The organism is Shewanella sp. SM20, from assembly GCF_025654545.1.
Taxonomy (GTDB): domain Bacteria; phylum Pseudomonadota; class Gammaproteobacteria; order Enterobacterales; family Shewanellaceae; genus Shewanella; species Shewanella oncorhynchi.
In genome coordinates, this window is record NZ_JAKKRK010000011.1 from 1 (window position 1) to 57,671 (window position 57,671).

At 45.2% G+C, this 57,671-nt stretch carries 44 protein-coding genes, 11 tRNA genes and 1 pseudogene (1 of these 56 running past the window's edge); 14 read left to right on the plus strand and 42 right to left on the minus strand.

The annotated features are described in order from the left end of the window. Both L5M18_RS06390 and L5M18_RS06395 read right to left on the minus strand, forming a co-directional pair. Positions 1-174, minus strand: a pseudogene (locus L5M18_RS06390) (IS256 family transposase); the annotation flags it as partial. A gap of 814 nt (positions 175-988) precedes the next feature. Continuing rightward, positions 989-1,065: transfer RNA gene (locus tag L5M18_RS06395), tRNA-Pro, on the minus strand. Between the two features lie 462 nt (positions 1,066-1,527). Between L5M18_RS06395 and L5M18_RS06400 the strand changes: the two genes are divergently transcribed. Further along, the gene (locus L5M18_RS06400) at positions 1,528-3,762 is read left to right on the plus strand and encodes a diguanylate cyclase (RefSeq protein WP_263196290.1); all 2,235 of its coding nucleotides are present in this window, start codon (positions 1,528-1,530) and stop codon (positions 3,760-3,762) included. A 233-nt stretch (positions 3,763-3,995) separates the two neighbouring features. On the opposite strand, the gene L5M18_RS06405 is transcribed toward L5M18_RS06400, so the two are convergent. Continuing rightward, complete coding sequence (locus L5M18_RS06405; RefSeq protein WP_263196291.1) at positions 3,996-5,471, minus strand: alpha/beta hydrolase; 1,476 nt, start codon at positions 5,469-5,471, stop codon at positions 3,996-3,998. Between the two features lie 239 nt (positions 5,472-5,710). Between L5M18_RS06405 and L5M18_RS06410 the strand changes: the two genes are divergently transcribed. Continuing rightward, the gene (locus L5M18_RS06410) at positions 5,711-6,211 is read left to right on the plus strand and encodes a DUF6942 family protein (RefSeq protein WP_263142437.1); all 501 of its coding nucleotides are present in this window, start codon (positions 5,711-5,713) and stop codon (positions 6,209-6,211) included. Between the two features lie 117 nt (positions 6,212-6,328). Here the strand turns inward: L5M18_RS06410 and nadE are convergent, their stop codons facing one another. The 10 genes from nadE to dapA all read right to left on the minus strand — a co-directional run bounded on the left by nadE (position 6,329) and on the right by dapA (position 20,429). Further along, positions 6,329-7,159: an ammonia-dependent NAD(+) synthetase gene (gene nadE / locus L5M18_RS06415; RefSeq protein WP_212600171.1), complete on the minus strand. Its 831-nt coding sequence runs from the start codon at positions 7,157-7,159 to the stop codon at positions 6,329-6,331. Positions 7,160-7,360: 201 nt separating this feature from the next. After that, a complete protein-coding gene (locus L5M18_RS06420) occupies positions 7,361-8,665 on the minus strand; it encodes an inosine/guanosine kinase (protein WP_263196293.1) in 1,305 nt (434 codons plus the stop codon). A gap of 163 nt (positions 8,666-8,828) precedes the next feature. After that, complete coding sequence (hemH, locus tag L5M18_RS06425) at positions 8,829-9,833, minus strand: ferrochelatase (protein ID WP_263196294.1); 1,005 nt, start codon at positions 9,831-9,833, stop codon at positions 8,829-8,831. Positions 9,834-9,945: 112 nt separating this feature from the next. Further along, positions 9,946-10,590 carry an adenylate kinase gene (adk, locus tag L5M18_RS06430; protein WP_028759655.1) on the minus strand — a complete coding sequence of 215 codons (645 nt, stop codon included), beginning with the start codon at positions 10,588-10,590 and terminating at the stop codon, positions 9,946-9,948. Positions 10,591-10,730: 140 nt separating this feature from the next. Continuing rightward, a complete protein-coding gene (locus L5M18_RS06435; protein WP_263196296.1) occupies positions 10,731-11,594 on the minus strand; it encodes a co-chaperone YbbN in 864 nt (287 codons plus the stop codon). A 211-nt stretch (positions 11,595-11,805) separates the two neighbouring features. Next, a complete protein-coding gene (gene htpG / locus L5M18_RS06440) occupies positions 11,806-13,719 on the minus strand; it encodes a molecular chaperone HtpG (RefSeq protein ID WP_263196297.1) in 1,914 nt (637 codons plus the stop codon). 181 nt (positions 13,720-13,900) lie between these two features. Beyond that, positions 13,901-16,996, minus strand: coding sequence for an efflux RND transporter permease subunit (locus L5M18_RS06445; protein WP_263196298.1), 3,096 nt, complete (start codon positions 16,994-16,996; stop codon positions 13,901-13,903). After that, a complete protein-coding gene (locus tag L5M18_RS06450; RefSeq protein WP_198572356.1) occupies positions 16,993-18,075 on the minus strand; it encodes an efflux RND transporter periplasmic adaptor subunit in 1,083 nt (360 codons plus the stop codon). The genes L5M18_RS06445 and L5M18_RS06450 overlap by 4 nt, the downstream gene beginning before the upstream one ends. Before the next feature lie 368 nt (positions 18,076-18,443). Then, on the minus strand, positions 18,444-19,541 hold the full coding sequence (gene bamC / locus L5M18_RS06455) for an outer membrane protein assembly factor BamC (protein ID WP_263196300.1): 1,098 nt from the start codon (positions 19,539-19,541) through the stop codon (positions 18,444-18,446). A gap of 3 nt (positions 19,542-19,544) precedes the next feature. Beyond that, on the minus strand, positions 19,545-20,429 hold the full coding sequence (gene dapA / locus L5M18_RS06460) for a 4-hydroxy-tetrahydrodipicolinate synthase (RefSeq protein WP_263196302.1): 885 nt from the start codon (positions 20,427-20,429) through the stop codon (positions 19,545-19,547). Positions 20,430-20,601: 172 nt separating this feature from the next. On the opposite strand from dapA, the gene L5M18_RS06465 reads away from it, so the two are divergent. Next, a complete protein-coding gene (locus L5M18_RS06465) occupies positions 20,602-21,153 on the plus strand; it encodes a glycine cleavage system protein R (RefSeq protein ID WP_028759648.1) in 552 nt (183 codons plus the stop codon). 3 nt (positions 21,154-21,156) lie between these two features. Further along, positions 21,157-21,624 carry a thioredoxin-dependent thiol peroxidase gene (gene bcp / locus L5M18_RS06470; RefSeq protein ID WP_113940881.1) on the plus strand — a complete coding sequence of 156 codons (468 nt, stop codon included), beginning with the start codon at positions 21,157-21,159 and terminating at the stop codon, positions 21,622-21,624. Between the two features lie 244 nt (positions 21,625-21,868). Here bcp and L5M18_RS06475 read toward each other — a convergent pair whose 3' ends face one another. Further along, positions 21,869-22,486 carry a LysE/ArgO family amino acid transporter gene (locus L5M18_RS06475; RefSeq protein ID WP_028759646.1) on the minus strand — a complete coding sequence of 206 codons (618 nt, stop codon included), beginning with the start codon at positions 22,484-22,486 and terminating at the stop codon, positions 21,869-21,871. A 125-nt stretch (positions 22,487-22,611) separates the two neighbouring features. On the opposite strand from L5M18_RS06475, the gene L5M18_RS06480 reads away from it, so the two are divergent. Next, positions 22,612-23,547: a LysR family transcriptional regulator ArgP gene (locus L5M18_RS06480; RefSeq protein ID WP_263196303.1), complete on the plus strand. Its 936-nt coding sequence runs from the start codon at positions 22,612-22,614 to the stop codon at positions 23,545-23,547. A gap of 109 nt (positions 23,548-23,656) precedes the next feature. Here the strand turns inward: L5M18_RS06480 and htpX are convergent, their stop codons facing one another. Further along, positions 23,657-24,520 carry a protease HtpX gene (gene htpX / locus L5M18_RS06485; protein WP_006082065.1) on the minus strand — a complete coding sequence of 288 codons (864 nt, stop codon included), beginning with the start codon at positions 24,518-24,520 and terminating at the stop codon, positions 23,657-23,659. A gap of 435 nt (positions 24,521-24,955) precedes the next feature. On the opposite strand from htpX, the gene pepE reads away from it, so the two are divergent. Both pepE and L5M18_RS06495 read left to right on the plus strand, forming a co-directional pair. Beyond that, on the plus strand, positions 24,956-25,669 hold the full coding sequence (pepE, locus tag L5M18_RS06490) for a dipeptidase PepE (protein ID WP_219235326.1): 714 nt from the start codon (positions 24,956-24,958) through the stop codon (positions 25,667-25,669). A gap of 452 nt (positions 25,670-26,121) precedes the next feature. Further along, a complete protein-coding gene (locus tag L5M18_RS06495) occupies positions 26,122-27,705 on the plus strand; it encodes a glucan biosynthesis protein G (RefSeq protein ID WP_263196358.1) in 1,584 nt (527 codons plus the stop codon). A 451-nt stretch (positions 27,706-28,156) separates the two neighbouring features. On the opposite strand, the gene L5M18_RS06500 is transcribed toward L5M18_RS06495, so the two are convergent. From L5M18_RS06500 to L5M18_RS06550, 11 genes are all read right to left on the minus strand, one after another. After that, positions 28,157-28,243 (minus strand) — tRNA-Leu (locus L5M18_RS06500). A 137-nt stretch (positions 28,244-28,380) separates the two neighbouring features. Continuing rightward, a tRNA-Leu gene (locus tag L5M18_RS06505) sits at positions 28,381-28,467 on the minus strand. A gap of 50 nt (positions 28,468-28,517) precedes the next feature. Beyond that, positions 28,518-28,591 (minus strand) — tRNA-Cys (locus L5M18_RS06510). Positions 28,592-28,635: 44 nt separating this feature from the next. Continuing rightward, positions 28,636-28,711 (minus strand) — tRNA-Gly (locus L5M18_RS06515). A gap of 214 nt (positions 28,712-28,925) precedes the next feature. Then, positions 28,926-29,474 (minus strand): CDP-diacylglycerol--glycerol-3-phosphate 3-phosphatidyltransferase, encoded by a 549-nt coding sequence (pgsA, locus tag L5M18_RS06520; protein ID WP_028759642.1) that lies wholly within the window; start codon positions 29,472-29,474, stop codon positions 28,926-28,928. Positions 29,475-29,521: 47 nt separating this feature from the next. After that, the gene (gene uvrC, locus L5M18_RS06525) at positions 29,522-31,351 is read right to left on the minus strand and encodes an excinuclease ABC subunit UvrC (RefSeq protein ID WP_113940885.1); all 1,830 of its coding nucleotides are present in this window, start codon (positions 31,349-31,351) and stop codon (positions 29,522-29,524) included. Positions 31,352-31,454: 103 nt separating this feature from the next. Beyond that, complete coding sequence (uvrY, locus tag L5M18_RS06530) at positions 31,455-32,099, minus strand: UvrY/SirA/GacA family response regulator transcription factor (protein WP_006082070.1); 645 nt, start codon at positions 32,097-32,099, stop codon at positions 31,455-31,457. 479 nt (positions 32,100-32,578) lie between these two features. Beyond that, positions 32,579-32,669 (minus strand) — tRNA-Ser (locus tag L5M18_RS06535). Positions 32,670-33,140: 471 nt separating this feature from the next. After that, a tRNA-Ser gene (locus L5M18_RS06540) sits at positions 33,141-33,231 on the minus strand. A gap of 178 nt (positions 33,232-33,409) precedes the next feature. Continuing rightward, on the minus strand, positions 33,410-35,407 hold the full coding sequence (locus L5M18_RS06545; RefSeq protein WP_263196305.1) for a methyl-accepting chemotaxis protein: 1,998 nt from the start codon (positions 35,405-35,407) through the stop codon (positions 33,410-33,412). Positions 35,408-35,860: 453 nt separating this feature from the next. Further along, positions 35,861-35,951, minus strand: a tRNA-Ser gene (locus L5M18_RS06550). A 221-nt stretch (positions 35,952-36,172) separates the two neighbouring features. Between L5M18_RS06550 and L5M18_RS06555 the strand changes: the two genes are divergently transcribed. Both L5M18_RS06555 and fabA read left to right on the plus strand, forming a co-directional pair. Next, positions 36,173-37,906, plus strand: a complete 1,734-nt coding sequence (locus L5M18_RS06555) for an AAA family ATPase (protein WP_263196307.1) — start codon at positions 36,173-36,175, stop codon at positions 37,904-37,906. 74 nt (positions 37,907-37,980) lie between these two features. Next, a complete protein-coding gene (fabA, locus tag L5M18_RS06560) occupies positions 37,981-38,496 on the plus strand; it encodes a bifunctional 3-hydroxydecanoyl-ACP dehydratase/trans-2-decenoyl-ACP isomerase (RefSeq protein WP_028759638.1) in 516 nt (171 codons plus the stop codon). A 122-nt stretch (positions 38,497-38,618) separates the two neighbouring features. Here fabA and rmf read toward each other — a convergent pair whose 3' ends face one another. The 5 genes from rmf to rlmKL all read right to left on the minus strand — a co-directional run bounded on the left by rmf (position 38,619) and on the right by rlmKL (position 45,147). Next, positions 38,619-38,795: a ribosome modulation factor gene (gene rmf / locus L5M18_RS06565; protein WP_006082074.1), complete on the minus strand. Its 177-nt coding sequence runs from the start codon at positions 38,793-38,795 to the stop codon at positions 38,619-38,621. Between the two features lie 187 nt (positions 38,796-38,982). Then, complete coding sequence (locus L5M18_RS06570) at positions 38,983-40,815, minus strand: DUF3466 family protein (RefSeq protein ID WP_263196308.1); 1,833 nt, start codon at positions 40,813-40,815, stop codon at positions 38,983-38,985. A 28-nt stretch (positions 40,816-40,843) separates the two neighbouring features. Beyond that, positions 40,844-42,769, minus strand: a complete 1,926-nt coding sequence (locus L5M18_RS06575; protein WP_173497384.1) for an ABC transporter ATP-binding protein — start codon at positions 42,767-42,769, stop codon at positions 40,844-40,846. Between the two features lies 1 nt (position 42,770). Further along, positions 42,771-43,025 (minus strand): glutaredoxin family protein, encoded by a 255-nt coding sequence (locus L5M18_RS06580; RefSeq protein WP_168827464.1) that lies wholly within the window; start codon positions 43,023-43,025, stop codon positions 42,771-42,773. Further along, complete coding sequence (gene rlmKL, locus L5M18_RS06585) at positions 43,018-45,147, minus strand: bifunctional 23S rRNA (guanine(2069)-N(7))-methyltransferase RlmK/23S rRNA (guanine(2445)-N(2))-methyltransferase RlmL (RefSeq protein ID WP_168827462.1); 2,130 nt, start codon at positions 45,145-45,147, stop codon at positions 43,018-43,020. Before rlmKL ends, L5M18_RS06580 begins: the two co-directional genes overlap by 8 nt. Positions 45,148-45,404: 257 nt before the next feature. On the opposite strand from rlmKL, the gene L5M18_RS06590 reads away from it, so the two are divergent. From L5M18_RS06590 to L5M18_RS06600, 3 genes are all read left to right on the plus strand, one after another. Next, positions 45,405-45,481, plus strand: a tRNA-Met gene (locus tag L5M18_RS06590). A gap of 41 nt (positions 45,482-45,522) precedes the next feature. Beyond that, positions 45,523-45,599, plus strand: a tRNA-Met gene (locus L5M18_RS06595). Between the two features lie 145 nt (positions 45,600-45,744). After that, positions 45,745-45,821: transfer RNA gene (locus L5M18_RS06600), tRNA-Met, on the plus strand. A 378-nt stretch (positions 45,822-46,199) separates the two neighbouring features. Here the strand turns inward: L5M18_RS06600 and L5M18_RS06605 are convergent. The 11 genes from L5M18_RS06605 to L5M18_RS06655 all read right to left on the minus strand — a co-directional run bounded on the left by L5M18_RS06605 (position 46,200) and on the right by L5M18_RS06655 (position 56,022). Continuing rightward, the gene (locus L5M18_RS06605; protein WP_263196309.1) at positions 46,200-46,613 is read right to left on the minus strand and encodes a hypothetical protein; all 414 of its coding nucleotides are present in this window, start codon (positions 46,611-46,613) and stop codon (positions 46,200-46,202) included. Positions 46,614-46,849: 236 nt separating this feature from the next. Further along, on the minus strand, positions 46,850-47,341 hold the full coding sequence (locus tag L5M18_RS06610) for a GNAT family N-acetyltransferase (protein ID WP_006082080.1): 492 nt from the start codon (positions 47,339-47,341) through the stop codon (positions 46,850-46,852). Between the two features lie 460 nt (positions 47,342-47,801). Next, positions 47,802-48,401 carry a recombination mediator RecR gene (recR, locus tag L5M18_RS06615; protein ID WP_028759631.1) on the minus strand — a complete coding sequence of 200 codons (600 nt, stop codon included), beginning with the start codon at positions 48,399-48,401 and terminating at the stop codon, positions 47,802-47,804. 12 nt (positions 48,402-48,413) lie between these two features. Next, entirely contained in the window at positions 48,414-48,743 is a 330-nt protein-coding gene (locus tag L5M18_RS06620; protein ID WP_028759630.1) for a YbaB/EbfC family nucleoid-associated protein, read from the minus strand. A 223-nt stretch (positions 48,744-48,966) separates the two neighbouring features. After that, complete coding sequence (dnaX, locus tag L5M18_RS06625) at positions 48,967-52,281, minus strand: DNA polymerase III subunit gamma/tau (protein ID WP_263196311.1); 3,315 nt, start codon at positions 52,279-52,281, stop codon at positions 48,967-48,969. A gap of 37 nt (positions 52,282-52,318) precedes the next feature. Further along, positions 52,319-52,870: an adenine phosphoribosyltransferase gene (gene apt, locus L5M18_RS06630; RefSeq protein WP_105252212.1), complete on the minus strand. Its 552-nt coding sequence runs from the start codon at positions 52,868-52,870 to the stop codon at positions 52,319-52,321. A 268-nt stretch (positions 52,871-53,138) separates the two neighbouring features. Continuing rightward, positions 53,139-53,507, minus strand: a complete 369-nt coding sequence (locus L5M18_RS06635; protein WP_263196313.1) for a YbaN family protein — start codon at positions 53,505-53,507, stop codon at positions 53,139-53,141. 81 nt (positions 53,508-53,588) lie between these two features. Then, entirely contained in the window at positions 53,589-53,711 is a 123-nt protein-coding gene (locus L5M18_RS06640; protein ID WP_006082086.1) for a hypothetical protein, read from the minus strand. Between the two features lie 150 nt (positions 53,712-53,861). Next, the gene (locus L5M18_RS06645; RefSeq protein ID WP_263196315.1) at positions 53,862-54,608 is read right to left on the minus strand and encodes a DUF2063 domain-containing protein; all 747 of its coding nucleotides are present in this window, start codon (positions 54,606-54,608) and stop codon (positions 53,862-53,864) included. Beyond that, positions 54,608-55,477, minus strand: a complete 870-nt coding sequence (locus L5M18_RS06650) for a DUF692 domain-containing protein (protein WP_263196316.1) — start codon at positions 55,475-55,477, stop codon at positions 54,608-54,610. Before L5M18_RS06650 ends, L5M18_RS06645 begins: the two co-directional genes overlap by 1 nt. A gap of 116 nt (positions 55,478-55,593) precedes the next feature. Then, a complete protein-coding gene (locus L5M18_RS06655; RefSeq protein ID WP_028759624.1) occupies positions 55,594-56,022 on the minus strand; it encodes a hypothetical protein in 429 nt (142 codons plus the stop codon). A gap of 267 nt (positions 56,023-56,289) precedes the next feature. On the opposite strand from L5M18_RS06655, the gene L5M18_RS06660 reads away from it, so the two are divergent. Continuing rightward, complete coding sequence (locus L5M18_RS06660) at positions 56,290-57,240, plus strand: tRNA-dihydrouridine synthase (RefSeq protein WP_105253104.1); 951 nt, start codon at positions 56,290-56,292, stop codon at positions 57,238-57,240. Between the two features lie 187 nt (positions 57,241-57,427). Beyond that, positions 57,428-57,671 carry the 5' portion of a TraR/DksA C4-type zinc finger protein gene (locus L5M18_RS06665; protein ID WP_028759621.1) on the plus strand. 116 nt of this gene lie beyond the right edge of the window, so the window shows 244 of its 360 coding nt (coding positions 1-244); the start codon lies at positions 57,428-57,430; its stop codon lies off the right edge, out of view.

Below are 57,671 nucleotides of genomic sequence, written 5' to 3' on the forward strand. Positions count from 1 at the left end.
AGTTGAGGTAGATTTTTGATGCTTATCATAGCCGAGGTGCTCGTCCATTTCGGCATTAAGGGCGGCCTCAACCGTTATCTTTTTAAGCATTTGACTGAATTGATTTAAGTCTTCAGGTGTTTTAATGCTTTTAGCTGCTTCTTTAGCAAAAGCTTCAATATCTTTGTTGTTCATGAGTAATCTGCCTATCCTTGACTCTCTATAGAGTACTTTTTGATAAGCAGTTACACAAAATTAGTTACAGTCTCTATATATAAGCACTTTAGGCACTATAGAATCAGGGCTTATAGGAGATTTTAGATTCAGGTACTTAACTAAACTTTCAGAACCATACTTATCTTCCATCCATTGCAATGATTGTTGTGTAAGTGGAAGAGCTATAGCTGTCAATGCAACTAATATCGTAGCTATGTACGTTATGATGCTTACAGTGTTTTCAAGGGAGTTTTTGACCACGTATTCAATTGGCCCTCCCATATACAGTTCATTAAGCACTTCTAACGCTTTATAAAGATACTCCATCTAGCAACCCACTACCTGTATTATGAATCACATGCTCGAAGCTGCTATACTAGCTGCTCACCATAACCACTTTAGCTCATAGTACATTGAATATTTTCATATGGTCAATCAGACACTTAAATATGGCTCGCAATAAGTGTGATAGCTCACTAATATCGCTTCATGTAGAAACTGCAAGATCTAACTATTAAGCTATCTTATTTCGATTCTTAATAGTGGTTTTAAAAGTTATCTAGAATCAGTAAACATAATTTGAGGCAGGAACTACAATATGATTAGGAAGTCGCAGCGAAACATTATTAGAAGTAGTTGCTTTGTCGAGTCGAAGCACAGGTAACAAATGGCAAATAACGAGGCCTTAAGCTACCGTGTTTGGCGTGTACATTGTGCTTGTGTACATGTACGAGGATTGTATATAGAATAAGCCAGTTACTATTTTTCAAATAACTGACTTTCCTAGGGAATATGGTCGGTATGAGAGGATTCGAACCTCCGACCCCTGACACCCCATGACAGTGCGCTACCGGGCTGCGCTACATACCGAAATTTTTTAAGTGAATTGAATTATCAGCCTTGATTTATTCAGTTATAACTTAGTGGCTATTTCAAGATAATTTCTTCAATCACTCATCACCTAAGATACTGTTTATGGGGTTTATCTTAAGTGAGTCAGAACTGTAGCAATTGCCTTGCAACTGCGCAAGGGCTTCATTACATCTCTTTGATCGACTGCTTAGTTTATGTTCTGAATGACACAATTTTCGTCGATAACCGTTCGGAAATGGCCTCATCCATTAGCTATACGACTCATCAGCCTGTTACTGACCAGAATTCAGCCTATGTTTACCTAGATAAAGCGGTGGCACTATTCGTCGTCTCAATAATTCATCCCAATAATTCGTTTCTTTAATCCGTTCCCAGAATCAGTTTCTACAAATTCATTTCTGTTATGGTTTTATATTGGGGGCTTCAATTGAAGCTCTGGGATAGAGGCATTGGGTTTATTTGTGCCATAATCACAGACAGTTAACACAAGCAAATTTTCAAAGGGACTTTTCTTTGCATTTACCCGCCTTCCAAACCGCCCATCTCAGACTGGCCATTATTCTGGGTGTATTCGGCTTAGTCCTGAATCTTTTTCCCATCCCTTTATTCGCTAATGTGCAATTGATTCTCGGCAACGTGGCCGTTGTGATAGTGGCAATACTCTTAGGACCTTGGTATGCGTTGATCACCGCCCTATTTACCGCAACGGGACTCATGATCGTGTGGTCGAGCCCGCACGTGTATTTACTGTTTTTACTCGAAGCATTATGGCTTGGTTTTGCAAGGCGCCGAGATATTCAAATACTCTATGCCAGTGTGAGTTATTGGGTGTTATTGGGGATCCCGCTGTTAGCTATTTATGTGGCTGTCATTGCTAAAATGCCCGCCAGCCACATTCCTTTTACTGCGATAAAACAAGCCGTTAATGGCATGATTTACGCTGCAATTGGTGAACTCTGTGTGGTTGCTATTCCAAGCCTATGGCATTTTAAAGGCAAGCTGACCAATCTTAACCGACGCACTTTTAGCTCGCAGCTCAGTTACTTGTTCACCTTAATCATTACTGTGAGTTTATTAGTTTCGTCATTAGCATTTAATCACTTTTTCATTGATAAACAACAGGTGTTGATTAATCGCAATCTGGACGATACGGCAACTCATTTGAGCCATGCAACCGACAACTACCTCGCTTACAACACCCAAGTCATCGCTAGCACGGCCAAGTTTTTGAGTCTGTCGAACGCTGGCATCAATGAGTGGCAGGCATTGCTATCGAGCATACACGATAGCAATCAAGGCTTTAAAACTATGCTGATTGCGAATGAACAAGGCAATTTGCTCGCTGCCAGTCCAATGGCCAATATTGTGAACTTAGATCGCCTAGCAGAAATCCCTTCTGTGATGGATAGGGAATACTTTATCCAAGCGTTTTATAACCATAAAACCTTTGTATCACCCGCATTTATCGGCAGAGGTTTTGGTAATGACGTAATCATTGCCATCAGTGCCCCTATTTTTAGTCCAAATGCTCCCAATCAAGCCAGAGGGATAGTCGAAGGCAGCTTAGATTTACGCTATTTTTCCAGCATAGATAAACAAAACCTGCACCATGAGCAGCAATCTATTTTACTGACCGATGAGAACAATAATCTGATTTATGCCTCCGAGGGGTTAGGACTCGCACCGTTCACCCCCTTGTCATTCAGCAAAGGCAGCGAGATATATCGCGCCCGGCTTCAACTGATGAACCTGCATAATCTAGACTCAAATACCCCTGAGTACATCTATGCCCAGCATAAGTTAAACAATGGGTGGCAACTCTATGTTTTAGAACCTTTTGTGCCGCTTTTAAAACTGGCTGAACGCCAATATGTCAACACGGTAATTTTGCTGTTTTGCTCCTTAGTCGGTGCCTGTTTTATTACTAAAGCCATCAGTAAGTTACTGACCGAACCTCTATCCCTTTTAGCGCAGCATTTCGGTCCCGCTAAGCAAGAAAAAATCAGTGACGAGAAGTTTGAGCATGATCTACTCGATAAAAGTACCCCTAAAGAGATCTATAGCTTGTATGAAAGTTTGGCCTCAAACCAGCAAACCTTACTCGAACACCAACAAGAACTTGAACAAAAAGTACAGCAGCGCACCCAAGATTTAGAGGCCGCTAATGTGAAATTAAAGGATTTAGCCGAGCGCGATCCGCTGACGAATCTCTATAATCGCCGTTATACCGAACACCAATTCCCGCTCATCCAACAGATGTGTGAACGGGGTCAAGATGCTATGACACTTGCCATAATGGACTTAGACCACTTCAAACAAATCAATGATACTTATGGTCATTTAGGCGGCGACGAGTGTTTAAAAGTGGTTGCTAAACTCTTAACGTTACTCTTCAAACGGGATATTGATTTAATCTCGCGCTACGGCGGCGAAGAGTTTTTGCTGATTTTGCCTATGTGTAATGCCCTGAAAGTCGAAGCACATCTTAATGAATTTAAACAGCAACTCGCTGATACTGTGATCATCAATCCGCAGGATAATCGAAGCTTCAATGTCACGGCGAGTATTGGCGCTGTGATTGCCAATGCCACCTATAGCGACTCTTTAGAGCACTGGCTTAAGCAAGCCGACAATAACTTGTATCTAGCAAAGGAACAGGGGCGTGATCGAGTGGTTTGCAGCCTGATTGTTTAACTGGCGCTTGTTTAGGAGAAAGCTGTTGAAGAGGCAGTCGTTCAAAGGTAAAGAAGGTTTAGGCCAGATTAGCTGAGCGGCGTTCAATCACTATTGGATTGCGCAGCATTGTACTAAATGCTAGCAGGTTAAGCTGCATGGCTCTGCTTGATCCTGAGCGCACATTTACATAGTGTGATCATCAATAACCGCTCAGGCGTTATGACACTGAGCGGTTAATCAATCACAAAATCCTAGTGCATATGCGCAAGTCGATACTCATCCATGCGCTCGAGTAGATATGGGAAAAAGGGATTCCATTTCTGGCGCAACATTTCCGATGCCGACACGCTATATAAACCGCGCTCCCCCCGCGAAGCTGAGGCTCCAATTTGGATCCGATGTAAATCAGGCTGAATAACAGCGCCATAGAGGCCATCATCCACACCAAAGGGTAACGCAACATGGGACAAGGAATACACGCCAGCGGGCCAATACAAATCTAATGAACGCACTTCCTTACCTTCTGTGACCACGTTACCCAGCGCATCTAAACCAAAGCTGCGCGCTTGAACTTGCGTGGTTTCATTACTGATATTTTCCACCACAGTGCCACGATAATGTAACTCAGGGTTATTAATGTTCGCCAACAAGCCCGCAAGCGGATCATTGGACACCATCTTGGCATTTACATCGAGTCGGTTCATATCAAACAACACTAGCTCATGGCCTTTTTCAGGCAATGTTTGATACAGATTATTCACCACCGCCGCGGTTGAAACGGTTGCATCCACTACCGACTGAAAGGTGAGTATCGACGGAACTTGCGCCCGTTGCTGCGGCGTTAATCCTGCCAATAAACCTTGGTTACGCAGGGCTAATTGATAAACTACATCGCCCGCATTAACCGCAAAAGAGGTGTATTTAAAGGGATCGTACTCTACTTGAATACTGTTCCATTGCAGTTTATCCAGCTCCAACAATCGTCCTATCCAACTCTGCCAGCGTGCGGCCGCCGCAGATGGCGCTAGCCCTATCGCGGGAGAGATAAAAATCATTCCATCATAATCAGGGGCTTTATCATGGCTTATACGTTCTAACTCATGGTTCAGCGCGACGGCGGCACCCGTCGAAAAAGCCACCACAAATAATGGTTTATCTTTCAGAGTTTGCCGCATATGCGCTGTGGCTAAATTAACCGCTGCGGCCAGATCTTGCCAATAAAGCTCAGTCAATCCACTTGGAATCGTGCCATGCCCTGGCAATCTTAAACCGAGCACATGGGCTTTACCTTTAAAGTGCGCCGCCACATTGGATAGAGCATAGGGCGAATCCGACATACCGTGGAGCAGTAATACTCCAAATTCGGCATTAGCCACAGGCCATTCATAACTGCGATTCCAGTTTTGTGGCCAATGGGCAGGATCAGATAAGCTATTTTTGACATAGCGGTTCACTGGAGAAAATTCATTGGCGGGAATCTTTTTGACAACTTTACGCTCAACTTCGGCGAATAAGCGGTCTTCTAGCGCTAAGTACTCATTAAAATTGGCAAGTTTGGTATTGTAATGGAACTCATTTTTTAGCTCGACCGTATGCCAAAGTGACAGCTCAGGGCGCGCATTAAGAAAATAGATCCCTGTCGCGAGTAACGCCACCACTATGCCAGTACTTGCATACACTGCAGCTAAAAATAGGTGTTTTGTCGAACCTATGATGATGGCCTTCATCGCTGTTCCTACATGAAGATAAAATGTGCAACTAGATTATACGGGTAGATAAAAACATCCTTCAAACGTTTTACCGCGATAAAAACCACTAGTGTAAGCAGTACAATTTAATCACTCCAATTTAGTCACTTCAATTTAGTCACCCCAATTTACTCATCTCGCAATTTTATTAGCCGCATAGGCCTTAATCGGGTTAGGATCGAAAATAGTCTTATTCCAACGAAACTTATACGCTCTCGATGATAATCGGTAATCCACACGCTAGGTTCGTCTACTATCTTCCTACAGCGCCGCTGGTACCTGAGAGCTGGCATTACACTCAGCCAGATGCTGTCGCGACTCTTATAGCTCTCAATGGCAATCATTGGCGTAAGATCTTCACTATTATGGCAAAAGTCAGCGCGGTTGGAGAAGATTGGCGCAGCTATCGTGACCAAGTGTTACTCAAGCAAAATGAACTGCTCTGCATAGGCGGCACTGAATTGATGGCAAACGCGAAGATCCATCTTGTCGCGGGGCAAGTAGCTGCAAATGCTTTAGGGCTCACCATGTCCGTGAACGATTCCGGTGCGCAGCATTTAACTGCCCAAAATAAATCCATAACCGCACTTAAGCTGCCATCTTCGCTAGGACAGCATTTTTTACTCACGCCCTATTTGGATTATCGCCAATACCCAAACCAACTGATCGCCCTGACACGCCAACACTTAGCAACGCCAGAGCCCCAACACAGTGAATAATTCCATTATGATTGTGGTAACGGCTGTCACCACAGCATTAGTCACCAAATAACAAAGGCATAAAAAAGCACTCGTGAACAGAGTTCAAACGAGTGCATATTCAAGGACGATTCAGGGTTAGTCGTAAATGGTTGGAATAGGCTGACGTTTATGCTGTGTCGCCTTATAAATACCAATCAACTTGTCCTCAACCGCCTTGCCAACGTCTTTACCCTCAAGGAAATCATCGATTTGCGCATAGGTTAAGCCAAGCGCGACTTCATCTTCGAGTAAGGGTTTATTGTCTTCTAAATCCGCGGTCGGCGCTTTATAGACTAACGATTCTGGCGCGCCAAGATACGCGGCGAGTTGGCGAACTTGGCGCTTGTTAAGACCAAATAATGGCGCTAAATCGCAGGCACCATCGCCCCATTTAGTGTAAAAACCTGTGATATTTTCGGCGCTGTGATCTGTCCCCACCACTAACCCACCTACGAGTCCAGCGAGTTCGTATTGCGCTATCATCCGCATACGGGCTTTGACGTTACCCTTCACAAAATCAACCTTCGCCACATCGGGCAAAGGCAATCCAGCTTCGACTAACGCGGCAACAGCAGCGCTATGCACACCATCAACGCCTTGATGCACATTCACAGTGACCAACTTAGAGGGCTGAATAAACTGACAGGCTAATTGCGCCTCATGCTCATCTTTTTGGATCTGATAGGGTAATCGCACAGCGATAAACTGATAACCACCTTGGCTATTTTCTTGGTTTAAACTGTCCACCGCTAACTGACACAAACGCCCAGCAGTAGAAGAATCCACCCCACCGCTGATCCCTAATACCAATGCCTTGCTACGTGCTTCTTTTAGTTTGGTTTTAATAAACGCGACACGACGTTGCACTTCGAACTCAGGCTCTATGGCCGTGAGTACCTTCATTTCTCTTAAGATTTGCGCTTTCACCGAAAATTCCACCTTAAATTATCGCTGTATTTGGACTACCTGAACCCGACTAACGTTAACATTTATTCGCAACTGCCTGTAGTTAAAATTAGCGCTTGGCTGATTGATTGCTGATAAACGTCATAAAAATAAGGGCAACAACGGTTTGCCGTTATTGCCCTAGCGTAAATCAGTTAGCTTAATACAAATACAGCTATCGACTTATCTTTCCCAGTAGGATTCTTCTAAGCTATCTTCGCGCTCAGGTAAACCGCGGGATAAACGCGGGCTATGCTGGGCTAAGACTTCGTAGGCGACGCGGTTAGCGTACTTACACACTTGAGAAAACGAGGAATAACATAGGCCATCACGCTTATGTTTACTTGAGCCTGGCACGTTAGTCTTGTGGAAAGTATTGGCCGCCAGATCGTGCAATAACGCCGATAATGCGCCATCGCCAGCGCCATTAGTGTTACCGATTTTTTCTGGGCCGCCCATGTAAGGTGAAATGTGGGCAAACACTTTGATTGGTGTTTCACAGTCACTTTTAAGCTTTGGACGGGAAAATTCATAACGATTAAATTCAGGGATAGCACCCGGCAACAGCGTGTGAGTCGTTTCGCGTTTTTCTGAGTCCTCGGTATAACCCGCAGTATAAAGCCCGATTGGACCCGCTGTGGTTAATACCATGTCGCACCATTCCAAGGCTTTTTCACTGGCAAGTAGAGGATCGCGTGAACCCGTTAAGGCTTCACCTTCGTCTTCATTCATCGCCAAAATGGTGACATGTTCTTTGATGAAGTTTTGCCACCATTGCGGGTCTTCTTCAATCAAGAAACGCGTGCCTAAGGTTAATACCACGGGAACTTCGGCGGCTTTTGCATATTCGATAGCGCACATGGCCGCATTGGTAATACGGTCGCCATCACTGGCGCGCATCAAATACGCGGTCAACACTAAGGCTGAACTGCCCTGCACCACGTCTTTATCGATAAATTCAGGTGTGAGTTTATCCATAGCGCCTTTGCTGATCGCAAATGTTCGCTCGCCGCACTCAGAAATCAGGGTAAAACAGCGACCGATAGGACCATCTACAGGTTGTAGAAAGTTAAGGTCGACTTTAGAAGAGGTATTACATAAATAGCGGTAGGCGTAACTGCCCACTTCGATATTCTGACTCATTACCCCAAACAGCACTGAACGGTCATCGGCCAGAATAGAATAGTTGTGCACTGTGTTACCAATAGTGCCACCAGCAAATTCATCGCTAATCAAACCATGAATTTTTAACTCAGTGTAGAGTCTGTGGGCCTGTTCATCATTGATCAAGGTAGAATTGCCTTTGGGCAAGCCATAACGGCTCAGCAATTCGTCTTCCACTTTCGCTTCGATATCCACTAAGGTTTGATCAATACCGCTGATATAGGTCGCAAACGGCTGAGGCTGTTGAGTCAGCTGTTCAAGCAGCGGATCTCGGGTTTTAACCGGAAAATAATGTTTAGATTTACGCTGACCGGGAAACTTCATAGTGGCTCTCTTTTCCTGGCATCCATGCTAATTGGCGTCTGCCGAGGCGGTCAAGCCAAGCAGCATCCTAAAAATATTGAGTCTAGGCTAGCGAGACAAAAAAACCACCCCTTAGCCGGAAGGGCGCAGATTCTATCACAAAATCAGTTCGAAGCCAGTGCTCCTATACCCAAGATACCGCTTGTTCTTGGATTAATTGCCGTAATAATTCAATGTGTAACTCATCGTCGTTCAAACAAGGGATAAACCGATAGTCGCTGCCACCCGCATGTAAAAAGGTTTCCTTAGCACCAATGGAGATTTCTTCTAAGGTTTCGAGGCAATCGGTCGCAAACGCAGGGCAAATCACATCGACACTTTTGATCCCTTGCGCAGGTAACTCGGCCAATAATTGATCGGCGTAGGGCGTGAGCCATTCTTCGCGGCCAAAGCGCGATTGGAAACACACTTGCCATTGCGACTCGCTAAGCGCCAGTTTTTGCGCCAACAGTTTAGCCGTGACAAAACACTGCTCACGGTAAGGATCGCCCTCTTTCACATAACGCAGTGGGATACCATGAAATGACAAGAGCAACTTGTCGGCCTGCCCATGGGTTTTCCAGTGGCGCGTCACACTGTGTGCCAGCGCCGCAATATAAGCGCTATGGTCAAAATAGTCTTTATTAAAGCGAACCTGCGGCATGTCACGCACGGTTTTAAGATAACGGGCAACAGCATCGAACACACTTGCCACCGTCGAGCAGGAATATTGGGGATACAAAGGCAGCACAATAATGCGCCCTGCCCCTTGATCTTTCAGGCGTTCAAATCCCGCATCGATGGAGGGATTGCCGTAACTCATGCCCAGTTCAACCGAGATGGTCTGGTTAAAGGTTGCACTTAAGTCCACCGCCAGTTTTTGTGCTTGGCGTGCACTTATCACCATCAAGGGCGAGCCTTCCGGCGTCCACACGCTTTGGTAAAGTTTCGCGACTTTAGCCGGACGGGTGTTGAGAATAATACCGTTCAACAGCGGTTGCCAAATCCACGGCGATAAATCGACGACACGGGGATCACTTAAAAACTGCCTTAAAAAGCGTTTAACGGCCTTAGGACTAGGTTGATCAGGCGTGCCGAGGTTAACCAATAACACACCAAAAGCAGGGGAAGGATTCAACGTTAGGCTCATGGTTAATGAAGTTCACTTGGAGGCTAACATTGCGATACCCATAAAAAAAGCCTGCATCGGCAGGCTTTTTCTTAATATGAGAACTTGTTCTCGTAAATTAACCTTTATTCGGTTATTTCAACACTCTAGCTAACTGCTCACTCACGGCCGCAACCGATTGAGTACCGTCAAACTTGTTGTATTGAGTTTGGCCAGCGGCAGCCACTTTACCGTAGTATTCAACGAGCGGCTTAGTTTGCTCGTGATAAATCGCGAGGCGTTTACGCACTGTGCTTTCTTCGTCATCTGGACGAATAGCTAAATCTTCGCCCGTCACGTCGTCTTTACCTTCCACTTTAGGTGGATTGAAAACCACATGGTAAACACGGCCAGAACCTGGGTGAACACGGCGACCGCTCATGCGCTTAACGATTTCTTCGTCTGGCACGTCGATTTCAATCACGTGATCAATGCTAATACCGTTTGCCGCCATCGCATCCGCCTGTGGGATAGTACGTGGGAAACCGTCTAACAAGAAACCTTTAACACAGTCTTCCTGTGCGATACGCTCTTTAACCAGACCGATGATCAGATCATCAGAAACCAGTTGACCAGCATCCATCACTTTTTTCGCTTCCAAACCCAGTGGAGTACCCGCTTTTACCGCGGCACGTAACATATCACCAGTGGAAATTTGTGGGATACCATACTGTTCCATAATGAACTGGGCCTGGGTACCTTTACCGGCACCTGGGGCGCCCAATAGGATAATGCGCATCTCAAGAGTCCTCTTTTCGCATTGATATTCTTCTTAGGGCGGCGATCTTCGCACATCTGGCCGCCATTGAGAAGGGTTTTAGCTTCGACTTTAGCCTCAGAAACCGCAAATAAACTGCGGTTACTAAGCGATTTTTTTCATTAATAGAGCAAAGTATAGAGCTTACGGCGGTATTGATTGGCTATGGGATTACCTTGGCCAAGTGCCGTTAATACTTCCATAAATACTTGTTTTACTGTGCCATTTTCAGCACCTAAATCTTTACTGAGCACACCGAATAACAGTTCTAATGCTTCATCATCGCGGTGGGCAGCATGCAATGCCTTACTCAGCTCGAGTAATAACACTAAATCTGTTGGATTTTGCTCAAACTTTTGCTGCAAATCGCGAATTTCAGGGGTATCCGCCGCATCTAAGGCAAGTGCGAGCTTAGCTTTTAAACTCTGGTAGTAACCATCTTGGTCAGCAAGCCCTACCTTCTCAAGCATGGCTTGTGCTAACACTAATTCGCCCTGCATCAGATACACATCGGCAAGCACTAGACTCACCTCACCCGCTTGATTTGACCCTGTATGTGCTTCTTTAAGCAACACAGCTGCAGTAGCAAGATCTTCTGCACTTACTTGACTCAAGGCGAGCAATGCTTTGGCCTGTGCTAACTGTAACTGCCACATAGGCGGCAAATGTTTATCCAGCATAGCTGTGACTTGCGCCGTATCTTGCAGGCCAGCAAAACCATCGACAGGCTGACCTTTATCCAATACTAACGTGGTCGGTAGACTTTGAATGCGAAAGTAATTGGCGATTTCTAATTCGGCTTCACAGTCGACTTTAGCGAGCACGAAACGACCCGCATTTTGCGCGGCAATTTGCTCTAAGGTGCGCAGCATAGCCACACTTTGTTCCTGTGGCTGTGCCCAAAATGCTAACACCACGATCTGTTGCATCGAGGCGTCAACCACTTGCTGAATATTGTCTTTAGTCAGGCTGAGGATATTGTCCATAGTATTCCCTTAACGTTTAAGGCCTCAATCATGGGAGGCCTTATTCTTTTAAAACTAAGCGTTAGCACTCAGTTTCAACGCGCTATTTTAAAATCGTTGTCTTAACAGCTTGTATTATCGCTAATGAATTGAGTGACAGGCTAGGCGCAAACCACTCTTCCTGCACTAGAAACAATATCGGGGCCGTTCAAAGAAGGGCCCCGATAGTCATTTACTTCATGTTAGCCAGTAACATTTGGTTCATCAGCTTGATAAAGGCCGATGGGTCCGCAAGGCTACCTTTTTCAGATAATTGCGCCTGTTGCAGCAGCAGATTTGACCAATCCGCGAAGACGGCTTCATCTTGAAGATCATTTAAGCGCGATACTAATGGGTGCGCTGGGTTGATCTCAAATGTCGGCTTCACTTCTGGCACAGGTTGACCCGCAGCTTGCATCAGCTTAATCATCTGAGTCGACATTTCGCCTTCACCCGCCACCACACAGGCTGGGGTGTCAGTTAAGCGTGACGTAACTTTCACATCCGCAACGGTTGAGCCTAATGCCGCTTTAATGCGTTCAACTAAAGCTACCGATTCTTGCTCAAGCTTTTCTTGCGCTTCTTTTTCAGATGCATCTTCCAGCTCGCCAAGTTCTAAATCACCACGGGTCACTGAGTGCAGTTGTTTCTCTTTGTACTCAGTTAAGTGGTTGATTAGCCACTCGTCGATACGCTCTGACATCAGTAAGACTTCAATGCCTTTCTTACGTAACAACTCTAAATGTGGGCTGTTAGCGGCGGCTTCATGGCTGTCGGCAACAATGTAGTAAATCTTAGTTTGACCTTCTTTCATGCGGCTGATGTAGTCATCAAGTGACACAGTCGGCGCAGCACTGCCCGTATGGGTCGAGGCAAAACGCAATAAGCCAGCAATACGCTCACGGTTGGCGAAATCTTCCGCAGGCCCTTCTTTCAGCACTTGCCCAAATTCAGCCCAGAACTGTTGATATTTTTCCGCATCGTCTTTCGCCAGTTTTTCCAGCATGCCAAGCACACGTTTGGTGATACCAGTACGCATCGCTTTGGTCACGTGGTTATCCTGCAGAATTTCGCGGGATACGTTCAGCGGCAGATCGTTTGAGTCAATTAAGCCCTGCACGAAGCGCAGATAAGATGGCATAAATTGCTCAGCGTCATCCATGATGAACACACGTTGCACAAACAGTTTTAGGCCGTGTTTACGGTCGCGATTCCACATATCCCAAGGCGCTTTTGCAGGAATATACAATAGGTTAGTGTATTCTTGCTTACCTTCTACCCGATTATGACTCCACAGTAGTGCGTCTGTGTAATCGTGGGAAATGTGTTTGTAAAACTCTTGATACTCTTCGTCACTGATATCAGCTTTATTGCGCATCCACAAAGCCGTGGCTTTGTTCATGACTTTCCATTGACCTTCGGTCGCAGGAATTTTTTCGCCATCAGGACCATCACGCTCTGGCGAGCCTTCTTGCCACATTTCGACTGGCACAGAGATATGATCTGAGTATTTAGTGATGATCGAACGCAGGCGCCAATCATCGGCAAATTCTTTTTCTTCGTCACGCAGGTGCAGCGTAATTTCAGTACCACGGCTCGCCTTAGTGATGGTATCAACGGTGAAGTTACCCTCGCCTTCTGATTCCCACAATACGGCTTCATCGGCCTTATGACCAGCAGCACGGGTACGAACGGTGACTTTTTTCGCCACGATAAAAGCCGAATAGAAACCGACACCGAACTGACCGATTAGCTGGGAATCCTTTGAGGATTCGCCCGATAGATTCTTAAAGAAATCAGCGGTGCCTGATTTTGCGATTGTGCCTAAATGCTCAATCACGCCGTCGCGGGTCATACCCACGCCGTTATCTTCGATGGTCACAGTGCCTTTTTCTTTATCGGCACTGATACGGACTCGCAGTTCACCGTCGCCTTCATAGAGTGCGTCATTGGTCAACGCCAGATAACGCAGCTTGTCCGCCGCATCCGCAGCGTTGGAGACCAGTTCACGCAAGAAAATTTCTTTGTTGGAATACAAAGAATGGATCATCAAATGCAACAGCTGTTTGACTTCTGTTTGAAAACCATGAGTTTCTTGTTGTGACATGAAATTTTCCTTTATTTGTTACGCAATTTGGTAAAAGTAACGCTTAGTGTTTACTAAATGGGGCTCCAAATTTGCTTTTCAAGGGCAAGGGCTAAAACGAGGTTCGAATGGCGAAAAATAAGGCGCTTGATGAATACCAAGCGCCTATATGTATGCTTTCAACATCAACCTGCACGAGGCGTTAGTCTTGGGCTAATTCTTTTTCTAACTGTTGGGCGATAGCTTCGGGCGATCCGCTGTTGCGGGCAAAGAGTCCATAAGCGGCGGGGATCACGAAGATAGTGAATAAGGTTGCCAGTAAAATCCCCGACAACACCACTACACCAATCACAAAACGAGTTTCAGCACCCGCGCCTACCGCCAATACCAATGGCACGGCGCCAGCTGCAGTGGTGATCCCTGTCATTAAGATAGGCCGTAACCGCTGCGCTGACGCTTGAATAATGGCCTTATCAAAATCAACGCCTTTATCCCGCAATTGATTAGCAAACTCGACAATCAAGATGCCATTTTTCGCGGCTAACCCGACCAGCATAATAATGCCTATCTGACTGTAAATATTAAGACTCTGCCCCGTAAGCCACAAACCAATTAAGGCTCCGACGGTAGCCAGCGGCACAGTAAGCATGATCACCACAGGGTGGATATAACTCTCAAACTGCGCCGCGAGCACGAGGAATACAATCCCCAGTGCGAGGATGAATACGAAGTACATAGAGCTACCCGACTCTTGATAATCGAGGGATTGGCCCTTGTAGCTAATCACCGCTTCCGCTGGCAAATAGGTACGCGCCAATTGATTCATGTAATCAAGGGCTTCACCCAGACTATAGCCATCTTCTAAACTGGCTTCTATGGTGATCGCGCGCATACGGTTGTAACGGTTCAGCGAACTAGCGTCGGCAAACTCCTCCACAGTCACTAAGTTAGACAGCGGAATAAGCTCCTGACTGCGCTCGGAACGAACATAGATATTTTGCAGATCCGCCGCAGTATTTTGATTATCGCGCTCGCCTTCAACGATCACATCGTATTCTTCACCGTCACGCATAAACGTCGTCACTAAGCGTGAGCCCAGCATGGATTCCAACGTACGGCCAATGTTTGAAATCGACACTCCAAGGCTCGCGGCTCTGTCTCTGTCGATGACGACACGAAGTTGAGGCTTAGTCTCTTTATAATCATGATCTAATCCCAATAATTTGGGATTCTGTGCCGCCTTTTGCATCATGACATCGCGCCAGCGGGCAAGCTCTTCGTAGCTAGGTCCACCAATCACAAATTGCACAGGTTTACCTACGCCGCGACCAAAGGCTTGGCGCATTACAGGGAACGCTTGCACCCCGGCGAGATTGGCAAGACGCTTATTAATGTCGACGATAACTTCCTTTACTGGACGACGTTTGCCCCAATCTTCCAGTACTATGATTGCCATACCGTTAGAGAAATCCGCCGCGCGGCCAAAGCCACGGGGGGCACGAATGAGCAGACGTTTGATATCACCCGTTTCGACCAATGGCATCAAGCGGTTTTCCACTTCATTCATATAGGATTCTATGTATTCGTAACTCGCGCCCTGTGGCCCGTTGACCATCAAGAATAACGAACCACGGTCTTCCTGTGGCGCAAATTCTTGCGGTACTTTTTGGACTAAATAGACACTAGAGCCTAATGCGACTAACACCAGAATCGACACCAATATCGGGTGGGCCATGGCGGATTTTAAGGACAATTGATACCGGTTTGACACTTTTGTCATTATGCCGTCGACCTTACGTACCAACCAAGAATCCTGCGAGCTCGGCTTAAGCAACTTAGAGCACATCATAGGCGTGAGTGTGAGCGCCACTAGGCTAGAGAACAGGACCGCCGCACTCATGGTCACAGCAAACTCTTTAAATAATTTACCTAAGTCACCCTCAAGGAAAGTGATTGGCATAAATACCGCGACCAACACGAGTGTGGTCGCGATAACAGCAAAAGCCACTTCACGCGCACCGAGGAAAGCAGCTTTGAGTGGGGAATCTCCTTCTTCGATACGTCTATGGATGTTTTCCAGCATCACAATCGCATCATCCACCACCATACCGATGGCGAGGATCATCGCCAATAAGGTCAAGAGGTTAATGGTATAACCTAGCGCATACAGCACAATAAAGGTGCCGAGCAAAGATACTGGCACAGTGATCGCGGGGATTAACATAGCGCGCACACTGCCAAGGAACAGATAAATCACGATAATCACTAAAATCATCGCTGTGAACAGGGTTTGATACACTTCTTTAATCGAGGCTTCGATAAACACTGAGCTATCGTAGCTGCGTTTAATCGACATCCCCGCTGGCAAGGTCGGGTTGATTTTGTCAACCAGCGCATTCACTGCGCGCGCCACTTCTAACGTATTGGCGGTTGACTGTTTAGACACGCCTAAACCTATCATTGCCTCTTTGTTGCCACGGAACATAATCCGCTCTTCATCAGAGCCAATTTCCACCCGTGCGACATCGCTCAGTTTGACTAAATAACCGTCTTCCCCTTGGGTGATCACTAAATTTGCGAAATCTTCGGCAGTGCGATAACCCCGCTCCAGTCGCACTGTAAAGTGCCGCTCCTTCGACTCTATCGAACCAGCAGGTAACTCGACGTTCTCAGCTCTGAGCGCGGCCTCAACATCGGCAACCGTTAAACTGCGAGAGGCCAAGGCTTGTCTGTCAAGCCAAACGCGCATGGCGTAAACCTTACCACCACCAATACGCATCCGCGCCACACCATCGACCACCGAAAAGCGGTCCGACAAATAACGGTTGGTGTAATCGGTCAATTCTAGGGTCGTCATTTGATCTGACACAAGATTGAGCCACATGATCACTTCATCACTGCCATTGGCCTTTTGTACTTCTGGGGGATCAGCTTCATCGGGTAAATTGTCGAGTAAACCTGAGATCCTGTCGCGCACATCGTTAGCTGCATCTTCAATATTACGACTAATATCAAACTCTAAGGTAACTGATGAGCGGCCATCACTGCTCGATGAACTCACGTGACGAATGCCTTCGACGCCACTGATCCTGTCTTCAATCAATTGGGTAATGCGGCTTTCCACCACGGCAGCACTGGCACCGCGGTAATTCGTGTCGATAGATACCACTGGCGGATCTATGTTTGGGTATTCACGCAGGGGTAATTTATCAAAGGAGACAAGCCCGAAAGCGACCAGCAGCAAGCTGATCACTGAGGCAAATACGGGACGTTTGACCGAGAGATCAGTAAGGATCATACACTTGGCTCCGCGTTCGTATCGGCAAGATAACTAAACTTTTCCGCGAACTCAGTTTGCACTTTATCCCCAGGATGAACTTTCAGTAAGCCGCGGATCACCACGTTTTCGCCCAAGGCTAAACCGTCTAAGATCTCCACCCAGCCACGGGTGCGAATCCCAATAGTGACTTGTTTACGTTCAATCACCTTGTCAGCATTGACGCTGTAAACATAATGGCTGTTTTGGATCGGGATAATGGCAGATTCAGGCAACATCAAGGCCTCGCGGCTACGCTTGATGAGTTTGACCTTCATCAACATGCCCGGTAATAAACGCAGCTCAGGATTGGGGATTTCGGCGCGAACGATCACTGTGCGCGTGGTTGGATTCACGCGGCTATCAATCGATGTCACCACACCTTTGAAAGTCACATCAGGGAAAGCGACCGCTTTGGCTTCAACCTTTTTACCTGGCTCTAAATCTTGAATAAAGCGCTCTGGCACTGAAAAATCGAGCTTAATGGTAGAAATATCATCCAATGTCGTAATCACAGTGCCGGGTGACACTAAGCTGCCCACACTGATTTGACGTAAGCCTAAACGACCATTAAAAGGTGCCAGAATACTGCGATCATTGAGTGATGATTGCGCCTGTTCGAGCTCGGCACGGGTGGTATCAATAAGAGTTTGTAATCTGTCGCGCTCTAACTCGGCCACAGTGCGGCTAGTCACCAACGAACTGATCCGAGCTAATTCACGTTGATTATCACTGACTTTGACTTGCGCGGCTTTAACCTTAGCGATCTGCTCAGCATTTTGCAGTTGGACTAATAACTCGCCCTTTTTAACAATATCGCCGTCGTCAAATTTAAGCGCTATCACCATGTCGGTGACTTTAGGCGTTATCGTTACAGATTCTGCGGCTTTATTGCTACCAATAGCTTCAACTTCATCGCGAATGGGCGCCATAGCGGCAGTGGCAATCACCACATTAGGTATGAGTTTAATCTGGGCTGCAGCAATCTCTTGCGGTTGCATGGCTTGGTATCCAAACCATGCCGCGGCCAATATGGCGATTATTAGAATAATTTTTTTCATCGGGCTTCCAAGGAATGACTCGCATTAATGACGGCTAGTTTACTCACTCACATCATCGCATCAATACGTTTTACTTTTTCTTACAAATTACGCTGATAGCGCAAAATATGTATGATTAAGTGTCTTTGGCGATATCAATGGTTGAGTTGCCAGAATGCAGTTCGATAACAAGGTTGTTAAGTGATTAATTTTACTTATCACCAGTAACTCAACATTTATCACTAAAACCATTTGAAAAAGATTGGTATATAGATAATTAAATCCTGAAACACAGATCGCCTAGATAATCGACAACTCCCTGCTTAAAACTCAAATCGCAGCCAATAAAAAAGGGCGATAATTCGCCCTTTTCTAGTCAACTGCTGAAATTAACGTATTTGACGTTCTTCTTTCATCAGGTTTGACAGTGACTGGTACACATTGCTAACTACTTCATCGCTTAATGGCTGATCTTCGCCATCGCGAAGGAAGATTTTCGTTTCTTCTGGAGTATCACCATCTTCAAGCAGTAAACGGTAGCTACCTTCTTTCAGTGCTAACTTATCTTCGCCCCACAATGAACTCCAGAAACCAGAGTTATCGTCAAACTTGATAAAGTACAATCCTTTAGCACTATCCATATCGGCAATTTCAAAACCCATTTCTGGTAGCACTATGCGTAGACGATCCCACACTTGCTTGTAAGAGGCTTTAGCAGACCAGTAAGCTTTACCTTCTTCAGGCGTTACGAGATCAACATTAATACCTAAGGTTTGCTTCAAACGATTCGATTGGATCGCTTGGTCGCGCTTAACGCTGATATACGCAATGGCGCTGTTCAACATATCAATAGTGTATCTTTGCTTATCTTCACCGCTTAATAAAACTTGTTGCGCTTTATCGTCGTAGAACTCTTCGTGTTCAACTAAGTGAATAACGATATTTGCAGTGCGACCATGTGGACGCGTTTCCACGTCAAAACGATAGCGTTGGCGCAACAGATAAACTTTATCCGCACCCCACATGCTCGATTCAATCACTTCACGGCTTTCAATCCAATCGGTTTCTATGTTGCCTTTGTCAAAATCACGGCTACGAACAGCAATACCTTTTTGAGCAAAGAAACCATCTAAGTTTGTGAAGATTTCTTGTTTCAAATCCACAGCATTGTCGATGGATTCAACCACGATTTTAATGTTGTCACTGCCCTCTTCCACATGAGTACCTTCCGCCATTGGCAGTACTTGCAGTGGCGGACGGATATCTAAGTTTTTGCCATACAGCGAAGCATTCACTTTAGAACCCAGTGCTGGTACATCGAATTCTTTATTGTAGGGTGGCGTTTTTAATCCGGCAGGGATCTTAAGCAAAGGCGCTTGCTCAGCCTGAACATAGTCTTCAGTACCATTCGCTTGACGGCGATCGAGTGGCGAACTACAGGCTGCAACGGCAGCAACTAAGATCAGTGGGGTGACTTTCTTTAACATTAATTATTTAACCTCTATCTGGGCACGAGTCATTGCTTCTATCAACAGACCATGACATTGCTCAGAAAGTTCAGTCAAAGGTAAACGAATATGGCCACATTCAATCAAACCCATACGATGGGCAGCCCATTTAACTGGGATAGGATTGGCTTCACAAAAGAGTGTGCTGTATAAACCGCGCAGTGGTGTGTCTATGCTCAGCGCAAGCTCAGCATTGCCGGCAAGCGCCGCATCACACATAGCTTTAAAAGCCTTTGGTACTATGTTGTTAGCCACAGAAATTACGCCATTTCCACCTAAGAGTAAAAACTCTCTGGCAGTGGCATCATCACCGCTATACAAGAGGAAATCGTCGCCGCACAGTTCGCGCAGACGTTTTACACGGGATAAGTCACCGGTCGCCTCTTTTACACCAATAATGTTGCTTACGCTAACAAGCTCGGCAACAGTTTCTGGCAGCATATCAACGGCTGTACGGCCTGGAACATTATAAAGAATTTGTGGAATATCTGTGCTAGCGGCCACGGCTTTATAATGCGCAATCAATCCCTTAGGCGTTGGCTTATTATAATATGGCGTTACGCCAAGCATAGCGGCAACACCCACCTTAGATAAGGACTTGGTGAGCTCAACGGCTTCAGATGTGGCATTGGCGCCATTGCCACCAATGACAGGAACACGTCCCGCAGCAAATTTAACGGTTTGTGAAACGACCGCTACATGCTCAGGCATAGGCAGAGTCGCTGACTCGCCAGTAGTACCAACGGCCACAATGGCATCTGTGCCTTGGTCAATATGGAATTCGACTAACCTTTCAAGACTTGCAAAATCTACTGAGCCATCACTGTTCATTGGCGTGATTAAGGCTACGATGCTTCCGTTTATCATCTGACTTTCCCCAAGATTTCAGGATTCGCTATGGTACTGATGCCAACCACTAATGACAAGCATTAACGGGGCTCTCAAATTGAATTAGTTATGGTAGCATTACATCCCGCACAAAAACTCAGCTTTAACCCTGAGTTTTCGCTCTATGATATCGAAAAAGTGAGGAAAATTCATGACCAATTTCCTGGTCGTAACAGCGATGGGTCTCGACCGTCCTGGACTTGTAAGTAAACTAGCTCGACTTGCCAGTGACTGTGACTGCGATATCGTCGACAGCCGTATGGCATTATTTGGTAACGAATTTACCCTGATTATGATGTTGTCTGGCTCGTGGGCATCAATAACGAAAATTGAAAGTATGTTCCCCAGTCTCAGCGTTGAATTAGAACTGCTGACGGTGATGAAACGCACCTCTAAACACACACCACAAAACTACCTTTCTCGCCTCGAAGTACGCTTCACGGGTAAAGACCAACGCGGCACCATTAAACGCATTACCCAGTTCCTTGCTGACAGGTCATTAGATCTTGCCGCAGTACGTTCATTCTCTGAGGAACTCCCCGGTGGTGAACAAACACAAAATGTGTCGCTAACCATTAATATTCCTGAAAAAGTTGAACTAGAAAAGCTCGAACAGAGTATCTATCAGCTCGCCCAAGATATGACCTTAGATTGTACTATTCGTCGTATGGAAGGCACTGCCATCTTAGAGGACAGAGGATAATAGATGAATACCTTAACGGCTGGGGCAAAAGCGCCTCACTTTACACTGCAAGATCAACATGGTAACTCAGTATCACTGGCAGACAGCCTTAAGCAAGGCCCTGTTTTAGTGTATTTTTACCCGAAAGCATCAACGCCGGGTTGCACAGTTCAAGCCTGCGGTCTGCGTGACAGTAAAGCCGAGCTCGATAGTCATAATGTCACTGTATTTGGCATTAGCCCAGATCCTGTGGCTAAACTGGCTAAATTTGCAGAGAAACAAGCACTCAACTTCACTTTGCTGAGCGATGAAGACCACAGTGTCGCCGACGCTTTTGGGGTCTGGGGTGAAAAGAAATTCATGGGAAAAACCTATGATGGCATCCACAGATTAAGCTTCCTTATCAATACCGACGGCACCATCGCCCACGTATTCGATAAGTTTAAAACCAAAGATCACCATGAAGTCGTACTCGCGCAAATCGCGGGTTAATGACTAATATGACGACGAATACAAGGCTTCAAGCTGCTGCTTTAATCGGCACAAAAGTGTAAACGTTGTCAGTTGATCTTGGTAGCCTGAATAAATAATCGGCAATCGATAACGAAAAGGTCCTGAAATCAGGACCTTTTTCATGAAAAATTTTCACTTTCATATCACAAGATACGTTCTAACCGAGCAAAAAAACCGCAAAAGTATTCAGCTATGCCCGTATTCTATGGCATCCCAACACCGGTTATCCTGCCACATAGGGCCAAATAATCGCAGCGGCAATGCTCCACATGGTTAACCAAATAAAACGGTCAAGATAACGCCATGCCGCTGGGCGAGTAAAAATAGGCGCTAACAAACGCGCACCAAAACTTAAGCCAAAAAACCAAATAAATGATGCCAGTACGGCACCCGCGCCAAACCAAGGCCGATCGAAATCATCAAATTGAGTGCTAATGCTGCCGAGCAACACCACAGTATCAAGATACAAATGCGGATTAAGTAAACTGATCCCAAGCGTCGTCAGTACGGCTTTCTTAAATGTATCCGCATTATCGGCCTGATCCATCTCAATGCCCTTAGCCACAAACGACGCCTTTAGCGCATTCGCACCATACCAGAGTAGAAACGCAGCACCACCGAAACTCGCCACATGCTTAATAGTGGGAAACGACTCAATAATATGTCCTAGCCCCGCGACACCCGCAGTGATCATCAGCGCATCAATAATAGAGCAGAGCAAGGCAATCGGTAACGGGTATGAGCGCTTGATGCCTTGCTTGAGCACAAAGGCATTTTGCGCGCCCACAGCAATAATCAAACTCCCACCAATCCCCATACCCTGTATAAATGCCGCTTGCATAACCACCTCTCATGTTCAAAGAAGGCGCTAGCATAGTCAAAACAACAAAATTAATATAACTAATGTTTTTTATGTATCATAAGTAAAATTAATAATGGTCCAAACACACTCATTTGAGGATGACTATGCTGGAATACGCGAATCTCAAAGCGCTCGCCGTTGTGGTCTCGGAAGGCGGTTTCGACCGCGCAGCCAAAGTGCTGCACATCACCCAGTCGGCTGTATCACAGCGCATTCGACAACTTGAAGAAAAAGTCGGTCAGTCACTGCTTATTCGCTCCAATCCTGTGGTCGCAACGCCCACAGGTAAGCGCCTGTTGCGTCACTATTCACAGGTACAATTACTCGAGAGTGAATTAAGAGCCGAGATGGACGCCGACGATCCCAACCATCCAACCACAGTGCGCATAGCTGTGAATGCCGACAGTTTGGCCACGTGGTTTTTACCTGCGCTAGCAGGCATGTTCAGTCGCCACGCTTGGTTATTGGAATTGATCGTCGATGACGAGTCTTACACCCATCATCTATTGAAAAATGGTGAAGCGGTCGGATGTGTCACCACAACCGAAGTGCCGATGGCGGGTTGCAGCAGTGAGTTTTTAGGCACCATGGAATATTTGTGTGTGGCCACGCCCGAATTTGCCGCGCGCCATTTTGGTGAGCCGAGCGACACTCAGTCACTTAGCAACACTCAGCTGTTTAACGGCATTAGCCAAGCCCAGTTAGCGAAGGCGCCTGCAGTAGTATTCTCCACCAAAGATAAGTTGCATGAGAAGTTTCTCGCCCAGTATTTCAATATGACGCCAGGGCAATGGTGGCAACATACGATCCCCTCCTCAGAAAGCTTTTTAGAAGCGATTAACTTGAGTTTAGGTTATGGACTCGTTGGGCATTTACAAGCTAAACCATTAATCGATAAAGGGATACTGATTGAGATCACCCCAGAACGGCGCATGCGCGTGCCGCTGTTTTGGCAGCATTGGAATATCAAAGCAAAACAAACGACACTGGTTTACCGTGCCCTTGCGGCAACAGCGCAGCATAATTTGCTGCAGGTATAAAAAATCGGGCTCAAACCAAAGTTTGAGCCCGATGTTAAAAGTCTTCAATCTAATATCAAGTGAATCTTAAGCACTCACATTTAACATTTAAGAGTTAACTCACTCTTTATTAGCTCGCTCTTAACGCAGCAATACGTTTCTCTAATGGAGGATGACTCATCATCATTTCCGCCATTGAACGTTTGCCGTTAATACCAAAGGCAGACATTTGTGCAGGCATTGCCGTGCTTTCTGGACCTTGGCGTAAACGCTCAAGCGCAGCAATCATCTTGCCTTTACCCGCTAAACGGGCCGCGCCTTCATCGGCTTTGTACTCACGAATACGTGAGAAGTAAGCGACGATGATTGAAGCCAAGATACCAAATAACATATCCAACACGAAAACCACGGCCATGTAAGCAAACATGCCTAAACCTTCGCCTTCTTCATCATTGCTCGACACAAAGTTGTTAATAATGCCAGCAACCACACGAGCCGCGAAGATCACGAAGGTGTTAACCACACCCTGGATGAGTGTCAAGGTCACCATGTCACCGTTGGCAACGTGGCTCACTTCGTGGGCCAATACGCCTTCGATTTCATCTTGGCTCATGCCATATAATAGACCCGTACTCACAGCCACTAATGAATTGTCTTTGCTTGGGCCTGTAGCGAACGCGTTCATGTCGGGTGATTGATAAATCGCCACTTCTGGCATTTTAATCCCCGCTTGCTTAGCTTGACGGGCCACCGTCTCCACTAACCAACGTTCGGTACTGTCACGTGGGGTGGTGATGACTTCACAACCCATGGTCTTTTTCGCCATCCATTTTGAAATGGCTAAGCTGATAAAGGCCCCACCGAATCCAAAAATGGCAGCGAACACCAGCAGTCCACCCATAGTAGACGTGTTCACGCCTAGAATAGACATCACAATTGAGGCTACTAGCAACACAGCTAGGTTAGTCGCAATCAATAGAAATATACGCTTCATTTCAGCTCCTTTAGGGCAAGAATAGGCCATTTAACTTTGTTCAAAGACATAATATGTCCAAATCATCGAAATTCAAGTGGTAAAAGAAAAGAGTTTTTAAAATAGGTTATCTTTCTCGTATATAGACACTGCCTTTCATGGCCGAGAGTCTAGGGACAGTATATTAATCGAAACTTAAACTTATGCCCAAGCAACCTCAAGAGACGAGTTTCATCGCGTTCTAAGAGCTTTAATTCAAGGCGCATCAATCACTGACTTTTGCATTGATGCCACACAGAAGTAGAATGCCCCGAACGCTCCATCTTGGTGGGGATCACTATCTTGAAAAACACCGCCGCTAGCCGTGCTAGAGCGCAATTCTGCTTTAACTCTGTATGTTTATCGGAATTAATCTTTGTTAACATACCAATACACTCTGAGATTTCAGGATACAAAATGACAATCAACGCCCTACTACTGAGCAGCTCTCGTGTCGGTGATACGCCTTATCTTGCCCACGCGATCCCTTTTATTAAACCGCTCACCGCCAACGCACAAAAATGGATTTTTATCCCCTATGCAGGGGTTAGCATGAGTTATGACACTTATTTAGCGTCTGTCGTGACTGGGTTAGCTGAGCTTGAACTCGATATCAGTGGTATTCATCAGCATCCAGACCCTAAACAAGCAATAAAAGATGCCGATGGAATTTTAATCGGTGGGGGTAACACCTTTCACCTGTTACACCAACTATATCATTATGATCTGGTCGCGCTTATTCGTGAGCAAGTCGCCCTTGGTAAACCTTATATCGGCTGGAGTGCGGGTTCAAACGTATCGGGACTGAGTATTCGCACCACTAATGATATGCCGATCATCGAACCGCCTTCGTTCAACGCATTAAACTTAGTGCCGTTCCAGCTCAATCCACACTATTCCAATTACCAAGCACCGGGCCACAATGGTGAAACCCGTGCCCAGCGATTATTAGAATTCACTAAAGTCGACCCATTAACCCCAGTGATCGGCATAGTTGAAGGCTCAGCTTTGTGGCGACAAGGAGACACACTATCACTCTTAGGTGACAAACCTGCGTATTTATTCTGTGGTGAGCAGCAAGAGATCCTAATTCCTGTGGGCAGTGACCTATCGCACTTACTCAAGTCCTAATATCCACGTTAGCATATCTAAATGGGCTCACAGTTAACACCGTGAGCCTGAATCACTCATTAGCAATAATTAAGATTAACTATTTGATATTGTAATTTTTTAATTAACACTCTCGATTCAACTGCGCCAATTTTGTGTAAAAATGCCACTGAATTCAATGAGAACAGTGTTAGCTCAGCCAAGACAGTTTTTACTGCAGTACCAATTGCGATTATTTATCGTAAAATCACACCGCAAAGTATTGAGAACTACACCTAAAATAGCGCCAAGCATAATTTATGTTACAAATCTCTAGCTACGCAGGTAAAATTATCCCTCACCTCAGCTACTCGAATCCCACGACTGAGGATTTTATAGCAGACAAGTTATTAATATTTAGGGATTAGATAGACTGAAGCATATATTGTGCCTATGAATCAGCGTCATTTTAGTAAGGAGTTTCCATTTTGCGAATGAATCTTATGATGAATTACCCTACCGGTTATCCGGCATTACTCAAAAAACTACCTTTTGTCATCTTGACCGCCATCGTCTATGTCGTCGGCATAAACAACGTCAATGCCGCAGCGGCAGAGACAACACCAACGCCTGCACCAGAGAAGAAATCTAAAAAATTCTCCCAAGACACAGTTATTGAACTCGCTCAACAACTGTCGCAAAAACCATTTAAAGAAGCGAAAAAAGCACCTAAAGAACTGGTTGATCTCGATTTCGCGACCTATGGCAAAATCAATTACCAAGAAAATGCCGCGATTTGGGGCGGAACACCGACCAAATTTTCGGTACAACTTTTTGCTCCAGGCTTTCTCTATAAAAACCTTGTCGATATCGACGTGGTCGAAAACAGCAAAGCTATTCCAATTGAGCTAACAGAAGCTTCGTTCGATGTCCCTAACGACACCATTGAAAAACTCATCACACAAGTGGGCCAATACGCGGGTGTGCGTTTACATTACCCTATCAATGATGATGAAATAAAAGATGAATTCATCATGTTTCAAGGTGCGAGCTATTTTCGCGTGCTCTCTAAAGGGCAAACCTATGGCTTGTCTAATCGAGGTTTAGCGATTGATGTCGCTCAGCCAAAAGGTGAAGAATATCCCCTGTTTAAGCGTTTCTGGGTCGAGCGTCCATCTAAATATCAGACGGCAATTGTGGTTCATGCTCTGCTAGATAGCCAAAGTGTCACTGGCGCCTATCGTTTTGGTATTTATCCCGGTTCACCATCACGTGTCGAAGTGGATGTAACCTTATTCCCACGCAAAGATATCCAGCATGTGGGTCTTGCACCGCTGACCTCTATGTTCCTCTTTGGCGGACTCGATAACTCAGATAAACCCGATTACCGCCCACAAGTACATAACTCCGACGGCCTACAAATCGATCGCGGTAATGGCGAGCGCCTATGGCGCCCATTAAATAATCCTAACAAACTGCAGATCAGTGCTTTTGGCGATGAAGATATAAAGGGATTTGGTCTTATACAACGCCATCGTAAATTTGAAGACTATCAAGATCTGAGTGCAAACTATCAACTTCGACCTTCTGCATGGATTGAACCCCTCAATGATTGGGGCAAAGGCCAACTGGTGTTACTTGAAATTCCCTCTAATGCTGAAACCAACGACAACATAGTTGCCTATTGGGAGCCGCAAGGCGGACTGAAAAAGGATCAGCCCTATAAATACTCCTATCGCATAACGGCCTCAAACGACAGCCCTTCTACGGCGTCAAAAGCACGTGTTGTCCGCAGTACTAAGGGGCAAGTGTTAGCAAAAGGCAAAGAATTACTTATCGATTTCAGTAACATCAAGCCGCAAGATATTGATAAAATTATCATCGATGCCAGCATCAGCAAAGGTAAAATCCTGTCGTCTCGGATTGTCACCCACCCGGACATCAATGGCGCTCGAGTATTTATCAGCTTCGAACCAGAAAGTACCAATGTAGCCGAACTGAGAATACAGCTTAAGAAAGACGATAAACCACTTGCAGCGACTTGGCTGTACCGCTGGAATAGCGATGATTGGCAATAAACTGATATTCACGAGTATCATTGTCTAACAAACATAAACTGACTGAGTAAATGAATAAAAGCGCCAGTTTTTACTGGCGTTTTTTTATGCCTAGGGTTTTATTTATAGGTTTTATCTCTAGCATAAATAGAATAAGCCAAGGCTAAAAACTCACGACCTGCTTTTCAGCAAACATCATCCCATACCTTATCGCTCGACTTCTCTGCCTATATAACTACTGGCTTACTTCAAAATGACACTATCAGCTTAAAACGTAGCACTATTGTGTGATTTTAGGGTTATTAGCCTCTCCTGATGTGCGTCGCCGCAAGGACCTCTGCGAACTAAAGTAAGCAGTACGTTAAGTGCGTCAGTCAAGTTTGACCTTAAACCCCTCACGAAGAATGCCGACTAAAAGTAGAAATCTAAATGCAAAAAAGCCTCGATATACATATCGAGGCTTTTTCTTTTTTGGTACCCGAGGCCAGACTTGAACTGGCACGCTGTTACCAGCGAGGGATTTTAAATCCCTTGTGTCTACCGATTCCACCACTCGGGCAAACGCTGAATATTAATGACGGGAATCATGTCAAAAATATTATTAACTCTACACCATTAACGCTTAACACTAATAAATCTATTTAATAAAGCCTATTGAAGATTCGGACTTTATTTTTACCATCACTATCAAAATAATGGTACCCGAGGCCAGACTTGAACTGGCACGCTGTTACCAGCGAGGGATTTTAAATCCCTTGTGTCTACCGATTCCACCACTCGGGCAAACTCTTTATATTAACGACGGGAATCGTGTCATTAATACTTTATATCTATGGAGGCGCGACCCGGAGTCGAACCGAGATCGACGGATTTGCAATCCGCAGCATAGCCATTCTGCCATCGCGCCATAGTTGCTAACTTATATTGAGTAGAATTAGACTTAAAAAATATTGGAGCGACATATCGGGTTCGAACCGATGACCTATACCTTGGCAAGGTATCGCTCTACCAACTGAGCTAATGTCGCATCTTGTTTTACTATTCACCCAGATAAACAAAGCATTTCACTTTATTACCTAGCTAATATCAAACGTCAATATTTGATAACGTTAAGACTTTGTTTGCACATTGCCTCTTGTCTACGGGGTGGCATTCTACCGATTTACCACCCAGTGTCAACCGCTGTTTTATCGATAACTTACTGCTTGCACACTAAATAATCTCTTTGATTTTTTATTGCACTATTCAGCGGTAAGATCTTTCCAAGCGGCTAAAATGTAACTCATCATTGACCAAAACGTTAATACAGCGGCGATATATAACAGTACAAATGCGGCATTAGTCATTAAAGGATTGTATTGCCAAATCAGCCCAATAATTGCCACCATTTGTGCAGCCGTCTTATATTTACCAATCCAAGACACGGCGACAGTACCACGTTTACCAATTTCAGCCATCCATTCCCTCAACGCTGAAATGACAATCTCGCGACCAATCATAAACAGGGCGGGCAATGTCAGCCAGATATTCGCGTATTGATCGACCAACAAAACTAAAGCTGTAATCACCATCAACTTATCAGCGACTGGGTCAAGAAAAGCGCCAAAACGAGTTAATTGTTTCAATTTACGGGCAGCATAACCATCTAATGCATCCGTTAACGCCGCGAGCCAAAAGGTAAATGCGGCAACAAAAGGGGTCCAGTCATAGGGTAAATAAAACAGCACCACAAAAATGGGCAGTAAAAAAAGCCTGAAAAGAGTTAATGCTATAGGTAAGTTAAACGGCATGATCAAACCAGTTAGTCAAAAGCAGCGCCAATCTTGCCTTAATTTTATCACCCTCGCAATGCATCATGAATGGTTTGTGCCATTTCTATGCTGATCCCTGGTACTTTGACTAATTCCGCCACACTTGCACCTTTCACTTCCTGCAAGCCTCCTAAATGCTGTAACAAAGCTTTACGGCGTTTAGGACCAATACCTGGAATCGATTCCAGTGTTGAAGTATTACGGGTTTTCTGGCGACGGTTACGGTGGCCAGTGATTGCAAATCGATGGGATTCATCACGAATATGTTGGATAAGGTGCAGTGCTGGCGAATCCCCTTCGAGGGAAAAGCTGGTTTCGGTATCCCCTAAGATCAAGGTTTCAAGCCCAGGTTTACGGCCCTCACCTTTTGCCACCCCAATAAGCTGCGGTGCTTTATCCAAATGAACAAACTTTTCATCCACTATCTTTTGAGCAATACGCAACTGCCCTAGCCCACCATCAATAAACAAAATGTCAGGGATTTTACCGCCTGCCTCAATCTTATCGAAACGGCGGCTTACCGCTTGCTTCATTGCCGCGTAATCATCGCCCGGCGTAATACCCTCGATATTATAACGACGATATTCGCCTTTATGCGGCCCTTCGCGATTAAACACCACACAGGAGGCAACGGTGCTCTCCCCCATGGTATGACTGATATCGAAACATTCCATCCGCTGGATAGGCCCACTCAACTCTAAGATTTCTTCGAGTAACACAAAACGCTGTTCGACGGTGTTCTTATGGGACAGGCGCGTAACCACTGCATTCGTCGCATTAGTCACGGCTAAACGTAAGAAGCTCGCCCTGTCGGCGCGAACATTGGTCTTAATCGAAAACTTTTTATCTAGCGCCTCTGAAATCGCCGCTTCAAGTTCATGTAATTCTTCAAAATTATGGCTAATCACCACTTCTTTGGGAATAGTGCGTTGAATATCTGCATTTAAATAAAACTGTAGGATAAAGGAGCGTAGCACCTCATCCATATCAGTTTGGGCTGGCACTGAAGGATAATAACTACGACTGCCAAAAATTTTACCTTCGCGGATAAATAGCAGGTGGAAACAGGCGATGCCTGACGCATAATGCACCCCAATAACATCCATATCGCCTTTATTATTAGAGACTTCCTGTTGCTCGGCAACTTTACGCAGCGCCATGATCTGATCGCGAAATCGTGCAGCCTGTTCATAGGCCTGCTGCTCGGCCGCAAGTTCCATTTTATCAACCAAGGCGCTGATCACTTGCTGATCTTTCCCCTTTAAAAACAGGCTGGCTAATTTCACTTGCTCATCATAATCAGCGTTACTGACTTTGCCCACGCAGGGCGCGCTACAGCGAGACAGTTGATATTGCAAACAGGGGCGTGAGCGCGATTTGTAGTAAAGATCGTCACATTGACGAATAGGAAACAGCTTCTGCATCAAATGCAGGCTTTCACGCACGGCGCCGCCATTGGGATAAGGACCAAAATAGTGGCCTTTTTCCCGCTGCGGACCGCGATGATAGGCGAGCCTTGGGTGTTCGTGCTGGCTTAATAAGATGTAAGGATAAGATTTGTCATCACGCAATAACACATTGTATTTTGGCATGTATTGCTTGATGTAATCATTCTCAAGCAACAGAGCATCTGTTTCACTGTGGGTCAGCGTCACATCAATATGGTGAATATGTGAAACTAAGGCTTGGGTCTTAACATTACCGAGGTTTTTACGAAAATACGAGCTGAGCCGTTTTTTAAGATCTTTGGCTTTACCCACATAAATGACGTCATTCTTGACGTCATACATGCGATAAACCCCAGCGGAGGATGAAACAGTACGTAAGAAACTTTGGGCGTTAAATTCATTAGACATCATTCACACCCACAGTTTTGGAGACTTAACACAAACAACATAGGAACATGTAATCCAAGAACTCGCTAGATTAAAGTCATCGACCAACGCAATCCACTTCCCATTAAAAATGGCCAGCATCCAACATCTTATAGCGAATAGCTAACCGCGTTAGTTCGACATCACCACTGATCCCCAGCTTAGCAAATAAACGATAACGGTAACTGTTAACGGTTTTAGGACTTAAGTTCAGTTGCTCAGAAATATCGTTAACCTTCTCGCCATTAGTGATCATCAACATGATCTGTAACTCTCGCTCGGACAAAGACTTAAACGGGTTTTCATCGGCAGGATTAAACTGACTCAGCGCCATCTGTTGGGCAATTTCTGGGGACAAATAGCGTTGTCCGCGAGAGACCTGACGTATCGCTTGCAATACTTCTGGTGGCGTCGCTCCTTTTGTTAAATAGCCCGAAGCGCCAGCCTGCATCACCTTACTTGGGAACGGATCTTCCGTGTGTACAGTTAATACAATAATTTTTGCATGGGGTTGATATCGTAAAATTTTTCGAGTGGCTTCCAATCCGCCCATCCCAGGCATATTCATATCCATTAAGATCACATCCGCTTCATTTTGGCGAGCCCACTGCACCGCAGTCTCACCATCAGGGGCTTCGCCCACGACTTTGATCCCACGTTCATCTTCCAAGATGCGGCGGATCCCAGTTCTCACAAGCTCATGATCGTCAACCAAATATATCGAAATCAACTTAACCCACCTTTTACAATTTACAGCTCGATCCGTGTGTTAGAAAAAGCAACATGGCAAACGGATAACGAGTTCATAGGGCTAATTTAGCCCAACAACCCCATTTCGCAAAGCATAAATTCAACATTGTTAACTAGATGATATTTAAAGGAAGGATTCCAGAATAGCATACCAATAAAAAGCGTTTAAAAACGAAGCAATAACCCCAGAATGACCAGCCTAAAATCCCTGTTAAATCGATATCAAAATATCCAGCAAATATAGGCAATTTTTCAGTTCAAGAAAAACAAAAGGCCATCATTACTGATAGCCTTTCACGTGAAAATAGCAGAAGAGATACGCTTAGAATCAGGAACCTAAGGTTTTTAAATAGCTTAAATGCAAAAAGGCGTAAGAACTGCACTTAGAATGGAGAACCCTAGCTCAAATTTCACACACAAAAAAGGCCATGAATAAACATGGCCTTTTTTGTAAAAATATGGCGGAGGAGCAGGGATTTGAACCCTGGGTGAGCTATAAACCCACGCCGGTTTTCAAGACCGGTGCATTAAACCACTCTGCCACCCCTCCGAACGAGCGAGATAATAGCTATCTCTGTCGCCACTGTAAACTTAAATTTATGGTTAATCGTGTTGATTGACTATTTCATATTCACTTAAATCGAAAGCCGTGAACAACAAAGGACTTAGGATGAGAAAATTGAAATGAAAATTGCACAAACAAGAAAGGCCATCATTGCAGATGGCCTTTCCCGTGAATATGGCACAGAAGCTGCGCTTCAAATCAGGAACCCAAGGGTTCAAACGATATGAATGCAAAATGCCGCTAATTGCTTAGCGGCATTTTGACTAAATATGTCGCAGGAGCTGAACTTAGAATGAGGAACCTTGGTTCAAATTGCACAAACAAAAAAGGCCATCATTACTGATGGCCTTTTCCGTGAATATAGCGGAGGAGCTGCGCTTCAAATCAAGAACCCTAGGGTTCAAACTGTATGAATGCAAAATGCCGCTAATTGCTTAGCGGCATTTTGACTAAATATGGCGGAGGAGCAGGGATTTGAACCCTGGGTGGGCTATAAACCCACGCCGGTTTTCAAGACCGGTGCATTAAACCACTCTGCCACCCCTCCGAGCGAGCGAGATAATAGCTATCAACTACTCTGCTGTAAACCCTTAATTTAAAGAAGCAATCTACATGGTCAATCTACATCCAATCCGCTTAAAAATATTGCGTTATTCAACTTATCTTTGACACCCTTGTCTGTTGAAGCGCCATTTTAAGATGGCACACTTCGCACTATATTAAAACTAAGCTCGATTGATATTGATTAAACGGTCAGATAGTTTCTGCATCTCAAGGCTTAACACATCAAGCGCCGTTGCATCGAGAGAGTTATCTTCACTGATGCTATTTATTCGCACCGCCAACTCATTAATTTCTTGAGTGACTTGGCTTTGCTGCTGAGCAGCTAACGCGATTTGTTGGGCACGCTGTGAAATATCATCGAAACTTTGTACGGTACTCGATAGAGAATTGGCAGCGCCCTCAGCCTCCGTAACCGCATGGACAGTGCGGGACTCCCCAGCTTGCATTGCTTGCACAGCGAGCCGCGAAGCCGATTGCAAAGCGTTAATCATGGTACTAATTTCATTGGCCGAATCTTGAGTTCGCCCCGCAAGGGTTCGAACTTCATCAGCAACGACTGCAAAACCACGACCCTGATCGCCCGCTCTAGCCGCCTCAATTGCCGCATTGAGAGCGAGCAAATTAGTCTGCTCAGAAATCGCCTTAATCACATCTAATACAGCGCCCACCTTTTGACTGTCTTGGGCCAATTGGGATATCACCTTAGTTGCGTTGGCAATTTCTCCTGATAATGCCTCGATGGAAGTATTGCTGGCTGCAACACGAGTTTGCCCTTCTCGCACTACAATCAAAGACGATTGCGCAGTTGCAGCACAATCATTGGTATTATTCGCGACTTCCATAGCGCTTGAAGACATTTGCGTTATCGCAGCGGCTAATTGTGCACTCTCCAGCCGCTGTTGCTCTGCGCGCTGAGCTAACTTACGGCTAAGTCCGCTTAATTGCGTTGCCTCAAATTGAATTTTCTTCGCTTCTTGAGTGATCAGATCTAACATTGCCCTTAACGTCCCTGCATAGGTGTTTACGGCTCGGCGCAAAGCACCAATCTCATCATCCCGCTGAATTTGCAGTTCAACATTCGCCCCCAAACTACCGCTCCCAAGGGAAGCAATTTGATCTGTGGTTTCCTCAAGTTGCGCCAACAGTTTTTTACCCGATAACCAAGCCAGAGAAAGTAAAATGGCGAGTAATGGTAATAAAAACAATAAAATATCAAATGTCAGCTCACGGGCAAGCCCTGTGACTCGCGTTTTAGGCGTCACAAGGCCAATCACCCATCCAGTATCAGGCATTACAAAAAGGCTCACCTCACTCGCCTGATTAAGTCTTCCATCCTTATTTAAGCTTACAGACACCACTTTGTTGATTGAGGTTTGCTTAAGTGCAGTTTCAACGGGGGCAAGCCAAGGTAACTGCCCGACGAGATCCGTAAAACGTAACATAGTGTCGGACTTATTCGTTTCAGGAAAATGTAAGATATTACCCGCTTGGTCTAAAGCGAAAGCATAACCGTCAGTTACATTGCCATGTTCTGTTAAAAATTTGGCTAAATCATCAAGTTTTAAATCTATCGTTGCGACCCCTGCAAATGTCCCCGTGAGACGATATGGCACACTGCATGTCACCATAGCCACCTTTGTAACCGGATCTTGATAAGCCTCTGACCATAAACATTGAGATACTGAGCTAGTCCGCGCGCCCGTATACCAAGGATCATTATGATACCCAGGGCCAGATGGCGCATTATAGTCATCCGAATAAGCCAGTAGATTATCGCTACCACGGGCCCAGAAAAAACTGTGGCGGATACTCCCAACGACGAATTTATCTGGCTCAGGCCAGATCCCGCCCCCAGCGATAGTGAGATCGCCATTGTTATCAATCAAATTAGGTAAGGAGTTAAGATAAAGAGCTTGCTCGTGGGGCAACACTTCGGCGAGGTGTGCAAGGCTTAAAGTAATCCCCTCAATGCTTGCCAACTTAAGGGCGAGTTGCCTCACTATACTGCTACCGGTTTGCTCAATTAACTGTTGACTCGCCGCCACCACTCGAGGCTGCCCTCGAAGTGACATCACACCAAAAACCGCGAGCCCAGTCAGTAGAAGCAGCACTACGCTACCCATTGTGAGCCGCTGCGAAATACGTGTAGGTAACAACATAGCTTTCTCTACTTAAAATAAGTCACCCAGATGGGAGAATTGTTCGGCCGTATGATCCAAGACTGTCGAGAATCATACGTCGCACCATCCTAGTGCAAATTTTAAAGACCATAAAAACCATTAACTTGGCCACAAACTTAGTGTAGACCATAAACGAGAAGCGCGGATAAAAAAGCCCATTAATCAGTAGCAGTCATTGATATCAGAATGAAGAATCTAGAGTTAACACAATGAACAATCATGACAGATAGCCTTTCCCTAAAGCATGGCACTGACGCCACGTTTAAGGTCAAAACCCAAGAGCGGAAATAGCACAAACAAAAAAGGCCATCATTACTGATGGCCTTTTTTGTGAATATGGCAGAGGAGCTGCGCTTCAAATCAGGAACCCAAAGGTTCAAACTGTATAAATGCAAAAAGCCGCTAATTGCTTAGCGGCTTTTTGACTAAATATGGCGGAGGAGCAGGGATTTGAACCCTGGGTGGGCTATAAACCCACGCCGGTTTTCAAGACCGGTGCATTAAACCACTCTGCCACCCCTCCGAACGCCGAAAATAATATAAGTATACCGCTAACTTGTAAACCTCAATTTTTAAATATCGAGTCAAATGCTCAACTTATGTTCACCCCGATGTTTTTTACAACAAATACATGGCCAGTTTCAAGGAATAATCAAGTAAACAGAGGTAAAAAGACCTATACAGTGAGAGACTTGTCGTCTTGGTATGGTAAAATCACTGCAACTTTTCACGGTAAATGCTTATATGAATTCACTCTTGATACCCACGTCTTCACTCGCACCTGAATTTAGCCTGCCAACCCTTCCCGAAACGGCTGACAATCTAAGCGCATTACTCTTAGGACAAGAGCGTGCTGTGGATGCGTTTAAACTCCACCAAGCTATTGTCGATCAGCACTTGTATCTGGCTGATTTCCCGAGCATTGACCGCCAATTAATGATCCAAGCCTGTATTGATAGCCTAGCGCCGTTATCTCCAGCTTATTTAGTGGCAACACGCCCGACTGACAAAGCGGCAACATTTCAGTGGCAATCAGGGAAACCACAGGAAAACCAGGTCAGTATTGCCGAAAAAACGACTCGCTATCGCTACCTCAGTGGAAATATTCGCCGTGTAGACCTCATTGGCCGTATGGCACAAACAGGAACAATAAGTCAGTATCAAGCTGGTGCTCTGGCCGAATGTCATTATGTATTTATTTGCGCCGAGTCACTTTGGAAACGTGAAGGTTTATGGGAATTAGTGATGCAAATCCTCACCCATAAAGCGTATCAGATTAGCAATAACTTAAGTCCTATCCCGCTCAATTGTAAAATTGTCCTTATCGGTGCAGGAATGATTTATAGCCAAGTCAGAACTGAGGATTGGCAATTTCAACGTCACTTTACCCTACTAGCAGAACTCGCTAGCGAAATCGACTTGGTCCGTTATACAGAGTCACAATACGTCGCATGGTTGCAAGCGGTTGCACAAAGTGTCGAGGTCACTCTAGAACAATCAAGCCTAGCGCCACTTTTTCGTTATAGTGCACGTTTAACTGAACATCAGCGCCGCCTCAGTTTGTCTATGCTCGAGTTTGCCCAACTGATGGTGCAAGCTAAAGCCTATTGTGGTAAACCGAGTATCAATGCGAGCAGTATTGAGCTCGCGTTAGCCCAAGCCAACTATCGTCATAACAGCTCGGAAGAGTATTCAGGTCAAAGCTTCGATGACAACTTCATAAATCTGCCAACTTCGGGTGCTATGGTTGGTCAGATCAATGGCTTAACTGTCATTGATGCCATCGATTACAGTTATGGTGAGCCAGCGCGGATCACGGCATCTGTTCACTACGGTGATGGTGAAGTCGCCGATATCGAAAGAAAATCTGAACTTGGTGGCAATATACATGCCAAAGGAATGATGATCCTTTCTGCCTGTTTGTACCGTATCTTTGGGCGAGATGCACCATTACACCTAAATGCCAATATCGTTTTCGAGCAATCCTATCAAGAAATTGATGGTGATAGCGCATCACTCGCCGAATACTGCTGTTTGATGTCAGCGATTGCCGAACAACCCATTATTCAGTCACTGGCAATAACTGGTGCATTGGATCAATTTGGTAATGTGCAAGCGATTGGTGGCATCAACGAGAAAATTGAAGGCTTTTTTAATCTGTGTGAACGTCGTGGTCTCACGGGAGAACAAGGCGTCATCATGCCCAAATCGAACGTGTTACAGCTTAACCTCAATCCCAAAGTGATTACAGCTGTAGGCAAAGGCTTATTTCACCTCTATGCAATCGAGCATATGGACCAAGCTGTTGAGCTATTAATGCAAATGCCTGCGGGTGTAGCCGATGAAGATAATGATTTTCCACATGATTCATTATACGGCCTTGTGCAGGAACGATTAGACAAGCTCGCAGGAAATGGCGAGGAGGAAATCGGCATAATCACGAGATTACTCGCAAAATTGGGATTTTTTCGCCGCTAATTAGCTGATCGGAGTTGTTTAGCTTACACGTGTTCGCTAATCTTGGCGGCTCTTATTGCTGGAGTAGTAAAACAATGAACAAAGCAAACAGTTTCAATAAAGAAGAACTCATCGCCTGTGGCCATGGGAAATTATTTGGTCCAAACTCACCTCGTCTGCCTGTCGATAACATGCTGATGATAGATAGAATCGTTACTATCAATGATAATGGCGGTGAGTTTGGCAAAGGTGAAATTGTCGCTGAACTCGATATTAATCCAGACTTATGGTTTTTTGACTGCCACTTTATTACCGACCCGGTAATGCCTGGCTGTTTAGGGCTTGATGCCATGTGGCAACTCGTTGGCTTCTATTTAGGCTGGGAAGGCGCAGAAGGCAAAGGACGTGCTCTGGGTGTAGGTGAAGTGAAGTTTACGGGTCAAGTATTACCAGGCGCTAAGAAAGTCACTTATAAACTCAATATCAAACGTACTATTCACCGTAAACTGGTGATGGGTATTGCCGATGCAATCCTTGAAGTTGATGGCCGTCAAATCTACAGTGCAACCGATCTTAAAGTCGGTGTCTTTAGCGATACGTCTACATTCTGATCAGTCTTACTCCAATACACTGAAGATATCAGTACTACAGATATAAAAATGCCCTCATCTGAGGGCAATATGCTGCATTACTTTGCTTGTTCTGGGCTATTTAATCAATGAGTAAAACTCAATTATTTATTAAATAGCCCATTAACTCGGCCATCCACACCTTCACGCCAACCGCCTAACCACTGCGATCGCGAATCAAGATTTGCATATGGACAGAGCTCCTTAGAGCGTCCACCAACCCCAGCTTGGAATCCTTTTGAAAAAGCTCTGTCTAAACGATCTCGTTTTTGTCTTTTCATGCAAGCGTCCTCTGTTCTACATAAAATAGAAGCAAAAGCTTCACCCATAGAAATAGTGCTTTTTGACGCCAAGATCAATCAAAAAATCGGCTATTATACTGACTATTTATTAAACTATTGAGATCCTAGCGAAAAAAAATCGAGGCATTTCGCCTCGATTTTTTTAGTCTGAATTGAAGCTTAAAACTTAACGAATTCGACGACGGAACCACACCAATGGCAAGGTAAATAACCAAGCTAACGTTGCCGCACCAGAACGCTCAAAATTACCGGTATCGGTGCTATCTTCAACAGTACAAGCTTCACCACTGGTAGCCGGTTTAAGTACAACCATACGTGGAACATAAGCCGTTACAGGCTCGCCACTACCACTCAGCTCAAATAGCGGTAAGCCATTTTCACCAATAACTATGTTGCCATCTTTATCAAATTGATAAGAAGGTTTACGAATAAAAGCCGTACCTACGATAGTGCCATCTTCGTTGATACTCGTACCTTCAACCACTAAAATATCAGCGTTATATTGAAGAATTTTACCCGAGCCATCCTGAACTTCGACCTGATGACGTGCCCAGCTACCGTCGTTTGATTTTTCATAACCCTTAGACTCGCAGGTCAGCAATTTATTGATATTGCTAAACTCACCCGTCGACTTCTCATACAGGAAACCCGCTTTGGGGCGTGGCTTCTCTTTATCGTAAGTCGTTTCAACGTAACCAACTACTTGACCTTTATTGTTAATATCCTTGGGTTTACTCGAAAGATCCGTTGCCGTTGAGGCAAAATCATTAGGGGTTACATAGCCAACATCGGGTGTATTAGTATCAAAATAGAAAAACTTGTCGCGCAAATAACCTTGAATATAGCTACGATAACTACCGACAAGAATACCACTATCATTGATGTCATAGGCAATGGAACCTGAAATCGATTCGCCCATTGGGATCCAGTGGTATTTATAATTACCTTCGGCATCCTTAGCCCAATAAGCCGCATCTTGGTGCAACTTATCTGTATTGTTGTTACGATAAACGTGCGAACGACCAACAACCACGCCGTTATCATTCACGCCGAGAGCCTGAGCAGTAAAGGTTAAGGTGTTATCAGCTTTAGGCGTTAACCCTAAAGGCAACTCAATTCCCGTAGCGATATTATTGTCGATTTGCCATACATAGGCACGCGTCTGGTACTGAATGTTACGCGTACCCGTAGAGTTCGGATATTGCTCACGTTGTACACAAACATCCAATGGCAAAGTATTATCCGAGCCTAAACAATAATTAACACGATCACTACCATATTTACTGATAGCAGTACTGGCATAACCAGCCACTAAGTTATTATTATTAATAGCTGTAGCAGCAGACCATCCACCTAACTCTGCGGTTTTAGTCTTATCAGCATTAACAAATTGCGTGTAGGGAGGAACTAATGGAATTTCAGTGCTACCCACTTTTACAACACCGCGGAACTCATAATCGCGGTAATACCAATAATCATCGGTAACATCAGTAGTTGCAGTGTTCTCTGTTTTCTTTTCAGGCGCAGTCATGCTGCCCACTTTAATACCGGCATCATTAATACCGTAATAAAAGGTATCAACAGAGTTAATCACAGCAGTATCATTTGGCGGTGTAGTACCATTAATGCTGTCGAATGTCGGTAACCAAGCCCCAGCTGCACCATTTTCTGCAGCAATAAAAGCAAAGTTATTTGCAACAATGGCAGCGGTAATAGAATAAGTAATGGTTTCTTCTGGTGCGATACCGTCGGCAACATCAATCACGCCGCCTTCGACATCTGAACTGCTGAGTTTTTTCTTACCCTTTGAAATACCGACTAATTCATCATTGGCATTCACACCTAAAGCATAACCGTTACGAGTGCCTTCAAGCGTACCTTTCAGATCATAATTTTCGATATTAACGATTTCATAGACAGGTGCTGCATGGGCACTGTTTAATACACCAAGGACACCTAAGGCAACCAAGGAAAGGGCTTTATCCAACTTTGACTTCATTAATTCTATTCCCATTTTTATTATTGGTTTACTTCAGTGACTCAAGCTCTTCCCAACGCTCGAAGCAAACTTCCAATTGCTTTTCTTTATCAGCCAACTGACTCAATACCTGATTGACTTTATCCTGCGCCTGACTATAAAAGTCTGAATGTCCAATCGTGGTCTGCAATGCGAGAATTTCTGCCTCCAATTGCTCCATCACATTAGGTAGTGACTCTAACTCACGCTGTAGCTTATACGACAGTTTTTTTACCGCTTTCACAGGTTCTGCAGTTTTAACTTCAACGGGTTTAGTTTCAACCGCAGGAGCTTCGACCGCCTTTTGCGAACTAGGTTCCTCAGAATAAAACTTTGCCCCTTGGTTCACGGCATCTTGATAACCACCTACATACTCGCTCCAATGGCCATTACCCGCATACCACCAGCTACTGGTCACAGTATTGTCGATAAATGCCCTATCATGGCTCACTAGCAACAACGTACCTTGGTATTCAGTGAGCAACGACTCTAGCAATTCTAAGGTCTCAATATCAAGATCGTTAGTTGGCTCATCGAGAATGATTAAGTTTGCAGGGCGAATTAATAACTTAGCCAATAACAAACGGTTCTTCTCACCACCCGACAGCGCTTTCACTGGCGTTCTGGCACGCATAGGCGAGAACAAGAAGTCCTGCAAATAACTTAATATGTGACGGTCTTGACCATTGATCGTGATGGTCTTCTTACCTTCACCAACGTTATCTTCAACGGTTTGCTCAGGATCTAACGCTTCACGATATTGGTCGAAATAAGCGATTTCGAGCTTAGTACCGACTTTAATTTCGCCCGATTGCGGTTGCAGCTTCTCGATTAACAGCTTGATCAAGGTTGATTTACCACAACCGTTTGGCCCAATCAGCGCAATACGGTCACCGCGGATAACCGTCGTATTAAAATTTTTAACCAGATTTTTATCGGGCAGATTGAAGTTAAGATCGGTCACATCAAAGACTAACTTACCAGAACGTTCAGTATCCGATACTGCCATTTTAGCATTGCCTTGACGATTCAGACGTTCACTTCGCTCTTCACGTAGCGCCTTCAGTGCGCGAACTCGACCTTCGTTACGGGTACGTCTGGCTTTAACGCCTTGACGGATCCACACTTCTTCATCAGCGAGACGCTTGTCAAACAAGGCATTTTTCTCGGCTTCGACGCGCAGCCATTCTTGCTTACCATCAAGATACATTTGATAGTTGCCCGGCCATGAGGTCACCACACCACGGTCTAAATCGACAATCCGCGTCGCCATACGGGCAATAAAGCCCCTATCGTGGCTGATAAAGACGATAGCGCCTTGATAATCGAGTAAAAACTTTTCAAGCCACTCGATAGTGTCTATGTCTAAATGGTTGGTCGGTTCATCAAGTAACAACAGATCTGGCTCGCTCACCAGTGCTCTGGCTAACGCCACTTTACGCTGCCAACCACCCGATAACTCGCTCAAGGATTTGTCAGGATCGAGTCCTAATAATTCGCAGTTTTGTTGGATGCGAGAATCTAGCTGCCATCCATTATAGTGGTCTAAGGTTTCTTGCAGACCTTGCATTTCATTCAGCATACGATCCATTTGCTCGGGATCGGCATGGGCCACATCGTGGGACAATTGATGATAACGCTCAAGCGCCTCGCCCACTTCCTTTAATCCCGCAGCAATATAAGCGTATACCGTGCCTTGCTCAGCCTTTGGCGGATCTTGTTGTAGGCGGCTAACGGTCACATTACCAGCGATGTTGAATTCGCCTTCATCCAGCAGTACATCACCAGATAACACTTTTAATAAACTCGACTTGCCAGCACCATTACGGCCAACAATACACACGCGCTCACCGCGTTGAATAGTAAAATCCGCTTTTTGTAACAACGGAGTGTAACCATAGGCTAAAGAGCCACTATTGATACGAACCAGACTCAAACTAAGCTCCTGTAAACTCTTGTAATTGCGTTGCGTTAAATGGCCAATGTAATTCTCTACCATCCCAAGCTTTAAGCACAGGGATCGATACGCCATAACGCTGCGCGAGGTATTCATCGTCACAAATATCTATGGCCCGATAGCCAATATCGGCCGCGTCCAGTAAGGCCGCGGCCAGTTCACACAGATGACATCCCTCGGTGTGATATAGCAGATAATGCCTGTTATCTAATTCTGCTTGAGTCAACTCAGGCATGGGTGATAAGCCAAGTATTATGAATATGTGGATTACGTTTGTAGTCCATAGGCAAAGTCACGTCATCAATGTTCTTCACATTAATGTTCATCTTTGTCAGTGCCTCTATGTCCATCTTAAACTTACGTTTATTATTAGAGAACACTAGCTCGCCTGTTGGGCTGAGCAGTTTCACTAAGGATGCCAGTAAGTTCACATGGTCTCTTTGCACATCAAATGAATCTTCCATACGCTTAGAATTTGAGAAGGTCGGCGGATCGATAAAAATCAGATCGTACTGTTCACGGCAATCCCGGATCCACTGCATGCAGTCAGATTGAACAAACTCATACTGCTTACCTTGAAGCCCATTGAGTGCAAAGTTGTCCTTCGCCCAAGCAATATAGGTATTGGACATATCCACCGTCGTCACCGATTTAGCCCCACCAAGCGCCGCATGCACAGAAGCAGAACCTGTGTAAGAGAACAGGTTAAGTACACGGCGTCCCTTAGATTTTTGACCGACTAAACGGCGTGTCAATCTGTGATCGAGGAATAAACCTGTATCCAAATAACCAGTTAAGTTCAGTTTGAACTTAGCGCCATATTCAGTAGTGATAAGCTCTAACTTACGCTCATCCAGCTTTTGATACTGACTCGTGCCCTTTTGACGCTCACGCGTCTTCATGATCATCTTGTTCGGATTGATACCAATGGCCGACGGCAGTGCTAACAAAACATCGCTTAAACGACGCTTGGTTACGGCTTCAGGTATAGTTGCTGGCGCCATATATTCTTGAATAATCACGTAATCTAAGTATTTATCTACTGCGACGTTATATTCAGGAATGTCGGCATCATAAATACGATAGCTGTCGATGCCTTCTTTCTTGGCCCATTTCTCTAATAACTTGGCATTTTTCTTAATGCGGTTAGCAAATGCAGGGGCGATATCGGCAATGTCGACGCCGTCTGGCAGCACTGGTGTATCACGACGCGTACTGGTCGCATGCAAGGTATAAATGTTAAAGGCACATTCTAGGGCACCGTTGAACATCTTCATCTGTTTGTCGGCTTTAAGCTTAAGTGATGATACAAGCTCGATATCACTACACAGCATGGCCACTTTCCAGCCGCCAAACTCTTTCTTAAACTTGTCACCTAGCTGATAGTAAAGCTGCAATAACTCAGACACATTGCCTAAACGTTCACCATAAGGTGGGTTAGTGATCAAATATCCACTTTCTGCAGGCGGCGTTATCGTCAACGCATCTGCAACTTGAAACTCGATTAACTCGAGCACACCGGCATTTTCGGCGTTACGTTTGGCTAACGCGACTAAGCGCGAATCGATATCTGAGCCGTAGAATTTAATCTCGCAACGTTTCACGCCTAATGAGGCACGCGCTTTTGCTTCTTCAACAATTTCTTGCCACACAGCTTTATCATGACGACGCCAATGTTCAAACCCAAAACGGCTACGCTGTAAGCCTGGGGCAATATCGGCCGCCATTAAAGCCGCTTCAATCAGCACAGTTCCACTACCACAGAAAGGATCGAGCAAGGTCGAAGGCGCTGCTTGCCAGCCACTGCGTACTAACATGTTGGCGGCTAAGTTTTCCTTCAGAGGCGCTTCACCTGTGGTCGAACGATAGCCACGTTGATGCAGTGAGGGACCAGAGAAGTTCATCGCAATCGTGATTACGCCATTACGAAAATGGGCATCAACTTTAAAGTCAGCATCGACGCGTGACACATTTGGGCGCTCAACGTCATCGTCCCGGAATCTATCCACAACCGCGTCTTTAATCTTGAGTGCGCCGAACTGGGTATTATTGATAAAACCACCCGTACCATGAAAATCGATACTAAAAGTGCTTTTATTGGAAAAATGCGCCGGCCAATCGACACAATAGGCGGCATTATAAAGTTGCTCTGCCGACTCGCAGCTGCCTTTATAGATAACCAACACGATACGGCTGGCTAAGCGTGTCCATAAAGTAATCCGATACGCTAAAGCTAAGGGGGCAGTGAAATACACACCAGCAACACTCTCTTTTACTTCAGTCGCACCAAATTCTGTCAGCTCTTGGGCTAAGCTATATTCAAAGCCCTTAGGGGCGGCGGCAAAAAAATTAAGCATGGGATAATCAGTACGCAGTCAAAATCAAAGCGACATTATACCTGCTCGAATACATAAAAGATAAACAGTTATTAGTCGAAACCCCATTTAGTCTCATCCTCGACTTAAGATAATCAACGAAAAATCCCTAACTTATGTTTAAATTGTATGAAAGCCCCCCACTCCGCTTTATATTTAAGCGTTCACCACCTTTTTCGATCTTCGTCCTTGCAATGCCAAGGCGCTGCCGTTATAGTCTGCCCCGCTTTGAAGACGGACGCGGGATGGAGCAGCATGGTAGCTCGTCGGGCTCATAACCCGAAGGTCGTAGGTTCAAATCCTGCTCCCGCAACCATTTAAAAGCAAAATAATAAAGTAATACAGATAGATATCGGACGCGGGATGGAGCAGCATGGTAGCTCGTCGGGCTCATAACCCGAAGGTCGTCGGTTCAAATCCGGCTCCCGCAACCACTTTCTATATGTGTTTRTAAWGAGAAACAGCTTATCKGGCTCAACTCCTTATAAACAACAGGCGAAGGTARTCAGTTMAAATMCGRCTMCWGCAACCAATTCTTAGATGACAGAATTAAAACAGTTATTAACAGCAAYAATCGGACGCGGGATGGAGCAGCATGGTAGCTCGTCGGGCTCATAACCCGAAGGTCGTCGGTTCAAATCCGGCTCCCGCAACCACTTCTCTTTAATGTAAGAAAAAAATAACCAGCATAAGCTGGTTTTTTTGTGTCTGAAATTAACCACAGTTAAATATAGGACAGAGCAACAGGCTCACTCGTCGGGCTCAATTCTTTATAAACAACAGGCGAAGGTCGTCGCTGATTTAACATTAGCAATCCAGCTCCCGCAACCAATTCTCTTCATGAAAGAGAAAAATAACCAGCACAAGCTGGTTTTTTTGTATCTAAAATTCGTAATAACCCTCTGTAAAATCCTAACCAGATCACCATGGTAGCTCATCGGATTCAACGACCTATAAACAACCGATGAAAGCCATCAGTTCAAATCATCTTCAACAACAGCGTCCAAAATAAGATTTAAACTGTTCAGCTGACATCAATGCATTTTTTGGATGTCAAATTTCGCCATAAAAGTGTCGGACAATATGACGCCTGCCATAGCACCAAAGGAAACGGTGAAAATCATGATGAAAGGTAGAGGTTTCAAATAAGCGGAAGTGAGAACACCTTGACCGAACCAGTGCAGTAAAAGACCAAGGATCATGACGCCAAAAGCGAGCTTATTCGCGGCAAAAAACATCGGAATTTCGAACGCCCACAACGCTTTATTTTCCTTAAATTGAGCGAAACCGAAATAGAGATAAAGCAGTAATGCCACGATAGCGATAGAACAAACACTGAGTGTATAGCTTAATTGAGATATCCCAGCCAAGACTTGATAGCCAATACGAATAGCATAAATACCGACACCCAACCAAAGTATCAGCAGTGGCAATAAAATGAGTCCCATTTTTTATCCTTAAAAGTTGAGATAGACACACACTTTGCACCTAAAGCGAGCTCTGAAAATAGGCGCTTAATGCTATCCCAGACCTCGGTTCGTGAAGTGAGCGCTTGAAGTAAGTTCTTAGATTGAGCACTTAGCGTCAGATCCTATAGAAAGTTAGGACTTGGAATGAGCGCTTAGAGTCCATTCTTAAAGTAAATGCCTTAAGCAACAGCTAAAATAGCGCCAAGACCAGCATGCTACTTTATCCGCGCCATATGATACACACTGACAAACTCACCATTTCTAAAAGCAAAATCCTTCGACTCACCTTCAATAACAAAGCCAAATTTTTTATACAGACCAATGGCGGCATGATTATCGGTATAAACCGTTAATTCAATTCGTTTTATATTCATCCATTTATCGGTAAGCTCAAGCATCGCGTTAATCAAAGCGCTACCAACACCGCGGCCTTGGTAGCTGTCTTTTACCCCCATTCCAAAGGAGGCAACATGCCTACGACGGGGTTGCTCATACACCTCAAAACCCAACTCGCCGACAATTTCACCTTCAATCTCTGCGACATAGCGACTAATATGATTCGATGTTGCCGCAAGGCGTGACTCCCATTTATCGGTCGATGGCCAAGGGAGTTGTAAGGTACCAGTATAGGCATTTGGGCAGGCATATACGGCTTGAATGGCTGCGGCGTCACGCTTCTCTGCATGCCTAATCGTAATCTTTTCCAATGAGTCCCCTCCATGGTTTTCTAATAAAAAATACCTGTCCGGTTCAACGTACATAGAGCTAAGCACACAGATCTAAATCCACAAATTAGCTTAGGCACAAAGGCGCGAACACTGTGGTAAATCGCAACTTAGCCCGCTTCTTATCAAACCGACTTTACGGATGAAGCTCGCATAAGACAAGTATGAAATTTAAAAAACTATTGATAAACCTAGTTTTTATATGGGTAGATATCAATTGAAATGAGGATTGAAGCACAGCACTATCTCCACGGCCCTATCACCACAACCCAGCCTCGACATCTAGGTTGAAACACTGGGCAAATAAAAACCCGCTCAAGATAGGTTCTTGGCGGGTTTAAGGGATATCGCGACAATTGAGTCGAGCCGAACAGTTCAGCATTTAAATTAAGCTAATATAATCAATAACATTACACTAACTAAACTGAGTCACTGTGTTCTGTCAAAGTGGTAAACGACCATTAAAGGACAGCGCCAACGTAGTACTATCCACGTATTCCAACTCGCCACCTACGGGTACGCCATGGGCAATGCGGCTTATCATCACTTTGTGACGTCTGGCCATATCGGCAATAAAATGCGCTGTAGCCTCACCTTCTACTGTTGGATTTGTCGCTAATATCAGTTCGGTGACATCACCCGATGCCAAATGGCGCTCGAGTAACGCTAAGCCTAACTCTTCTGGCCCCACACCATCGAGGGGCGATAAATGGCCTAAAAGCACAAAGTAACGGCCAGTGAAATGTCCACCCGCTTCAATGGCTAACACATCAGCCGGCGTTTCCACCACACAAATGGTGGAGGAGGTTCCGCGTTTATGGCTAGCACAGATCGGACAGAGGGTTTCTTCAGTGTAGGTTCGGCAAGACTGACAATGACCGACGTCACTCATCGCACTGGACAGCGCACTGGCTAACTTAAGCCCTGCTTTTCGGTCGCGTTCAAGTAACTGAAACGCCATACGTTGCGCCGATTTAGGCCCAACCCCAGGTAAACAACGCAGGGACTGAATTAACTCATCTAACAATGGACTAAATTTCATCGGCTATCTCAATTAAAATGGCATTTTCATGCCTGGTGGTAATTGCATGCCACCAGTAACTTCAGCCATTTTAGTTTTTTGGTTTTCTTCGATTCGACGAGCAGCGTCATTACAGGCCGCAGCAATCAAATCTTCCAGCATTTCTTTGTCGTCTTCCATCAGGCTTGGGTCGATTTCGACTTTACGCACTGTGTGCGCGCCTGTCATAGTCACTTTCACCAAACCAGCACCAGATTCACCCACCATTTCCATACGGGCGATTTCTTCCTGCATTTTGGCCATTTTTTCTTGCATCATCTGGGCCTGTTTCATCAAATTGCCCATACCGCCTTTTCCAAACATAGTCATTTCTCTTCTATTAGGGTTAGTCGCAAGCATTAACGCGGCTAATCTTACTTAAATAAATGGGATTGGCAATCAATGCCGTTATCTTGTTAATAAACTTATGATCTCGATGCAGAGTTTCTCAGCAGCATCACTATAAATATGCACTCGAAGCCTAAATTTAAACCACAACGCTACAAATTAACGATGAAAATTTTACCCAAAGACTCGCCAATAATGGCTAACTCGCGGCCTCAGTTAACTCTGGTAACGCTTGTATTTGCTGACTGCGTAAATTCAACAACTCTGGCGGATACACTAGACTATCGGCATCGAGTTCGGCGCCCATACGTTGGATCAACCATTGCACATTGTCATCATGGATCAATGATTGATGCGCTTGTTGTAGCAACTCTTGGTGGAAACGCTTACGTAACTCTAAGGGCGTTTCCCGCTGTTCATCGATTCCTATGACCACTTGTACCCGTCTTGGGTTCCCGAGCGCGGTAGTTAAGGCTTGCTCAAGCTGCACTATGGCAACATCGGCCGCTAGATGCTTCTGGTTTGGTTTAAGCAGCAACGGCAAAGGATCGCTCAAGGTTTGGCAGACAGAATTAACCGCCAGTTGCCGCACTCGCCCGCCGATCTCTAAGCTCGCCATCAACTTGTACCAATGTAAATCTAATGGATGACCGCTAATAGGTTGAGTCGAACTGAGCGCGATTTGTGTCTCATGCGTATGTTCCACTGCATTCGACGCATTTGTCAGTGCTGTTGTGCTAACCGAAGCAAACTCTGAGCCGGATATTTCTTCTTGACGTACAGCCTGATTTTGAAGTATCTCCGACTTCAAACTTGATGCTGCGAGCTGCCCGTCACTCAGGGATAGAGTGTCATCTTGTGCATGATTAGGTGCGTAACTCGCGCCTAAAAGCTCTTGAGCATGACTGGCTTGAACATTATTTATATCAGTAGCTTGCGCGCTCACAGGCTGAACACTGTCAGTCTTATTGCTATCGACTTGCGTCACTTCGATAGATTCAGCTTCAGGCGCTGCCTCCCAAGGCGGACGATCATCTGCAGCGGACGGTTTGACAGGCTTCTCAGAGATAATTCCAGTTGAAATGACGACTGAAGATACAGCTTGGTGCAGATCGATAGGCTCAAGATCTAAGTCGAAGTCATCATCAAAATCTATCGCTAAATCAGGGTCTAAATTAGATGCTGGATCAACAGAAAATGCCACACTTGGCTGACTCGCTTCAACTTTAGTAACCGATTTAGGTAAGGTTACACCATGTGATTTAGTGTTTGGCGTCTTAAGTTTTGAGTCCAATGACGACTTTTTTTCATCACCGTCCTTAGCACTTAAGGCGTCAAGATCCGATAACAGCGAATCCCGCGCTGCCAACACAGCTGAGAGAATATCATCATCGGCTAAGGATACAGAAGCGGCTTGTTGTAGCGCTTGGTCTTGTATTGAATCTGATACTGAGGTCTGTGATTGAGTGAAGACTTGAGCCACAGGTGCTGACTGACGATCAGCAGAAGCTTGCATGCCTGCAGCATTTGAAACACCTACAGAACTTTGCACACCAACAGAATTTATTGCCTCTTGCGAATCAAAGCCATGGTTAAAGTTATCATCATTATAAGCGCCAGAGGAGACATCAGCATATCCGTCTTGATAGGAATCTAGCGGAGCTGACTCTAGGGCATAATCCCCTATCACTGGATATGAATGCACAGTTTCATTTCCATCAAGACTATTGGCATCATGCCCTAGCTCAAACGCGTTGTTATCGATGTTGTTATCGAAGATGTTCTCTGCAGCAAGGTCTTTGTCAAAAAGAGCTTTATCTACACTGTCATCACACTCAACCGCTGTTGAATTGACAGCAGTTTCAGGCTCTGCCGTATTCACTAGACTCGGTTCGGAAGCTGTTGTGACTAATTCAATTCCTTGAATATTCTGAGTATCAATACTAGCGACCGATACCTCGATACCAGCAACAGATTCTGAAGTGTGTATAAGAGACGCTTGAGCGGTTGATACTGTTTGAGTTTGTGGCTCGACCTCAGCATTCACTATCTCAACGTTTAAGCTGCCAGCGTTAAATCCCTGACTCTGCGCCTGACTTAGAATCACCGCCTGTTCGACAATTAATGCCGCATCCGCTTCGAGCTCAGCATCAAGTGCCTGCTCTGCGGTATCGGCAGGCTCAATTAATGCTGTTTTTTTTTCAGCTGTATGTGATTCAGCAGTATGTGTTTCAGCAAACTGTTGTTCATTTACATCAAGAGCTTGCGCTGCAGCAGTTGCCGCAACTGGCATTTGCCCTGCGGGTAAACTGATCTCAGCGACAGCATCAGGCTGCCAGCGCTTTACTGGCTTTTCCGGCACAAACGCCACAGCGCGTAATAGCGCCATCTCAAGACCCGATTTAGGATCCGGTGCATGGGGTAAGTCTTTGCGGCCTGTTAATAAAATCTGATAATAAAGCTGCACTTGTTCCGGCTTAAGCTGTTCGGCAAACGCGCGAATCTGTGCGCTATACAAGGATTGCTGCGCGCAAGCGGGGGCAAATTGGGTCAAGGTAATTTGATGTAACAACTCAAGTAAACTGCGTAGCACTTCTTGGGCATCTGCGCCGTACGCGAGCACTTGGGCACATGTATGCATTAACACACCAATATCGGCATCGGTTAAGGCGTTAAGCAAGGCAACTACATGCTGTTCATCAATACTGCCAAGCATAGTTTGCACTTGGCTAAGCATCACATTACCGCCACCAAAGGCGATGGCTTGATCGGTCAAACTCAAGGCATCACGCATACTGCCATTGGCAGCTTTAGCCAGCAATTTTAGGGCTTCTGCATCAAAGGGAAACTGCTCTTGGGTCAAAATATGATTGAGCTGAGTGCCAATTTCAGCTTGGGTCAGGCTTTTTAAATTGAACTGCAAACAACGAGATAACACAGTCACTGGCAGTTTCTGCGGATCGGTGGTCGCCAGAAGAAATTTAACGTGCTCGGGGGGTTCTTCTAAGGTTTTTAGCAGTGCGTTAAAACTGCTGCGCGACAGCATATGCACTTCGTCGATGAGATAAACCTTAAAGCGACCACGGGTTGGACGATACTGCACATTGTCTAACAGCTCACGGGTATCATCGACCTTAGTGCGAGATGCGGCATCGACTTCAATCAAATCGACAAAACGACCTTGGGCGATTTCCACACAACTGCCGCAAACACCGCAGGGAGTCGCTGTCACACCTTGTTCACAGTTTAAGCCTTTGGCAAAGAGTCGCGCTAAACTGGTTTTACCAACACCGCGCGTTCCCGTAAACAGGTAAGCATGGTGTAAGCGCTGCTGGCTTAACGCATTGGTCAAGGCATGCAAAACATGGCTTTGGCCAACCATTTGATCAAATGTGGCAGGGCGCCATTTTCTGGCTAACACCTGATATGACATGGAACTCCCCAGAGTATGTGATACAAAAGCGGGAGCATGCGCCCCGAGAACTTTGAAAGATAACATGCCATGATTTGACATGCCATCAAACTATCCCAAGGCGCCTTTAGCTGCAGATTTATTCGCCTTCAAACTCACAAAGTTTAACCAACTCAAGCCCTAATGCGGTTAAACGGGCTTCACCGCCTAAATCAGGTAATGAGATCACAAAGGCCGCATGTTTAACTTCACCGCCGAGTTGGCGAATGAGTTTAACGGTTGCTTCGATAGTACCGCCAGTGGCGAGTAAATCGTCAACAACGAGCACTTTGTCATTTGCGCTAATCGCATCAGTATGAATTTCTAGGCTATCGTGACCGTATTCTAGTTCATAGCTTTGGCTGATGGTTGCACGCGGCAATTTGCCGGGTTTACGCACAGGTACAAAACCGATACCCAATTCTAAAGCCAACGGTGCACCAAATAAGAAACCACGGGCTTCAGTGCCCACAATTTTGGTAAAGCCTTGACCACGATAATGTTCAACTAACAAGTCGATGGTCGCTTTATAGGCTGCTGCATTCTCAAGCAAACTGGTGACATCTCGAAATAAAATCCCTTCCTTAGGATAATTAGGAATCGTTTTAATGCTTTGCTTTATCAAGGATAAGGTTTCTGTATTCATAGCCATCATATTTGCTTAATAAGTTACTTAATCAATTCACCAACCTAGCGGTGGCGGTATAAAACAAAACGTCCACACTGGGTGGACGCATTGTCGAAAGTCGGACAAAGCTTATGCCGCTTTAGTTTTAGTTGCAACAATCACAATGCACAAGTGATGGAAAGGTTATCAATTTGTGCCTTAGATCAAACACTGTTGGCTCTCAGTTAAATCGCCTCAACAAGAACACGACTAAACTTTCAGTCACAGCACTTGAGCCCATTCAATCACTCAATCATCCCTCTATTTCAGGTATACCTTTAAGATACCAAAGTAGGATCAACGCCATGACAAACAGCAGACCTTTTACCCAAAGGATAGGGACCACAATAATACTGACACTAAAACTGAGTGCGCTAACTATCATGGCTTTGCGTTTCAATCCCTTACGCATTGCTCGCTGCTCTTGCCACTGGGTTAAGGCATCGGCAAACCAGGGATGTGTCATCAACCAATGGTGTAAACGTTCACTCGAGCGGGCAAAGCAGAAGGCAGCAAGCAAGATAAAAGGCACGGTCGGCAATATCGGTAGCACGATACCGACTAAACCTAAGACTAAAGCGGTTAAGCCTAACAGTAAAAATAATCCGCGCTTTAATACCATAGGTTTAAATGCCCTTTATCGAAAAAACAAAAGCCACTCGAAGAGTGGCCAATAGGCTATGCGCTAAAGATTAACGCTCGCTTAAATTAAACCTAAATGCTTTAACCAAGACAGACTTGCTGGCAGAGTCGGCAACAGTAAAACTAAAATAAAACCAATAAAATACAAAAAATTAAATGGGTCTTTGAACGGCTGACTACTCATTACAGCTCCTCTAGTATGTGCAAGTATAAGTGCGCAGAAATCGTACAGTGATTGAGATCACAAAACGGCCGACATTGTAGCGGTTTGTCAAATTAATAAAAACCCTCTAAATGTAGGGTTATTGCATTTATTTCGGCAATTATCCCAACCTTAAGACTGACGTCCGCGCACTATCCCTTTGGCCGCTAATTGCTCGAGTAACTGCATACAACCTTGTTCAATAATCTCTGGCGCCATTTGAGGATAAGTAGTTGTTAACCAATCAACTATCTCTTTAAAACCCGCTTGGCCTTGAGCTTGAAGAAATGCCAGCACCTGCGCGCTTAAGGGATTTAACTGTAAGAAGCACACTTCACAATCGGCATCTTGATAGAGACAAAAAAACACTGGCGTATCGAGTTGTTGCTGCGGACGATAATCCTGACGAATGTGCTGCACCTCAAAATGATACTGCGCTACCCTCGCCGTCTGCGACAAACATAAAGCCTGCGTCGACATTTGCGCTGAGCTGAGTTGAGATTCATCCTCACTCGCCTGTGCGACCGCAACGGCCAACTCTAGCCATTCATAGTGCGCTAATTCGAGCATAAAAACAGGATCATTTGCCGTAGGCTGATATTCCTGCTGTAAAAAATCTAAAAACTCACCCGCGATATCGATAAAAATGGGCGATTGGCAATCATGTTGACTGAAAAAACGCTGCACCAAAGTCAGCCATTCCTCCTCAGAATACAAACTTTTAAGCACGGGGAAGCCGTTCGACACAAATCCCAGCACATTATTAAAAAATAACTCGCGGTAAACCTGCATACGCCGGACATCAGTATCCGCGGGCAATGGCGAAGAGGGATCGCGGATATAATCGATAAAGGATTGCTGCACTTGCTTAAAATCCATTAGGCGCTCCTCTTTACGGCATGAGCGCTATTTTGGGCATGGGAGTTGGACGCCGCCATTTGATAACCGTGAATTTGATTTATCTCGAGCAACAATTCAGCGGTTGTCGGCAAATTAAAGTCACGCTCAAGCAAAGTCGGTTTTACCCCATGCAAAGCATAACAGCGCTGTAATAATGTCCAGACGGGATCGTTAATGGCGGCGCCATGGGTATCAATGAGCAGATCTTCAGCTTGTTTGTAATGCCCAGCAATATGCAAATAGGCGATGCGCTCCGTCGGCATGGCCTGTAAAAAGGCATCGGCATCGTATTGATGGTTTATCGAGTTCACATAGATGTTGTTCACATCCAGTAGCAGTTTACAATCTGCTTCTTGCAGCACGGCATTAACGAATTCAAGTTCTGTCATTTGCGCACCTGGAGCGGCATAAAAAGACACATTTTCTAAAATGAGCGGCCGCTCTAAAATATCTTCTACTTGCTTAACCCGCGCCGCCACATGCTTCACTGCAGCGTCGGTAAAAGGGATAGGCATTAAATCATATAAGTGACCTTGCCCTGAGCAATAACTTAAATGTTCGGAATAGACTTGGATTTGGTGTAAATCCATAAAGGTTTTGATATTTTTTACAAACGCGAGATCTAAGGGTTCAGGGCTACCAATGGATAAACTCAAACCGTGGCAGTAGAAAGTATGTTGCTCAGTCAACTCACGAAATTGGCGGCCAAATTTACCACCTAAGGTCATCCAATTCTCAGGCGCTACTTCAAAAAAATTAATAGCATCAGGCACCTGTAAACAAAATTCACTGAGCATTTCTCGTCTTAATCCCAGCCCTACCTGTGCCGTATTTTTTTGATCATTCATAGAACCTCACGAACGCTAACCTGTAATCGCTTAAGAATAAAACACAAGAGACCAGCGCTGGCTGGCCTCTTTAGGCTCAATTATCCCAATAACTGCAGGGATAAAACAAACCCGCTTTACTTCACTTCTTTTTTAACGGCTTCGACTTTAGCATCCACTTTTTCGGCGGTTTTCTTCATATCAGCGCCACATTTCGCTTCACCACACTTACCTTCATGGGCCTTATCAGCGGCTTTCTTCATGTCAGCACCGCATTTCGCTTCGCCACATTTCCCCTCATGAGCTTTATCTGCAGCCGCTTTTTTCATCTCAGCACCGCATTTAGCCTCACCACACTTACCTTCTTTGGCTTTTTCAGCGGCGGCTTTCTTCATGTCTGCGCCGCATTTGGCTTCACCACATTTGCCTTCTGAACCGACAATTTGATAGCCCGCATCCATAGCTTCAAAACCAAATGGGTTAGTTTGTGCATTGACAGCAAAAGCTGAACTCATCACAACTGAACCTAACGCTACTGCAACTGCTGTTTTTTTAACTGAATTCATAAATAATCCCTTCTTGTTTATTGAGTAATAATGACCAACAACAGTTTAAGTAGCTGGCTTACAACAAAAGACCTGCCTTATTTCGATTCTATTGCAAAAAATATCACTAAGTCACAGAAATGGTAAAAATATCCTGCTAGGACAATCAGTTTAGCTTGGATTTTATTTATTGGCGTACCTATTCATCCTCCTTCACAAGGCCACTTTGTAACTTAGGGCTGATAAGGTAGAATGCTCGCCCTTTGCAACAGATATGGGTTTACTGCAGTGCGTGTGATTTTGGCTCCAATGGAAGGCGTAGTAGACGCTTTGATGCGTGACATCCTATCGACCATCAATCCCTACGATTTGCTCGTCACCGAATTTGTGCGAGTGGTAGACCAACTGCTGCCTGAAAAGGTCTTTCTCAAACTGTGTCCTGAACTGCTCAACAACGGCAACACCCCTTCAGGTACGCCAGTACGAGTACAATTGCTTGGTCAAGAACCCCAATGTATGGGCGAAAATGCCCTGCGTGCCATTGAGCTAGGCTCACACGGTGTTGATGCAAACTTTGGCTGTCCAGCAAAAATTGTTAACCGCAGTAAAGGTGGCGCCGTATTATTGCAATATCCTGAGAGTGTGCACGATATTGTCAAAGCCATGCGTCAAGCAGTACCAAAAGAGCATGCCGTAACGGCCAAAATACGTTTGGGCTACGAAGATAAGTCACTGTTTATGGAAAACGCCATTGCTGTGTATGAAGCCGGTGCAACTGAACTTGCCATCCATGCGCGCAGTAAAGTCGACGGTTACAGACCGCCAGCCTACTGGGAATACATCACCGAAGTGCGCAAACGTTTGCCGATCCCGGTGATCGCCAACGGTGAAATTTGGAACAGTGACGATGCTAAGCGTTGTATCGAGGTCACGGGCTGCGACAGTATCATGATCGGCCGCGGGGCAATTTCATTGCCGAACTTGGCTGATACTATCAAGACAGGAGCCACTCCTTATACTTGGGCGCAAACCTTAGGGCTCATGCTCAGTTATACCCAAAGGGAACTCAATGGCCGTAAAAGTGACTATTATCCAGCCCGGATCAAACAGTGGTTTACCTATCTCAACCGTCAATATCCCGAAGCCGATACCTTGTTTAGGGAACTGCGAGTCTTTAAAACAACGGAAGAAATTGTCCGCGTATTAGAAACAGCGCAACGGAACTTATGCGACGAATAATCGCAACGATATATGTGATAAAAGGGCTTTTGCCGTAGCACATATAATGCGATAAGAATGAAGTACTTTTTCGATTTTTAACGGCTAAAAAACCGAAAATGTGGCAGATACTTGATCTTTATCATAGTCGTTGATAGTGGAACTATTAGACTGGACGCCTAGAGTCAAATGAAATAGGCGATTTTACGTGAGCACCACCCATATCAGACATGAATTGTCAGAGCTTGAAGCTAATCTAAGGAAAGAAATAGGCGCGCTCCCTCTGTTCCTCGAAGCCATAGGGGAGCATTACGCTAGCCTGAGTCTGGCAGAATTAATTGATAAATTGGCTCAGACACCACTGGCTGAACACCCACTATTTTGCCGATTAAATAAACTTGATGCCGCCTTTTGCCAGCTCGACTTAGGTCTCTACGGTCTTTGCTCGGATT

Coding starts and splice junctions, on each gene's coding strand:
- L5M18_RS06405 (WP_263196291.1), bottom strand. CDS start 5,471: ATGAAGGCCATCATCATAGGTTCGACAAAACACCTATTTTTAGCTGCA.
- L5M18_RS06410 (WP_263142437.1), top strand. CDS start 5,711: ATGATAATCGGTAATCCACACGCTAGGTTCGTCTACTATCTTCCTACA.
- L5M18_RS06420 (WP_263196293.1), bottom strand. CDS start 8,665: ATGAAGTTTCCCGGTCAGCGTAAATCTAAACATTATTTTCCGGTTAAA.
- hemH (WP_263196294.1), bottom strand. CDS start 9,833: ATGAGCCTAACGTTGAATCCTTCCCCTGCTTTTGGTGTGTTATTGGTT.
- adk (WP_028759655.1), bottom strand. CDS start 10,590: ATGCGCATTATCCTATTGGGCGCCCCAGGTGCCGGTAAAGGTACCCAG.
- L5M18_RS06435 (WP_263196296.1), bottom strand. CDS start 11,594: ATGGACAATATCCTCAGCCTGACTAAAGACAATATTCAGCAAGTGGTT.
- htpG (WP_263196297.1), bottom strand. CDS start 13,719: ATGTCACAACAAGAAACTCATGGTTTTCAAACAGAAGTCAAACAGCTG.
- L5M18_RS06445 (WP_263196298.1), bottom strand. CDS start 16,996: ATGATCCTTACTGATCTCTCGGTCAAACGTCCCGTATTTGCCTCAGTG.
- L5M18_RS06450 (WP_198572356.1), bottom strand. CDS start 18,075: ATGAAAAAAATTATTCTAATAATCGCCATATTGGCCGCGGCATGGTTT.
- bamC (WP_263196300.1), bottom strand. CDS start 19,541: ATGTTAAAGAAAGTCACCCCACTGATCTTAGTTGCTGCCGTTGCAGCC.
- dapA (WP_263196302.1), bottom strand. CDS start 20,429: ATGATAAACGGAAGCATCGTAGCCTTAATCACGCCAATGAACAGTGAT.
- L5M18_RS06465 (WP_028759648.1), top strand. CDS start 20,602: ATGACCAATTTCCTGGTCGTAACAGCGATGGGTCTCGACCGTCCTGGA.
- bcp (WP_113940881.1), top strand. CDS start 21,157: ATGAATACCTTAACGGCTGGGGCAAAAGCGCCTCACTTTACACTGCAA.
- L5M18_RS06475 (WP_028759646.1), bottom strand. CDS start 22,486: ATGCAAGCGGCATTTATACAGGGTATGGGGATTGGTGGGAGTTTGATT.
- L5M18_RS06480 (WP_263196303.1), top strand. CDS start 22,612: ATGCTGGAATACGCGAATCTCAAAGCGCTCGCCGTTGTGGTCTCGGAA.
- htpX (WP_006082065.1), bottom strand. CDS start 24,520: ATGAAGCGTATATTTCTATTGATTGCGACTAACCTAGCTGTGTTGCTA.
- pepE (WP_219235326.1), top strand. CDS start 24,956: ATGACAATCAACGCCCTACTACTGAGCAGCTCTCGTGTCGGTGATACG.
- L5M18_RS06495 (WP_263196358.1), top strand. CDS start 26,122: ATGAATCTTATGATGAATTACCCTACCGGTTATCCGGCATTACTCAAA.
- pgsA (WP_028759642.1), bottom strand. CDS start 29,474: ATGCCGTTTAACTTACCTATAGCATTAACTCTTTTCAGGCTTTTTTTA.
- uvrC (WP_113940885.1), bottom strand. CDS start 31,351: ATGTCTAATGAATTTAACGCCCAAAGTTTCTTACGTACTGTTTCATCC.
- L5M18_RS06545 (WP_263196305.1), bottom strand. CDS start 35,407: ATGTTGTTACCTACACGTATTTCGCAGCGGCTCACAATGGGTAGCGTA.
- L5M18_RS06555 (WP_263196307.1), top strand. CDS start 36,173: ATGAATTCACTCTTGATACCCACGTCTTCACTCGCACCTGAATTTAGC.
- fabA (WP_028759638.1), top strand. CDS start 37,981: ATGAACAAAGCAAACAGTTTCAATAAAGAAGAACTCATCGCCTGTGGC.
- rmf (WP_006082074.1), bottom strand. CDS start 38,795: ATGAAAAGACAAAAACGAGATCGTTTAGACAGAGCTTTTTCAAAAGGA.
- L5M18_RS06570 (WP_263196308.1), bottom strand. CDS start 40,815: ATGAAGTCAAAGTTGGATAAAGCCCTTTCCTTGGTTGCCTTAGGTGTC.
- L5M18_RS06580 (WP_168827464.1), bottom strand. CDS start 43,025: ATGCCTGAGTTGACTCAAGCAGAATTAGATAACAGGCATTATCTGCTA.
- rlmKL (WP_168827462.1), bottom strand. CDS start 45,147: ATGCTTAATTTTTTTGCCGCCGCCCCTAAGGGCTTTGAATATAGCTTA.
- L5M18_RS06605 (WP_263196309.1), bottom strand. CDS start 46,613: ATGGGACTCATTTTATTGCCACTGCTGATACTTTGGTTGGGTGTCGGT.
- recR (WP_028759631.1), bottom strand. CDS start 48,401: ATGAAATTTAGTCCATTGTTAGATGAGTTAATTCAGTCCCTGCGTTGT.
- L5M18_RS06620 (WP_028759630.1), bottom strand. CDS start 48,743: ATGTTTGGAAAAGGCGGTATGGGCAATTTGATGAAACAGGCCCAGATG.
- dnaX (WP_263196311.1), bottom strand. CDS start 52,281: ATGTCAAATCATGGCATGTTATCTTTCAAAGTTCTCGGGGCGCATGCT.
- apt (WP_105252212.1), bottom strand. CDS start 52,870: ATGGCTATGAATACAGAAACCTTATCCTTGATAAAGCAAAGCATTAAA.
- L5M18_RS06635 (WP_263196313.1), bottom strand. CDS start 53,507: ATGGTATTAAAGCGCGGATTATTTTTACTGTTAGGCTTAACCGCTTTA.
- L5M18_RS06640 (WP_006082086.1), bottom strand. CDS start 53,711: ATGAGTAGTCAGCCGTTCAAAGACCCATTTAATTTTTTGTATTTTATT.
- L5M18_RS06645 (WP_263196315.1), bottom strand. CDS start 54,608: ATGGATTTTAAGCAAGTGCAGCAATCCTTTATCGATTATATCCGCGAT.
- L5M18_RS06650 (WP_263196316.1), bottom strand. CDS start 55,477: ATGAATGATCAAAAAAATACGGCACAGGTAGGGCTGGGATTAAGACGA.
- L5M18_RS06655 (WP_028759624.1), bottom strand. CDS start 56,022: ATGAATTCAGTTAAAAAAACAGCAGTTGCAGTAGCGTTAGGTTCAGTT.